The following is a 56,861-nucleotide window of genomic DNA, read 5'->3' on the forward strand; positions in this document are numbered from 1 at the left end:
AATCCCAGCAGCAAGATTTCCGCAATAAAAAACCAACCATTGCGGCTAGCAAGGTCAGTTGAACAGCTCCATATTTTCCAAACAGCATCGAAATTAGAATAGGGTTCGCACCTGGATTCCAACGTGAACCCGCATACATCAAAAGCTCAGCCTTTTTTAAGGTACTGAGCTTTTTTTAGTTTGGGCAACTAATCACCGATTGCAGCGCCAATCACTCTCACAGCTTCTGTTGTCAGATGATCAATCCGCTATACACCATTCCGATATTTATGACGAAGTGAAAAATGATGCTCGGGTAGATGCTGTTTGTTTTCAATGTGATTACCGCGTAGATGACGCCGGCGAGCGCAATCACCAAGCTGAGAAGCATAGGAAAACCGATGGCGAGATGGAGAAGCCCAAACCCAATGCTCGTAACGGCAACGGCATAGCCGGTCGAGACGAGCTCCTGGAGAGCCGAAAGCATGATCCCCCGCCAAATGATTTCCTCGAACACCGCATTGGTCAGGGAAAAGACCAAACAAAACACCAGCAGCGATTGGATGGACTCGAGGTCTTGTCGGGCGATGAAAAATGAGTATACGATTCCATTCACGGCAATCCCGATCAGCCAAAACCAAAATACATTCACATGATGAAACGGCAGACGGATCGGATTTGTCCAATCCGGTTTTCTATTGTACCAAACTAACTTCTTCTTAAATAACAGATGATTGAAACCGATGCCGATGAGGATAAAACCTAGAAACAAGCGGTTAAGGATAATCTTCAGTTCTTTTGAGATGGACATCGTTTCAACAAAACCATTGGCAATTATAAATACCGCAAAGCCGATGAGAAACGACAACAACAGCGAGATAAGGAACCGGTTTTTGTTATTGATGAATAACCAAATCACAAATCCGGTTAATATAAAAAGGGAAAGAACTTCCATCTGATAGGAAATAGCTGCAATTCCTAAGAAAAACAATATCGCGATTGCCATTACCAAAAACAGCGCCTCCTTTCCCTACGAACCAACACCCATCTTGCCGTGTAGTGTTTTCATCATGTCCTGCTATGTAGAACAGTAACTAGCAACAGGCAGGCTAGCTGCACTTCGACCTAGCCTGCCTGTTTGCTTGTACCGATTTTCAAATTAAACGCTTCAAGGATCTGAAATACTTGTTCTGATCGTTGGTATCAAGAAAGCAGCTTCTTCTCTAGTACAATCTTCAACTGTCCGCGCGGATCGATTTCCGTTGCCACAATATCGAATCCTGTCTGGATGTTCAGCAGCAACATGCAGCGCCATTTGTTCATCGTTTTCGTGCGGACAATTTTGTAGCCTGTTGCCCGAAGGTCTGCGTGCTGCCTGCGCATGAGTTCAGAGGCGATTCCGAGCTTCCGGCAATCGGGACGGACACCGCCGAGCCAGCTATAGAAAATTTGATCATCGAGTGCGTAGCCGATTTTATAGCCTACGACGCAGTTGTCTACTAACGCCACATAGGTCCATGCCGTTTCCTGGCGGTTCAGCTGCTCCAGCCAATGTCCCGGCCCGCCGAAAATTTCCCGGTGCAGCACGGTGATTTCTTCCGCTATTCTTTCAGGTGGTGCGGCGATGAATTTTTGGTAGTCAATGTCCATAACTATGCCTCTTTCTGCTTATGCTGATGTCCTACTGGCCACTGTCGCTCGTTTCGATAATCCCGAATAATTGCGAGTACAGCGCCTTTATATGTTCTTCCGTTTTTTCATCGTTATGTAAGTAATACCTGGACATCGCGAATCCGTCATCTGACGGCGACTGCAGGAAACTCGTTACGTAAGCGTCATTGGAGATCGCCCTGGCTTCTTCAAATGAAAAAATGGGAACAAAGAATTTTGGATGTTCTTCATCTCAGTCCTCCAGTTACTCTTATTGTGGAACAGGAATCGACACCAAATACGCGAGCGGTAAAAATAAAAGCATAAATATGCCGTTGCCGATCCACGTATGCTTTTTCGGAATGCCCCACCTTTTCTCCAGCATTTTAATGTGGACGGACACCACTATGTATCCGAAGAATCCGAGCAGGAAGCTTGTACTTTCAAAGTGAATCGAGAAAGCCCGGATGAGGCCTAACCCAACCAACAGCATGCCGGCTTTGCATAACGCGATATGGAAATACTGTGCCTTCTTTTCTTCTGTCATCATTCCACTCCTTTCGAACTTAAGTCAAGAAGTTAAAGACGTCGAAATAGACCACCGATGTGACTGCAGATATCCAAACCGTCATTTCACTTAGCGTTAAAACGGCCTGTTTTGGCTGTTCGGAGTACTTCCATTGGAAATAGGCCCTGACGAAAGCCTCTGTTGCTATCCAAGCAATAAATAACGATAAGTAAAGAGTCACAGGAAGTTCGCGATACAATACCAAATAAATAAGAAAAATGCTCACTAACATCCAGCTCCACCTCACCCATCGTTCGATTTTCCGGTGCTGCTCGTTAATGTAATCACAGGAAAAGAAATCCTTCTTTTCTTTTTCAATCTTCAATAACTTACTCAGGATAAATTTCACTATGGAGACGAGTATAACAATCCCTAAAATAACCAATCCGATTTCCAGCCACATGAGCGCCTCTCCTTCAGTGAATACAATAAGCTTTCTATTAATCGTAACATTTATTGGAAAAAATGTTACCAATACTTCCTGAAGATCTTCATACAAAAAACCCCGCTGGCCATCAGCGGGGCTTGTTTAGGATGAAAATTTTCCCTATGTATCAAAACCTTTTCATCTTCTTTTGCGACATCGCCGCTTTCATCCTCGGATAGTTGGCGATGGTGCCGCCGTCGATGCGTAGGTCGATGCCGGTGATGTAGGAAGCCGCATCGCTAAGCAAAAACTCGATCGCCGAGGCGATTTCTTCCGGTTCGGCTGTCCGGCGAAGCGGCGTGTGCTCGAGCATCGTTTGGATGTCTTCGTAGGCATCCGCTGTGTCCATCATGCCCGGCGATACCGAATTGAGCCGCGCGCCTTTTTGGCCCCACGCCCAGGCCTGATCTTCGACGATCAATTGGACAGCGAGTTTGGCCATGCTGCTGGCCGCGCCCGCGTCTCCTTGGGTGAACTGGTTGAGCGTCTCTTCCAGCTTGCCTGCGAGCTGCTGCTTTAACACGTCCATATACTGGCCGTTTTGCGGCACCATATAGGCGGTCATCGACGACACCATGATGGCGGACGTCGTTTCATCCGCAAGCGGCAAAAACGCATCTAACATGCGGCTCATGCCGATGACGTGATCGGCCATCTGGCGTTTGGAATGGTTCGCATTCGATAAGCCCGCCGCATGGACCAGCCCGCGCAATTGCCCCAGTTCCGCCGTTTTTTCCGCCAAATGCGCCGCCCCTTCGGATGCCAGGTCGGCCGTCTCGGTATATACGTCGAGGATGCCTTCTTGCAGCAGCTGCGCCTTCGCCTGCTCCAGGCATTTCCCGCATGAATCGGCCAACAGCAGCGTGCCTTTTTGGCCGATGCGCTTGGCTAGTGCGATGGCCAAGGTTTCCGAAGCGCCTGTGATCACATAAACGTCCTTCATCATGAGCAATTCCCCCTGTAATCTACTATAATTAGCGTAAGCGCAATTTCCGTAAATAACACGAGACATTTTCCATGATTTTGTCCAACGAGGTGACATAAATGATAACAGCGAAACAAACCATCACCGAAACGTTCATCCATTTGCTGTCGGAACAGGATTTCGAGGCCGTGTCGGTCAAAGGCATTGTCGCCTATGCCGGCATCTCCCGCTCCACGTTCTACCTGCATTTCACCGATAAATACGAATTGATGGAAGCGGTGCGCAGCCAATTGAACGGAAAGCTTTTCCAAATTTATTCCGAACCGTCGGACGCGGAGACGATCAACTTGAAGATCTGCCGCCATATTTTCCGCTACCGTTCGTTCTACCGCCAGGAATTTTCCGACGCCGGCCGCATCCACGAATTGACGAGCCGCTTTGCCTGCCAGCTCGACCATGTTTTCGGCGACGAGGATCTCGCCGTCTTCGCGGGCTGGGGCACGATCGGGTATTTGGTGTCCTGGGTCAAGGCCGGCTTTATGATGTCGCCGCAGGAAGCCTCGGACAAATTGATGAAAATCGTCTTCGCCGATTGGACGGCGAATTTGGCCGAGACGCGCGAGCGCAGCAGTTGAGCCTATTATATTTCGTGCGGGCCGAAACCTTTCCGCTGGCCGTGCGTATCTTCTAGCAGAACCTACGCATGAAAAGGGGGCTTTCTTGTGATTTTGTATTGGCTGACCGGAGTCATCTTGCTTATCGATATCACCCTGCTGCTTGTGAACGACTTCTTTCCCGGAACACTTGCGGCACTCGGCATCCCGCTCTGGACGCTGTTCGCAGCGCTCGCGCTCGTCGCCTTCACCAACCTCCTGGCCTACAATAAGGAACTCGAGAAACGCTTCCGCATCTTCTCTACCGGCTTCCTGGCCGGTTATCCGCTGTTCTTGCTGATCCTGCTGCCGGCACTCGGCGGCAAATCGGCATCCGGCATTTCGCTCGCGAGCCCGTTCCTTTGGGCCATCCTGCTGTTTTTTGTATGGTCCAACTGGCGCCAGCATGTAAAAGAGTCTAAAGAATTTGACGAGCAAACCTGATTGCCCGAAACAGCGCCCTCCCGCGACGGAGGGCTTTTTTTCTGGCTCAGCGCGCTACGCAAGCTTTGCTGCGGGCAAGGGATTCCCTTCCAGCCCTTTCATCTCCGGATATCTTTGTTAGACTGAAGGGAAGGCGACCTATGCCGATCATGAAAGGATTTTTTTATGAAAACCTATTGGCTGATCATCGCTGTATTGTTGCTGAACTTGTCGCTCTTGCTGGTCAACGATTATTTCCCCGGAACATTGGCGGAACTCGGCATCCCGGCTTGGATCTTGTTTGTGGTCATTGCCGTGATGATCGTCTTCAGCTGGGCAATCGTCAAGCCGCGCCGCGAGAAAAAGCGTTATACAATCATCTTTCCCGCCTTGATGGTCGGCGTGCCGCTGTCGGTCATGGCGATTTTAACTGTGCTCGGCGGCGAATCCCACAACGGTTTTTCGCTGGCGAGCCCCGTGTTATGGGTCGGCGCCGCGGCGGCGTTATGGATTTCCTGGCTCGAGTATACGCGGGCATCCGAGAAAAAGTCGGGGAACGCATAAAGTTCGGCATGAAAAAAAAGGCCCTTCCACTCGGGAGGGCCTTCTCTCATGCGCTGTCAGTTCTTGAATTTCAAGCCCGCCCGTGCCAAATGCTGCCTTAAAACCGGCAAGGACGCGGGCCCGACGCCGTGGAGGGCCAGAATGTCCGTTTCACGATAGCCCGACAGCTTCTCGAGCGTGTCGATCTCTTGATGAAGCAGCGCATTTCTCGCCGGTGAGCTGAGCTCCCGGAGAAATCCGTGTTGCGGCTTTTGTGCTTCATTGCATACCGGGCATGTCGGGCAGTCGCTGCTTTTGTAGTAACGGTGGCCGTGCTCGCAGATGCGCAATGTCTTTTGTGAAGCCATGTTCATCGCTCCCGTCGTTTTCTCCATTATAGACCATCGCACACCGTTTTCGGGCGTTCGCTGCGAATGAAAGACGCCTGTCAGACCGGCAATCGGGGTTCACCGGAAGGGCTTGCCCGATGCGTGACGGAAAGAGATTCCCTCATGGAAAGGTCTGGATAAAACCCAAGCCCCCCACAACATGCCGCTTGATGGAAAGCAGCTAAACGCGCTACAGTTAACGAAGCCGAATGGATACCAGCGGCTTATTGGAAACCGGAAACGGCAGGCCAATGGATCTTCAACCATTGGGGCTGACCAAATGATAAGGGGGTTGGATATGATGGCAGCTTCACCAAACGGCAATCCTGAAAAAAGTTTAAAAAACGTCATGACACTCTATGGCGCCGCCCTGTTCCTCGGGCTCGCGATCTCGATTTATGCGCATCACCTGGAAGACGTCAGCGGCTTCCTGAGCTTCCTCGTGCCGGCGGCGGCGCTCTACTTTTTCCTTCTGTTCGCGTTCTTCAAAAAAGGCACGTTCCGGAAAATCGCATACGGCGTCATGGCGGTCATCGGCCTCATCAGCCTGGCCATGATTTTCTACCTGGAAATCACCGGCGGCCACTGATTTTCTGACTGCTTTTTAGTATCGGCCGCGTCATGGAACTGGCCGCTCCCTCTTAAACAGCAGGCCGGGGGCAGCGGCTGTCGGCATTATCTACACTCAAGACCATCGAACGCGAAGATCCCCTTAACCCGAACCGGTACAAGGGGATCTTTTTGCCGTTTAGTCGCGCTGGATGAAATAGATCAAGTGGTCGATCCACTCGCCGCCTTCGAAAATGAAAGCTTTCCGCACGCATTCGAATGCCATGCCCGCCCCTTCAGCCAGCCGGGCGGAGGCTTCGTTATCGAGATTGATATGCGCCTCGATCCGGTGGAAGCCGAGCTCTGTAAAGGCAATGTGCAGCGCTTCCTTGACCGCTTCTTTTCCGTAGCCTTGTTGCCAGTATTGGTTATGGATCGTATAGCCGACCCGTCCCCACTGGAATTCTTGCCGCGCCAATGTCGAGAAATCGACCATGCCCAAATGGCGCCCGTCTTCTTTCCGGAAGACGCCGAATACGTGGGCGATGTCTTCTTTCGCCAGGCGCTGATGATTGTCGACAAGCTCCGAGAACCATGGTTCCGTGCAGCCTGCCATATCCAGCCGGCCTGGGTCGTAAGCGTGTCTGGACGGCGAGCGGCCGTTGAATCCTTCCAGCCACTCCGCGTAATCGCCCGGTGCCAGCGGGCGGACAATCAGTCTTTTTGTTTCGGATCTTGCTGTGAAATTTTCTGTTTCCACTGTCTTCTCTCCTTCAATGCATCATCATTTGATGGACATTTCCAGTTTATCACAGCGGCATATTTCACCCTTCCTTGCCAAGCTCTCTATTTCGCCTGCAAGCGCTGAATCACTTGCTGCACCGTCGAAAACGTCAATAAGGTTTGGCCATCATCCTTGATGCTGACGATTTCGATCGCCGTCTTCGGGCTGATGCCCGAAATGTAGAGCTTGCTCCCCATGAGCCTCAATACATCCTGGATCATCAGCAAATTGGAGTACAGGAAATTCTTTTCCCACAATACGCCCGTCACGTCGATGATGATGTGTTTCGTTCGTGTGTCGCGGACGAAATGGCTTAATTTGGATGTCAAAGCTTCAAAACGCAGATTGTTCATTTTCCCGACCAATGCGACGGCGCCGATATTGTCGTCGATCGGCAAAATCGGCAGCAGTTTCTCGTTGATCTCCTGCTCTTTTTCGTTCAATTCCACTTGCTGTTCCACTTCGTGGGTGATGTCGGTCTGGGTGCCGATGAAATACAAGTGGCCGTCCATCGTCACCGGTTCGATGTTCAGCCGGTTCCAGAATGTTGTGCCGTCTTTCCGGTAGTTCTCCAAAGTGACGGTCACTTTTTCCCGTTTTTCGATCGCGTTCCTGAGTTTAGCGATCGTAAGCGGGTCGGTATCGGCGCCTTGTAAAAACCGGCAATTCCTTCCCACGATCTCGTCAGCCGCATAGCCCGTCATCTCCGCAAAGGTTTCATTGTAATAGATGATCGGGTTGTCGGGGAGCGCAGGGTCCGTGACGACGGCCGCAACCCGGCTGCCGTTCAGCATCGCTTCCAATAAGTTGCTTTTAATCTCTGTTTTCAGATGGTTCATATTCACTCTCTCCGATCTATAGGGTAGTTTGTTTATTGGCGGTGCGCTTTTTCTCGCATGGGATCGGAGACGGGGGTGTCATTTCTTCCAACGCCGCCAGCCGCTCTTTTGGGAGTAGGTAAAGCGGCGCCACGTTGACCGCTGCGCCGCCCTGGCTGAAGCTGGCTGCCATATCCAGTTAAAGCTGAAGAGTCCGGGGGCGAAAAGAATTCCAGGTTCTTGACCTCGGTAAAATAAAGTTTCCGCGATGCCGGCCTGTGCCAATAACCTTCTATACCCGGAAACACGGCGTTTGTGCCGCATGGTGAAAAATTTGTGCAGATGGGCAGACCGCTGGAATCCTGATGCCCAAGGAGATGGCCGAGTCCATCGGGGCAGAAAAAGTCGCCATTGGGCTTCATCCTGATCATACCGGAGCCCATCAGCTGTATGAAAGCTTGGGCTTTGAAGACCACGGGCATCGTTTCGGCAAAGAAATGGCCGTGGTGAAATATATAAAGTAAAACGCAAAAAAGAACCTCCACCGGTTCTTTTTTTGCTTATTATTCATTTTCCACCCTTATCGACAATAAAAATGCGGCCTGGCCGTTGCCAAAACTGATGAAATCGCCCGCCACATCCTTGAGGAAAGCCGGTCCGGCAAGTGTCTTTCCGCTCTCATTCAAGATAGCCAAGGCGTTGCGGGCATCGTCCATCAATTCCTTCTCATTGGCTATAAAATGGATGCTGGCATAAAGCCCTTCCGTTTTTTCGAAATTCGCGGATTCCTTTGGCGTTTGCAGATACTTTTTGACGGTTGTGGAGCTTGATGGGCCGTCCAACATGATCCCGAAATCGTATCCATCCGATAAATAATTCGTGATCAGCCCATCCCCGATAGGGACTTCATCCACTTTTAACCATCGTGCCCCGTGCCAGGCTGTAAACACATGATTCGCCCCTTGCTTTTCAAATTGCTCCAGTTCCCCGATCTTTAAGCTCAAGGCCGATTGGACCCTCAGCAATTCTTCTGCCTTCCGTTCTATTTTCTGTTGTTGTTCACGGAGCGTCTGCAGGCCATGGGCCAGATCTTTCGTTTCCAATTGCCGCTCGATCTCTTCCAATGACATGCCGACGCTTTGGAGTGCCTTGATTTGGCTGATTCGGTCTGCTTGGGCGATGGTGTAGCTGCGATATCCATTTGATGCAACTGCCGCGGGTTTGAGAAGGCCGATTTCATCGTAATAGAAAAGCGTTTTTTTGTTGATGCCGCATAATTTCGCAATTTCGCCGGAAGTCATCGTCGTTTTTTTCATAATTCCTCCTTGAGTATCCAGCTACTGGATAGTTTATATTTAGTTTATCAGCTGGCGTACCGCCCAGCCAGCCCGTTTCCGGAATGGCGCCGCCCACACCCAAAGGAGATGACTAACATGATACGTTCTACAACCGGTGCCCCCGCACAGTCTAATTCATTCAAAATCATGGCATTGACAAGTGCCGTCCTGGCGTTCGCTGTGATGAACGGAACGATGTTCAATGTGGCCATCCCAGACATTGCCGAAGATTTCAATTTACAGCCGTCCCAAGTGAGCTGGGTCATCACCAGCTTTACTACTTTGTTTGCGATCGGCACGCTCATCTATGGCAAATTGGCAGACCTTTATTCGATTCGCACGCTTTACACCATAAGTTTATTGCTGTTTTCCGCCGGGTCTTTCATCGGGTTTTTGTCTCCCAATTTTGAAACCTTGATCGCCGCTCGCGCACTGCAAGCGATGGGCGCTGCCGCCGTTCCGCCCTTGTCTTTCTTGGTGCCCTTGCGCTTTTTCCCTGACAGTAAAGGAAGATTATTCGGTTTTCTTGCATCGACGATCGCCTTTTCATCTGGAATCGGCCCCATTATCGGGGGAACTGTCGGCAGCTTGCTCGATTGGCGCTATATATTCCTCCTGTCGACAGCGAGTATACTGGCCATTCCGTTTTTCCGGAAGTGGTTTCCGGCAGAATCCGCCAAACATGGAAAAATCGACTATTCCGGGGCGCTTTATGTCGGAACAGCGGTCACGAGCTTGCTGTTTGCGATTACCTCCACCAGCTTGACGGCGTTTTTGCTCTTTGCCGTATTCCTCTTTATACTGATTCGACACTCCGCGAAAACAACGGATCCGTTTATCGATCCACGAATGCTGAAAATCAAACCATATAGCGTCACCCTGTCCGTCAGTTATTTAGGCAATGTCATTGTCTACGGCTTGATTTTTCTATTGCCCATTATGCTGCGCGACCTTTACGATTTGAGCATGATGCAAATTGGCTGGGTGTTGTTCCCGGGCGCCATCGCTTCCGGATTGATCGGAAGATGGGTCGGCACGGTTATCGGCAAGCGCGGCGGCCGGCCGATCGTAAACTACGGCTTGCTGCTGATTTCAGCCGGTGCTTTGCTGATTTCCTGCTTTGCCGCTTCCGGGCCAAGCTTGATAGCGTTTGGGCTCTTCCTCGCATACCTCGGATTTCCGTTGATCCAGAGCGGGTCGGCGGACTTGGTCACTTCCCATCTATCGGAACGGCAAAGCGGTGTCGGCATGGGCTTATTTAATTTAATGAGCTTCTTGGCCGGTGCTTTTTCCAGTGCTGTGTTTGGCACAGTATTGGAAAGCGGCCATGATTCCATCCGGTTGAATCCGCTGGTTCTCACTAGTGACGCCACGATCTACAGCAATATTTTCTTCACTTTTACGATTATCGGCTTGGTTGCATTCGCGTTTTTCCATCGATTCTACCCAACTCCCCCAGCTAAAACACGGCCTGCTTCTGGCAAGCGATGACCGCCTATTTTAATCAATTCAAAACCGGAACATCTGTGAAGATGCCCCGGTTTAAATGAATTGATTAAATTTTTATGCGGCTGAGCCATTCAGGAATGCCCGGCTCTTTTTATGCAGTACAGGACGTGCCGTCTAAGCGGGCTGCCTTCCGCAACGCGGGGATGCTCGAATTCCCCCGCCTTCTCCATGCCGATCCGTTTCATGACGGTTTCAGACGGTGCGTTGACCGTTGCGGTAAACGAATAAATTTCTTTTTTGCCAAGCTCCTCAAACGCATACGTGAGGCAAGCTTTTGCCCCTTCTGTCGCGTAGCCTTTTTTCCAAAATGGCTGGTCCAAGCGCCAGCCGATTTCAGTTGCGCCTTCAATTCCAATATCAAAATTAACATCCAATAAGCCAATAAAGCCGATAAACCCTCCATCTTCTTTTCGTTCCACTGCCCAAAGCCCGTAGCCTTTCTCCTCGAAATGCGCTTCGATGCGGCCGATCAATGTGTCGGATTCGCCGCGGCTCAAGGTGTTCGGGAAGAACTCCATTACGTCAGGGTTTGCGTTCAGAGCCGCAAATGGCGCGGAATCAGACGCTTGCCACCGCCTGAACCCAAGCCGTTCGGATTCGAATACATAATCGTTCTCCATCCAATCTCCCTTTCATGCTTCTTTGTCGCTAGCACTTTTTTCTTCTTCCACTAAAAAGTATTTGGCCCGCCATTCCCGGTCGGTCGCCTTGAACAAAAACCTCAGTCCTAAAAAGAAGAAAATCAGGCTTAAAATGATTGGCACAATCCCTACTTCCCATAAGGCCGATAAATACAGGCCAAACTCTCCTGAATAGCCGACTTCCCTCAAATGCATCGAATACACCGCCGCTGCAATCGACGTAAAGCCGAACAATAAAATCCCAGAAATGACGCCGATCCCGCCTGCAATCAATTCTCTCATCAAGTTACCTCCCATTTACGTTATCAAAAAACAGGCGTCCGGAATCCGAACCGCCTGTTTTCTGTCTTACTCGAACAATTGTTGGATATTTGATGTCGGCAAAGCGCCTTCACCGCCGAGGATGTAGATCCCTGTGACGTTTTCGAGCTGCGCTTGCACCGTTTTCACGGTTTCCGCTTTTGGCCCGTTCGGTGCCGTCAAGACGAGTGGTGCTTTCGTTTTCGCTGCCAGAACGGATCCTGCGAGTGCATCGGGATAGTTCGCGCCGGTCGACAAGTACATGTTCTGCTTATCGAAAGATGCTTTGAAATGGTTGATGACTGCGCTGTTCGTTTCGTAGCGCGATGCGCCGGATAGGCGGATTGGGTTTTTGATTTCTTTCGCCGTGCTGTCGGAAACAGCGCCTTTACCGCCGACGATGAAGGTTTTGCTATAGGCTTTCGCGGCGAAATGCGCCTTCACTTCCGCTGGCAAGCCATTCGGTTTCGTCAGCAGGATCGGCATTTTCTGGCTGCCGGCTACCGGTGCGATCGACAAGGCATCCGCAAATGTTGCACCGGTTGCGACGACTGCTTGTGTCGAGTTCTTCATTTGTTTCGCAATATTGACAGAGGTTTCGTAGCGGTTTTTGCCGCTGATGCGTTTGATGCTTGCTGCTTTGATGCCAAGTTCGTTCAGTTCCATTTCGACCATCGGGCTGATTGCGCCCTGTCCGCCGATCAATGTCACTTCTTCCACTTTCAAGCGTTTCAGTTCATCTTTTACCGATTGTGGAAGCGAATCGGTTTTCGTAAGTAGCAAAGGTGCGTTTTGATACGCTGCAAGCGGCGCTGCGCTCAAGGCATCCGGGAAATCGCCGCCCGTTGCCAAGACCGCTTTTTTCGATGTGCTCCAGCCTTTTTTCGATACTTCCACCGCTGTATCGTAGCGGCTTGCCCCGCTGATACGATCAGCGAGATTCCATTTATCATTCAATGCCAGAATCGCTTGTGCGCCGTTCAAACGGCCCCATCCTGAGACAAGGTCAAAGCCAGGCGCCAATTCTTCCATTTCATACGGGAAATCTTCTTCAAAGAAAGGATCTTCTTCGAAACCAGGAGGGGCATCTTCTGCGATAAACTCAACGTCATCCGCTGATGCCGTCAGTAAATTCTCCAACTGGCCTGGTGTGAGATCCGGGTTGATCGATTTCAAGACACCCGCAACGGCCGCGACGTGAGGAGCTGCCATGGATGTTCCAGACATCAACGTAACATTGCCGTCCGGCAGCAAGCTTGGAATGTCTGTACCCGGAGCGACGAGGTCAAGATCTTTGCCATAGCTCGAGTAATCTGAAACCAGGTCAAGTTTGTTAGTTGCGCCGACAGCGATCGCGTATTTTGATGATGCCGGGTAAGAAACTTCTTCCCATCCATCGTTTCCTGAAGCTGCGACGATCGTCACGCCGCGTTCGTTTGCGTATCTCATCGCATATTCCAAGACACGGCTATAGCCGCCGCCAAGACTCATATTGATAACATCGGCTCCTTGGTCTGTTGCGTACAGGATGCCATATGCAATTTGTTCTGTATCGCCGTAACCTGACGCATCAAGCACTTTCACCGGCAGGATTTTCGTCGACTGGTTAATGCCCGTCATCGAATAATCGTTGTCCGCTTCCGCTGCAATGATGCCGGAAACGTGCGTGCCGTGTCCTTGGTCATCGAAGGCTTTATTGTCGTCATTGATGAAATCATAGCCTGTGCTGACCATTTGGTTCTTCAAGTCAGCCAGCGTGTAATCAACGCCGGTATCGATGACCGCGGTGATGACTTCTCCTTGCTTTTGTGGAGCTGCCAGTTTCGTCATTTCCTCGAAATCGATGTCAGCGTCTTCGATACCAAAGCCGCCTCCCGCATTTTCAAGCGACCACTGCTCATCATAATAGATGTCCTCTGAATGAAGCTTATATTGCTGTACCGGTTCGACGAATTCGACTTCCGGCAAGTCTTCAAGCGACTGCAAAGTTTTATTCGTTGAAGCGGCTGACATGCCCGACTTCAAATCCACCACGAAGAACTGGTCGAATTTCGGCGCTTCGGCGTCAAACTCTGAAACCGACTGGATGCCAGCTGTTCCGGCTTCCGCTTTTGTCAGTGTTTCGCCTTCTTTTACTTTCACGATGACTTTATTGATAGAAGCATCTTTTACAACGTATGGAGTCGGAAGCATTGCCGACATGACCGATTTTCCGGCCAGCTTGTTGATGTTGATCGCTTGTCCTGCCGCTTCCACATCGTCTTTCAAATTCGCAGGCGCTGTTTTTAACGCGAGCGCGTACAATTCGCTGATCGCTTTCTGGTCAGCTGCGGTGATCGTCTTCGAGCTTTGGAAGCCATTTTCCGCAATGCTCGTGATCAAGCCATCGAGCTGCTTGAGGTTTTTCTTCAATGAATCGCGGACAGGTGCCTCCGTCACGGCCTGATAGCCGATGAACGGCGCCAGCTTGTAATAGAGCTTGGTCAATTCCTTGCCGCTCTCTGTCTGGGCAAGCACTTCGCCGCGGATGACGCGCAATTGGTCAAGCAGCTTCTGGTCTCCTGACGCGTCGTCCAGGACAAGTTCAGCTGGGCATTGCTCGTCGTTTGTCGGTTTCGACGCTTTTACGGTGACGCCGTCAAAGCCGATCGTGTAGCTCGCTTCTTCCGCTTCCGGCAAGTCCACCGGCAATTCCTCCGCGTACGAAGAGACCTTTATGTAGTAAGGGCCTTCCCAGGCGACCGGGAATTTCACCGTCGATTTTCTTTCCGCAAAACTGTAATTGCTGAACGGGTCGAAGGGCTGGTCGGCGGTCGCGCGTTCAGCGTCCGGATAGACCGTGAACGTCAATTCATCCTCTGACTGGAGGGAAACTTCAAAATGCGTATGCGCTGCGACTTGGGCAGGGTCGACATCGATCTTGTACCAATGTTCGTTGTCTTCTGCAGAAAACGTATCGCTTACCTCATCTCCTTGCTCCAGTACATCTGCATCCACCAAATCTTCGGCTTGCGCCGTTTGTGTTGCCGGTAAAACGCCAAAAAGTGATACACCCATCAAAAAACTCGTCGCAATCTTGAACGCGCGGTCCATCCTACCATCTCCATTTCAATTTTTTTACAATTACATTAAATCCATTAAAGCATATCGGAAGACATAAAAATAGATAGTTTGAAAAATATTTTTTTTCGGGACTTTTGATGCTCTTGTACATTGGCAATCCAACCTTGAAAAGTGGAGAAGATCTGCCTGAATCGGCAGATCTCCTCCCGGTCCATTCCGTCATTTTTCCGCTTGCTGTCCGGGCATATCGAGCGGCGTAAAATAATATGAACAGTCCGGCCAGCTGAGTTCCTCGCTGAGGATGTCAAAAGTCGAGCGGAAAAATTCCTGCATCGCTATTGTTCGGTCTGGCGCGCCTGCAACTTTATCGGCCATCAGGAAGTATTCGCTCAGCGAAGCGTCAAAATACGCATCGGCAGGCTTTAATCGCGTGCTGTCGAGTTCTTTGTTGATAAATGGATACGGCAGCACGAAAAACGCCGGCATATCGACACTGGCGTCGCCGAGCCAGAAACCGTATTCGATGAAATGTTCATCGAACGCCGCTTTTTCGATGGCCTTGTCTTCCGGATACGGCTGCGGGATGCCCGGCAAGATGAGCGATGAGACGTCGAACGTTCCCCAGAACAAGGCCGGTTTCATTTTCCGGCAGCGCAGTGGCCCGATGAATTTCAATTGTTGGGCAAGCGCGAAATGGAATAACTTGAGCCCGCGCATCGCCTGTTCCCAATTGAAGACGAGCGGCGTGTCGTCTTCGTCCAAATTGTTCTTGTAAGCCATTTCCTGCGGCTTCGGATTGACCTCCAACTGGACGCCTTTCGACGCCAGCGCGCCGAAGACCTCTTCGAAATAGGTTTTGATCGGCTTGGCCGTCTCCAACGGCACGGCTTGCACATGTCCGCCGACATTGATCAAGACATGGCTTTCGTGAATATCCAAGTCGATTTGGAATGCCCGATCGTGTTGGAACAACAAGCCCGCCGTAAAGCCGTTCGGCGTTATGGCGAGCGTCACGTGTGCCCATTGCGGTTCCTGCTGGGCGGTTTCGAGTTTGATCTTGCCGAGGATCTGCGACAGCAAATGCAAGGTGAACTTCGTCTCGGCCCATTCGGAATGCCTGATGATGTCCATTTCATTCTCCTCCTCTGGATTTGGCTCCTTAAGCGTCGGCACTGTCCATTCCCCCTTACTATTCGACATGCACACTGACATTCCTATCCAATTGAAGGAGATGGAAAAGTAAACGTCCGCTAGAAAAACGCGCAAAAAAGCCGTCCCGAAATATTCCCAGAACGGCTCAGCAAATGTATGCGTTCATTATTAGAATTAATGCTTAACACCTGGCACATCTTTCCTTACGACATCGAACAGGCCGGCACCGATCACTTCAAGCGCCGATTGCATGCGCTCCTCGGAGACATTGTCTTCTATCGTATCTTGCGGCGTGTGATAGACTTTTTCGATGTGGTAAATGAGCGGATTCCAGCTGTCGATGCCCATCCAGATGAAGAGCGCAGCCGGGATGCCGGCATTATGGAACGGCACATGGTCGCTCGAGCCGAACTGGCCAGGGAGGATATCCGAGTTCCCGAGGCGCGCCCCTGCTGCGACGGTCGATTCCGTGACGATGTTGCTCGAGCCGTCGACGGTCATGGCATACAGATTTTCCGCTTTCTCGTAGCTGGTCGCCACCATGTCCGGATTGTAGACCGCTTCGATCTTGTCGCGTTCTGCCTGTGTCAGCTGATCGATATAATAACGTGCGCCGAGCAAGCCGCGCTCCTCCGAACCGAAAGCGATGAACTTCATGTCCTTATCGGTGTTATAGCTTTTGAAGACGCGCGCCAGTTCCAGCATCAGCCCGACGCCGGATGCGTTATCGTTCGCGCCCGGCGCGCCGACGACGCTATCCATATGCGCCGTCAACAGCACTTCCTTGGCGTCCGCTTGTTTGGATTTCGCTTTTTTCGTTGCGATGACGTTGACGGATTCGAGGTCTTCATAATGCGTCGCGGTCAAATTCAGGCTGACCGCACCATCCGCGAGCTGTTCTTTCAGCCATTCGCCTTGGATGTACGCCGCGCCGTAGACCGGGACATCATAGGATTTCGCCAGGTTCGGGTTGAATGTCGAGCCGTAGTTGCCGCGTCCGCCGACGACGCTTTGCAGGATGACGCCTGCAGCTCCCGCTTCGACTGCGTTATCGACTTGTGTCCGGTAAGCGGCGTTCGACGATTCGCGCGTCAACAGGACGATCTTGCCTTCGGTATCTGACGGGAAATCCGCTGCCGAGACGCCGCCCTCTACGTAGATGACCGGAGCCTCTACGGCCTGCTGGCTCACTTTGCCATTCGGCGCAGCGCCCATCTCCCACACGGTGCCGCCAGAAAATGCCGCTTCCCCGATATACTGGTCCGCAACCGGGAAGTATTGGTACTCAACGTCAAAACCGAGCCCCTGCAAGGTATTTGCGACATAATCCGCAGCTTCTTTCTCCCCTTCGAGTCCGCCCGGCCGGGAACCGATCTCTTCAGACAAATAGCGGATATGTTCGATCGCCTGTTCCGCATCGACGCGGTTGACGATTTTCTGGTCATGCGCGGCGCCCGAATTGCCGTTCGCCGCATAGGCGACGTTTGCCGCGCCGGAACCCGCCACCGGCAACGCCATCGGGGAGACGCTCAAGACGAGCGCGCCTGCTAGCGTATAGCTCAGAAATTTCTTTTTCAGCCCTGTCGTTTTCACTTCACCGGATAGATGGTCTTTTTTCATTCGACTGCCACTCCCTCACCTGGATTATTTTCGGATCAATTGGTAAACCGATGCGCCGACCAGATCGCCCGCTTCTTTCAGGCGTTCCGCGCTGATGAATTCGATCGTATCGAGCGGCGTATGGTAATACGGTTCAAGACTTGCTGTTCCTGGTTCCCGGCGGATGAAGTTCACCGCCGGAATGCCCGCTTCGTAGAACGACACATGGTCGGACGAGCCGCGCTGATACAAGATCAGTTCAGATGGCGTGCCGATCCGTTCGCCTGTCGCTTTTGCGGTTTCCGTCACGATGTTCGCCTGGCCGTCGAGCGTGTTCATGTAAATCGCCGTGGCATTGTCCCATGATGTGCCGACCATGTCCATATTGAAGTTGCCGGTGCTTCTCGCCACTTCACTTTCGGTCAGTTCGCTGACATAATGGCGCGAGCCGAGGAGGCCGATTTCTTCAGCGCCGACAAAGACAAAGCGCAGTTCTTCATCAATCGGATAGCTCTTCAAGACGCGCGCGATCTCGAGCGCGACCGCGGTGCCGGATGCGTTGTCGCTTGCACCGGCCGCAAACGGCACGCTGTCGTAATGCGCGCTGACGTGGACGATGCCGTCACCGCCGCCTTTTTTCGGCGTGCGCGTCGCGATGATGTTTTCGGATGTTGCGCCTTCAAACGCCTGAACCGTCAAGGTGACCGTTCCGTTCGCCGCCAGGACGTCCGCCTTCAACGCTTCGCCGCTCGCCTTGGTGATCCCTCCGACCGGGATATCCATTTCATTGCCTCCAAGCGATGGATTAAGTGGGCCCGCCTGGTCGACATTGTTATAGATCAAGACGCCGGCAGCTCCTGCTGCTTCGGCATTCTGTACTTTTTCCGCAAAGGTGAAGCCGCCGCGCTGGATCAAGGCGATTTTCCCCGCCGCCTCGGCATTGTAATCAGCCGGATAACCGAGCCCCGCATCATATAACTGCGCCGTCAGGCCTTCCTCGGCTGTCGCCGCGGAACCCGATGGAATGTTGATCAATACTTCATCTCCCGATTCGGTATGCAAATGCCCGATCACCAGATCCGGGATGCTGAATTCCTGCACTTCCACTTCATAGCCATAGGATTCGAGGCGCTGTTCCAGGAAGTCCGCGGTTTCTTTCTCGGCTTCCGTCCCGGCGACGCGCGGGCCGATTGTCTCGGTCAGGTGGTAGACATCTTCATACATCCGTTCCTCGTCGATGCGCGCAATCACTTTCTGGTCAAATGCCGCACCGCTTTTCCCTGGAGCTGCCTGCGCTGCCTGCTGTTCGAACAGCCCGGCCGGCGTTGCGTAGAAACTGGACGTGACGAGCAACGCCGATAGAAACGCTGTTTTCCACTTCATGTTTTTCAATTCATCTTCCTCCTTTTATGGGCATTAATTACAGCCATAACAGGTATTCCCCTTGACCCGAAATTTTCCCTTCCCGAAATATTGAAAACGGTTACAAAGTTATAGAATATTCAGTCTTTAGAATAGAAAGTACTATCCATTTTAAGGAAAAGAGAATAGGGGATAGGACTTAATTAATGCTCCGGCAACATCGGACTGGCGCGGACTATGTTTTTATCATGCACTCATGTCCACTTAGCCTGTCCATTAAAAAAAACTCCCCGCTAAGGAGAGTTTTTTGACTCGTATTATTTTCTTCCCACTTCATCCCCACCACATCGCCGTGACAAAAAAAGCCCATAACGAAGCGGCTGGTGCCACAGTGAATAAAACGATTGCATATAATTCCCGATGTGCATGGAAGCTTTCATGCTGTTTGGCCAACGTAAACAATAAAATCCCAGACACCATGTATAGAAATATCCCCGCCGCCGTCAGTCCCGTCAAATAATAGACAGGAGCAAGCGGCAGTGCGTACTCACTCAAAAAATAAGCCATGCCTTGTCCGAATATGCAAAAATAACTGGCCAGCAAAAAGCTCGTGAGCAAACTCCATTGAAGTGTTCTCATCTTCTCCTCACTCAATCCCCTGCCAGTACTTCTCAGTCAGCTCCAAATATTCTTCAATGGCCGAGCACAGCGATTTCTGCGCATCACGCCAAAACGCCACTTGCGTGATGTCCGCACCAAGGTATTGTTTGCCCAATTGCTCGATGGTCATCTTCCCGGAGTCGCGCAATAACGCATCGTAGCGTTCCGGGAATCCTTCCGGCTGCTGTTTGGCTTGTTCGTAGACGCCGTTGCTGAATAAATAGCCGATCGTGTACGGAATATTGTAGAACGCTTTTTCGGCATCATAGAAATGGCCGATGAACATCCATTTGTGAAGCGCCAGCTCCTCCACCAATCCGGCGTAGATGTCATTTTCCACCTCAGCGATCATCGTTTTGATCTGTTCTGCGGAAATCATGCCGTCTGCCCGTTGATCGTAAAATTTCCGTTCGAAGCGGAACATATTTGGGACGCTCACGACATATTTCAAGCCATCTCGGATCTTTATTTCAAGCATGGCGAGCCGTTCGTTTTGATCTGCCGTCTGCTCGATCACCGCATCGAGCACCAAATTCTCCATGAAAGTAGAGGCTGTTTCCGCGACACTCGTGCCTTTTTGCTGCGCAAGCGCAGGCTCGTCGTGAAGGATGAAATTGTGATAAGCATGGCCCAATTCATGTGCCAACGTGATCAAGTCCTGATAAGTATCACGATACGTCAGGAAAATCCGGCTTTCCTTGGCCAGTGGCATCGACGCGCAAAAGCCGCCTTCTGCTTTACCCGGCCGGTTCTCGGCTTCGATCCAGTCTTGGTCAAACGCGCGGTCCGCAAAATGGCCGAGCTTACCGCTGAACTGGTGGAATTGCTTGCTGATGGCATTTTTCGCCGCCCCAAAATCTACTTTGTCCGACAATGGAAACGCCGGTGACTCCAGATCGAACCAGCCGGCTGTCTCATAGCCCGCGACTTTCAATTTCCGTTCAATATACGCTCTGTATAAATCCTTATTGCCATCGATGGCCGTGAGCATCGCATCGATGGAGGCTTCCTCGATCCGGTTGTGCTCAAGCATTTCTTTCAGTTTATTGTCCCAGCCCCGCTGCTCGTAGATCGCCAGTCGCGATCCCGCCACACGGTTCAAAATAGCCGCCACCGCATCCTCGTGCACTTCACACGTTTTGGCCACCGCTTCAGCTGCGCACTTTCGGCTTTCGCGGTCTTTGCCGTTTACCGCTTCATTCAGTGCCTGGCCGATCGAGACTTCCTGAAGTTCACCTTCGATTTCAATCGGCACTCTCAATTTGGTCAAGACCAGTTCGTGCTGCTGTTCCCACCCCGACAGGCCATTGACGGACAGTGCACTGATCATGCGCTCCAGTTCAGCAGGCAACCGGTCTTTGACCATCTGTCTTCTTTTATTCAAATAAAAAGACGCTGCCTGCATGCGGTCAGTCGCGGTAAAGATTTGCCACTCTGCCTCGGTAAATTCAGCAAAGGCTTGATCCAGCTCGATTTGCAAAGACGTAAGTTTTGCTTTCAGCACGGCGCTGTCATCCATCAAAGCGATCGCTGACTGATCCGCCACATTTTCTGCATAAGCACAGATAGCGAAATCATCGAGCTGCTCCCAGCCGAGCAAGGCCGTCTGGAATTGATTGATGATTTCCCACAAGACCTTAATGTCACGTGCGTCCATCCCGCGGTAGTTTTGCAATTGCCCCGCCGCTTGCTCGATCGTGTTTTCCAAATCCATCATGAAGTTTTTTAGTTCCGCTGATTGGCTCTTTCCATCATATAAAGAAGTTAAATTCCATGTTTGCGCTGTTGTCTGTTCCACGAATAATCCCCTTTTTATCTGCGGCAGCATCCCACTGCCTTATTTGCGCATCTTTATAGTCATTCTTCTTTTTCCTGAAAATCCCTTTTGCAAAAGAATATAATAAAAGCAAAACTATTTCGGCTCATTTCCGGGGCGCGTGGATTCACTTTCGACTTCTACCCTCCACGATAAGATCGTGGTGCTGTCGCGGACATTCTTCTCTTTGAGTTCTTCCAATAAAACCGTCACGCCTTCAGCGTTTGACACTGCATCAAAACGTTTTGACACTTCCAGCGGATTTGAAAAATCGGTGTTCGGGCATTCCACCAGCCCATCGGTCGTCAGCAAAATATGGTTTATGCCTTTTCTTAATTCTTTGGCTCCTGTGCTAAAACACGGCACCGGCAAATCGAATGTATTCACTTTGCCGATCCATTCGTAAAAGCTGCGGTGGTTCTGCTGCAACTCCCCAAGCGCTTCGAGTTCAGGATGAAACAGATACAGTAAGCAGTCGCCGACCGACAGCCACCACAAAAACTTGCCTTTTCGGGCGGTGCATAAGACGGCGGTTTCGCCTTGCACTTCGCTGCACCTCGCTTTAAAGCGTTCGCTGTCAAACATGGCCAGGAGAATTTCAGATAGCTGGCTGAATGCTTGTTTAACCGGCAGCTTCAACGCGTCATTGATCGTAGTTTCCAAACGGCCAATTTCCGCAATGACGAGCTCTGCGCTTTCGGCCGTTTGATGGGCGTCCAGCAAGACGGTGAATTCCCAGTCTTCCACTGCGTTTGCCCATAACACACAGCCATCTTCATTTTTTGTTTGCCCTGTCGATGAATTACCGCCGAACCGCCCGACTGTGACAGGGCCGATTTGCACAATGTCCAGCTGGTCGACAAAATGCTTTTCGCTTCCGACCCAGTTAAAGCTTGTTTGATTCTTGCTGGTTTTCATATGTATATACCTCCTGTTACGTATTGAAGCGATTCATAATATTTGTCCAGTATACGTGAAGCAGCTCTTTGTCTGCATAAAAAAAAACGAAGAGCCTACTCATGCAGACCCTTCGTTTAACGACGCGCTATTCTTTTCTCCGGTACAGATACATCGTCAGCGGCGCAAAAATCACCACAAAAATCGCAGATACGACAACCACCCAGCCAATTTGCTCCCAAGTCCCATTGCCGTGCATTAACCCACGAACGGCTGTTGCGAGGATGGAAATCGGGTTGATGTTGACGAATCCTTGCAGCCAGGACGGCAAAGTCGACGGATCGACGAACACATTGCTGACGAAGGTAAGCGGGAACACCACCAAAAAACTGACCATCATCAAGGATTTTTCGGAACGCATGATAATGCCAGCAGCCGTCCAAATCCACGAGAAGCTGAACGAAAACAGCAGGATGACCAAGACCGCACCCACTACCCCCAGCGCGCCGCCTTCCGGGCGAAATCCGAGAATTAGCCCGAGGCCGATCATAATGGCCGACGCCAGTGAATAGCGGACGACGTCGACGAGCAATGCCCCGACCAAAGCAGACGGCAGCCAGATCGGCAAGGTCCGGAAGCGGTCGAATATGCCTTTTCGGATATCGTTGTTCAAGTCGATCCCGGTATACATCGTGATTTGCGAAACCGTCATGACCAAAATGCCGGGCAAGAGAAATTGCAGATATTCACCCGTCGACCCGGCGATCGCGCCGCCGAACAAATACGTAAACATCAAGAGAAAGATGATCGGAAACACCGTGACGTCAAACATTTGCTCCGGCACATGCTTGATGCGTAAAAGCGCGCGGTGGGCAAAGGCCATTGTCGAAGCCAAGGCATTCGGCGGTTCCGGCCGTCTGCTGCCCGCAATGGCGTTCGACGGATGCACTTCTTCATACGCCGTTTTGTCGTGTTCGATTTGCACGCTCATGAGTTTTCCTCCTCAATCGGTTGATCGCTGGCGGATTGTCCGGTCAATGTCAAAAACACTTCATCCAAACTCGGCCGCCCGAGCGAAAAATCACTGATGCCGATTTTTTCTTTGCCCAGTTCGCCAAGCGCTTCGGCAACGACCGAAGAATCTTTTGCCTGCGCGCTTAAGGTCACATTGTCTGTCGACACATGAACCGGGACGCTGAGCCTGCGTTCAAGGATGGCCGTTGCTTGCGCTTGGTCGGCTGCATCGAGCAATTGCACAGTCAATGTGCCGGTTCCGACCGATGCTTTCAATTCACTGCTCGTGCCTTCTGCAATGATTTTGCCTTGATTGATGACCGCAATACGGTCAGCCAGCTGGTCCGCTTCCTCCAAGTTCTGCGTCGTCAACAATACGGTGGTCCCCGCCTGAACGAGGGCGCGCACGATCTCCCATACTTGGTTGCGGCTGCGCGGGTCGAGGCCGGTCGTCGGCTCGTCGAGAAACAACAAATCCGGCGTCACGACGATGCTTGCAGCGATGTCGATGCGCCGCCTCATGCCGCCCGAATACTTTTTCACTTGCCGCTTCGCTGCCCCTTCCAATCCGAATGCCGACAGCAATTCCGCCGCGCGCTGCTTTGCTTCCTTGGCCGTGTAACCCATCAGCCTGGAGATCAGCACCAAGTTCTCAACCCCAGTCAAGTCTTCATCAATCGATGCGTACTGACCGGTCAAACTGATGCGGCTTTTGATGGCCGCACTTTCCGTCTTTAAATCGTGCCCGAAAATGGTCGCGCTGCCTGCATCCGGCTGGATCAATGTCGCGAGCATGCGGATTGTCGTCGTCTTCCCGGCTCCGTTCGGCCCTAGAAATCCATACACTGTCCCGCTTGGAATCGCTAAATCCACGCCGTCTACTGCCCGTTCTTTCCCGTATATTTTCACCAGTCCCGCCGCTTCTACAGCCAATCCGTTTGCCTGCCGCTCCACATTTGTTGTTTCCATGCTCCTCACCTTTTTCTTTGCAGGATACATTCACGTGTTTATGGCTTTCATTATAAACCCATTGGCGGAATATTCACTCTTTTTATTTCATTATAGAACAAATGTTCTTATTAATCCACTATTATTTTCGCCCAAAATAAAAACTCCCGCATTTAGCAGGAGTTTAAAATTTGCTTATTAAATGGACCATTTCACGAGCATGCCGGCATGGGTCAAGCCGCCGCCGAATCCGTACAGCAGCAATTGATCGCCCGCCTTGATGCGGCCGTCTTTCACGCCTTCGGCAAGCGACAGCGGAATCGAGCCGGCAGAGGTGTTGCCGTAATATTCGAGTGAATAGATAGTGTTTTCAAGCGCCAGCCCGCTTCTCGCACAGATCGATTCGATGATCCGCAAATTGGCGCTATGCGGCACGAACCAATCCACTTCATCCGGCAAGACGCCTGCTTTGTCCATCAAGGCATTGACGCCTTTTGGCACGGTATTGACCGCCCATTTATACACTTCACGGCCGTTCTGCCAGACGACGTTGCGCGCCGCCAACTCCTCTCCGAACATCTCGCCGGCCAAGTCTGTGCAATACAGGTTGTTCGCCAAAGCGCCGTTCGTTCCCATATGCGACTCGATAAAGCTCGGATTGTCAGCGTCGTGTTCGACCAGCACTGCCCCGCCGCCGTCGCCGAACAAGATGCAGGTCGAGCGGTCGGTGTAATCGAGGATCTTCGAGAACGTTTCCGCGCCGATGACCAGGATTTTCTGATGCAATCCGGAGGTGATCAAACCGTTCGCCATCTGCAAGCCGTAGGAAAATCCTGCGCAAGCCGCATTCAAATCAATCGCGCCCGCGTTCGGGATGTTCAGTTTCGCCTGGACCATTGCGGCCACACTCGGTGTTTTGAAATCCGGCGTCATCGTGCAGGCAATGATCAAATCGACATCGTCGAACGATTTTCCGTAGCGCTCCGCCAAATCCTGTACTGCACTGACACTTATATCACTCGTGAACTCGTATTCTCCCGCAATGCGGCGCTCCCGGATGCCGGTGCGCTGGAGAATCCACTCGTCATTTGTCTCAACCAATTGTTCCAGGTCCAAATTCGTCAGCCTCTTTTCGGGTACATACGATCCGATGGCTGTGATTCGTGCTGCTGATCTGCTCATTCATACACCCCTTTAGCTTACTCACCTCATTTTAGCACCTAACATTAGTATTAGGTACCAATAATTTAGATGAATGGGTAAATACTTTCAAATGCATAATATTTTTAGTAGGTTTCCGATTCATAAGTCATGTACTGTCTAGGAAATAAGAAGCCTAATACTACTGCAGCAACTTGTGGTGACTGTTTTCCCGGTATTCCCTCTGCTCTCAAATTGTTTGGGAAAAAAGTAAAAGCTTCAAAAAGATAAGAAAAGCGTTAAAAAATGAATAATAAATCTGATGATGAACAGAGCTGTTACAAAGAGTTTTCTTCAAGCGAACAGTTGGGACTCGCTCTTCAAAATCAATCTATGGAATAATGGGCATAAGAGAATTTAATTGTTAGGAGGCGCTGGAATGAAACGAAACCGAATCGCAAAAAGCGGTGAATTCCGCAAGCTCCTGAAGCAGGCTTTCGCCATCAATCAACGCCCGCTGCCCTGGGCTAAAGCGTTGGCTGCCGGCATCAGCTCCGGGCTTCCCGTATTGATCGGCGTCCTGTTGGGACAGTTGCAATACGGGCTGATCGCAGGGCTCGGAGGTTTGGCATTTCTTTATATGTTCAATGAACCGTACGCGCTGCGCTCGAAGAAAATCTTTTTCGCTGCGCTGGGCTTGGCATTTTCAGCGGGTCTTGGCGTCCTGTTGTCCCAACAGCCCTTGCTCGCCACAGCCGCAGTCGGCATCATCGGGGCATTGGCTGTGTTCATTTTCGGTGCCTATCAGTTCACAGGGCCGACCGCGATCTTTTTCGTTCTGGTATTTTTAATTAACAACAATATGACAGACAATCCGGCGCTGTTCTTACTTCATGGCTTCCTCGTGTTCCTGGGCGGCATGCTGTCCTGGCTGATGGCGATGTGGGCTTATCCGTTCAATCCCCATGCGCCAGAAACGAAAGCAGTGAAACGGGCTTATGCGGCGCTCACCGCTCTAGCTGAATCGGCCGGGTCCGCTGAGTTCTACGAAGTACGCCAGCATGCCTGGTCCGCCTTGAAATCCGCTGAAACGGCGATTGGCAATGCAAATGCCAAATGGACACGATCGAACCGGCTTGTGCAATTGACCTTATTGCATGCGCAGGCAACATCGGTTTATGCCGAAATCATCAAGCGCGGCGACCGCTATTCAACCGTGTCAAAAGAAACCGCTGAGAATTTGCGGCTCATCGCTTCATCAGTCGAAGCGTCCGGCAAAAAATCCTTTGCTGCCGCACCTCGCCTGCAGACAGAAACGGGAGACGCCTTAACCGAAAGCACACGAAAAGCTTATGACATCCTTACCGGCCAGCGCGATAAACGGACGCGTGATAGTGAACTGAAAGCGGAACCGTTCAAGGCCGTCTTTGCCAATGCGTTCAATAAACATTCCATGGTATTTTTTGCGGCCATCCGCTTTGGCGTCGTCTTGGCGTTTGCGGCATTCATCGCCCACTTCCTGCCGATCGACCCGTCCTATTGGGTGCCCTTGTCGGCTGCTGCGGTCATGTCCGGCGCTACGATCCTCTCGACCTTCAACCGCTCGCTCCAGCGGTCGGCTGGCACCATTGTCGGCATCGTAGTGGCCGCTGTCATTTTGTCCTTCCAACCGGATGGGCTGTTCATTGCGTTGATGGTTTTCGCGTTGACGGCGCTCACGGAGCTGGCGATTGTCCTAAACTATGCCGTTGCGGCATTCTTCATCACGCCGAATGCATTGATGATCGCGGAAAGCACATCGCAGATCGGAGACCTTTCCTATTTCGCTTCCGCGCGCATTGTCGATGTGCTCATCGGTTCCGCAATCGGGCTGATCGGGGTCTTGCTGATCGGCAGGCGGCGTGCGTCAACGCTGCTTCCTCCGCTCATGTCCAAAACTTTGCGAAGCCAGCAGCGCTTCATGAGCCTGCTGTTTTCACCGTATAGCCCGGACATCGACGCACAACCAATTGAACAAAAGAAAATGCGTACGAACCTAAGTAATTTGAAACTGGTGCTCGATACCGCTCATGGCGAATTGCCGCAGCGGCCGGAAAATCTCGCTTTCTTGCAACAAGTGTTTTTCGCATCTGAACAGCTCGCCTTCCTGCTCGAAAATGCAGCGCAAAAAGAACGGCTCGCTTTATCTCCGGCTCAGCTCGGGCAGCTCCATTTATTTTTCGAGATGATGGCGAATGCATTGGAAGGCAATTGGCCATTTGCAGAGCACGTGATTCCCGAGATCCCGGGCTTTCCGGAAATCGAACAGGAACTTGCTGCCTTGCAGGAAACGGTTCGAATGAGCACGCGCAAGACCGAATTGCACAAAAAAGACGAAGCCTTTGAGTAGGCTTCGTCTTTTTTGTGCATTTGAACTTTAAGCAACTGATTGAGATGGTTAAGCTTTTTCAATCAAATATATAAGGACTTTCTGTCTTTTTTGCAGTAGGAGTTTTCATTATTACATATCATTTAACTTCTTAATTGCCGTGTACCAGCCTGATTTAAATCCGAGACGCCGGTCAATGGGCAAATAATGAAGCCTCGGTACTTTTCAATTGCCGCAACATAAGATTTAAACACATCGGCTTCATTCGCCTATCATCAGCTTAACTTTTATGTACTCAACGGAATGTCCACGTATTTCCGATAAACGCCAGTGCCGTTTTCCTGATAGACCCGAATAAAATTGACCTCAAATCGGCAAGTGCCCAGTTCTTCACTAGCCAGCTGCGACATCTCTTTTAGCTGTTGTACTGACAATCCGTAACTCGTTTTTGCCAGAGTCAGATGTGGAATGAATTGATCCAGTTCAAAATACTGCGCAATCATTTCATCAGATGGTTTAATTGCCTCAACAAGCCGTTCGTGCAGTTTCTTAAGCTCTGACGACTCGACCTGTAAATACAGAACATCTTCCCCGAAAAACGCAGTATTGCCAATGGCCACTTCGAACGGTTCTATTTTCCGGCAGGCTTGTCGCACATCTTCAAGCCAGCTCTCATCAGGTGTTAAGCCCCCTTGCGCTTTTAAGGTAATATGTGGTTCCACTATCTCATCAATCCAGTTATCCGGCCACTGCTTCCTGAATTGGCTCAGTGTGCTTCTATAATTGTCAGGTGGCACAATACCAATGAAATACTTCATTTTCTCGCCTCCCTCCCTTTCTGCTTCGATTTCAATTGAACATGGTTAGTTTCATTATTCACTTAAAGAATTGTTAACCAAATATTCTCTCGTTTTCCCTGCCGAAACTTTCTTTCCTCACCCCTTTTCAGTTGCTATACTGAAAAAACTTTGCCGTAGACACACACGATTTCGGGGTGGTATCCTACTCAAGTACTTGCAGGACGGGGGAATTTACAGTGGAACAGGAACGCTTCGATAATCTGAAATTAGGCGAGCGGGGTGCCATGCTCAGCATTGCCACTTATATTATTTTATCCATTATCAAATTGTGGATCGGCTATCTGGCGGGATCGGAAGCGCTAAAAGCGGACGGCTTGAACAATGTTACCGATATCGTCGCATCGACGGCAGTTTTGATCGGCTTGAAACTATCCCAAAAGCCGGCGGACGCCAATCACCCGTATGGGCACTGGCGGGCAGAGACCGTAGCCTCACTGGTGGCGTCGTTCATCATCGTGGCAGTCGGGCTGCAAGTCACTTACTCAGCTGTCGTCTCGGTGTTCCAGGATACCGGTGAAACGCCTGGTCCGCTTTCGGCCTGGACGGCAGGAGTGTCTGCTGTCGCAATGTATTTAGTATATCGATATAACAAAAAGTTAGCAGAACGAATCAATAGCAAAGCCGTCGCTGCGGCCGCCAAAGATAATCTATCCGATGCCTGGGTCAGCATCGCAGCCGTCGTCGGGATTGTCGGCGCGCAGTTTTACCTGCCGTGGCTCGATCCGCTTGCGGCTCTTCTTGTCGGCTTATTGATCGTCAAAACCGGCTGGGGCATCTTCTGGGAAGCGACACATGAACTGACGGACGGCTTTGACGAAGAACTCATCAAGTCGTTCAAGGAAACCGCACTTGCCACACAAGGCGTTACCGAAGTGCGCGAAATCCGCGCCAGAAATTATGGGAACCGGGCAGTCGTCGATATTACCGTTCTCGTGCCTGGCGATTTGGACATCGCCGTTGCTCACGACATCTCGACCCAGGTGGAGACGAAACTCATGAAGCGCTACGATATTTCGGCCGTCCATGTACATGTGGAGCCACATTGAAAAACACCGGCAGCGGCCGGTGTTGTTGTGTTTATCGGAACCTTTTCAGTTTCGTTTTAACTACGGGTAAAGTCCATTCCGCAGCTAGCTGCATAATCACGCAATCGAAATGGCTGCCATCCGTCGCCTGCACGAACGGTTCGACTTTGTGGAAACCAATTTTTCATATATCTTGATCACCCGCCTATCGAAAACTATAGAACCTCCCAATTTCATTGCCCTGTTTTCAGCAATGTCCCGTGCTTGTTTTCCGGTTATTCCCCAGGAAATGCAGCCCATGATCTTACGCTTTTTTGCACAACATCATTTCTCTCATGTCGACCAGCGTATTTTATGCTCCTGTTCGCCCAACTTTTTCAGTCCCGCTTTTTCCAATACACGGATGGAAGCCTGGTTATTGGTATCGCAGCTCGCAATGATCCTTTTGATGCCGGCTTGCGTTAATCCCCAAGTGATGATTGCCTGAGCCATTTCCGTCGCGTATCCCTGGCCTTGGCAAGCCGGTACAATGCTATAGCCCAGCTCCAGTTCTTCGGAATTGTCCGTACTTCGTCTGAATCCCATGTCTCCCATGATCATTTGATCTTGTTGATGAACAATCAAACCTTCCCACTCATTTTCTTCAGGGTATTGGCGATAGCGCTGAATTTTGAAAGGAAGAATTTCTTTATAATCATCGGACGGATAGTCATCAATGACTTGATAACCCGCAGCTTGCTCCAACTCGCGCTCGCTTGAAATGGCGGCTTGCATCATTTCTGCAGTAAAAGTGATAAGCATCAATCTATCTGTCTTTATATGCGGCATGTTCAACCTCCTCCCCTTTATCTTCCATTAGACATACGCTTCATTCGCAGCATCTTCCTCTTCCTCAAAGTACTTAGCTTTCTCTGGTTTTATAACAAAGAATGCGAGCACGATAGCTCCCGCAAGCATTACCAATGCTAAAGCGACAATCGTCATTCGTAATGAAATGAAGTCCGCGAATACACCGACGGCCAATAGAAAGACGATCTGCAGCACGCTTTGGAACAGTTGAAAAATACTGGTGATACGCCCCATCAGCGCTACCGGAATATTGTTTTGATAAAAGGTAGCGAGTCCGGCGTTCATGAAGACGATGAAAAAGCCAAGAATCAAAAAACCGGCCATAACCGAAATGAAGGACCAAGAAAACGCATAAATTACATAGCCGACCGCGGTCATGAGTAAGCCATACACCATCATGGACTTCAATGAAATGTTAGAAGAAAAAATCGAAAGCAAAATACCGCCACTCACCGAACCAATCCCGGTGAGGCTGATCAACAAACTGTAATCGAGTTCCGACAAGCCGATCACCTGCTGCGTAAAGACCACTTCTTGCGCATCCATTGCGAAAGAGAAGTTGAGAACACCCATGAACGCCAAATAGACAAAGGTGATGTATTTATTCTGGGCGATAAAGTTGTTAACGACTTTAAAATCACTGATCACTTGTGAAACGGTCAATGATGGGATGGAAGCCCGGTCAATGTTCTCCACTTTCGGAAGCTTCATGAACAATACCGCTGCTAGAACAAAGAACAAGGCATTGATCCATAATGTCGCTTCGATAGAACTGCCAAGAATCAGCACACCGCCGATTGCCGGGCCCAGAATGAACGCCCCGGAAGATGTAAAGGAGCGAATCGAGTTGAAACGCTTCCGCTTCCCTTTCGGCACTAGCATGGTTATGTACGTCACGGAGGAAGGGCCGAAAAAAGATTTCGCGATGCTCAGGAAAACGAGGAGGATATAAATGACGAAAACATTAGGTGCGAGTGGAATAAGCGCGATGAACCCAGCCCGCAGCAGGTATGTGGAAATGATGACGGCTTTTTTGCTTCTGTAATCGATGAAGCTGCCCGTCCAGAACTTCGTCAGGATATTGACAATTGGCCCCACAATCCAAAGCCCAGCGACAGCCGCTGCCGACCCGGTCATCTGATAAACGATAATATTGATCGCCACCAAATAGATGAAATCCCCGATGCCTGCAATTCCGAGTGACAGCAATAATAAGGATGGATTTTTCCACTCTATAAGTTTATTGTTCACACCGCTTCCTCCTTCCCTCTAAATCGTTTACTCAGAATCATTTTTTAGTTGCTTTTACATTTTTGAAATCGGTAATCCCAGCTGCTCTCATTGTATATTCCATAACTACTGCTCATTCATGTTTCAAAGATTATTATACCAATAATTCCCACAAAATATTTTAAATAATTGAATGTTATGTCTTTTGAATTCCTTTAGGATTATCCATTAAAAAAAGACATCCGCTTGGAATGTCTTTTCACTGAATATGTTCTTTCGCTTCAATATCTTTCACGATGTCTTCGAGCGTCAGGTTCTGGAACACTTTTTCCATCGCCGACTGGGCGGCCATGAAGATCGGCTCGATGGTGCTTTGGATGTTTTTGCCGACTACGCAATCAGGATGCGGCTTGTCGTGAATGCTGAATAATTCGTTCTCTTCGACCACGTTGACTGCCTTGTAAATATCGAACAGCGTGATTTCCGATAACTCTCTCGACAGTTTAGCGCCCGCCACCCCTGGCTGCACTTCGATCAATCCTGCTTTTTTCAGCATTCCCATGATCTTTCTGATGACCGCTGCATTGGTGTTGACACTGCCTGCGATAAATTCGGAAGAAGAGGCGGTTTCTTTATTCAAATCAATTAACGCCAGTATGTGGATTCCGACGGCGAATCGGCTGCTGATGGACATATTGAGACCTCCATTGCTTATTTTATGTTAAATTCCATATGATGTAATTGTTTCGGTTACAAGTAATTGTATCAAATTCCGAGCTGAAAATATATTAAATCCAACCTGTTGACAAGATGATTACAAGTGAATAAACTAATCATGTAATCAATGTAGTTACAAGAAGAAATGAACAGGAGGAATTAGTGATGAAAATTTTGGTGACAGGGGCTACAGGAAAACTGGGCTCAAAAGTAGTGGCATCTTTATTGAAACAAGTACCTGCTAGCGATCTTGCCGTAAGTGTCCGCAATCCCGAAAAGGCTGAAGAGCTGCGCGCTCAAGGCGTAGACGTTCGCCACGGCGATTTCGATGCTCCTAAAACATTGGATCAAGCTTTTCAAGGAATCGACCGCTTGTTGATCATTTCAACCGACGGCGATAACGAAACGAGAATCCGCCAGCACGAAAATGCGGTTCTCGCCGCTGAGCGCGCAGGTGTTCAATTTATCGCCTATACGAGTCTCGCCAATGCGACAGAAAGCCAAAACCTGATGGCACCGCCGCATGTGGCGACAGAAGCGGCCATCATCAAAACGGGCATCCCCTATGCCTTCCTTCGCAATAATTGGTATTTGGAAAACGAACTAGGCAGCATTCAAGCTGCAGAAGCAGGCGCGCCTTGGGTCACTTCGGCTGGAGAAGGAAAAGTCGGCTGGGCTTTGCAGCAGGATTATGCAGACGCAGCGGCCGCCGTATTGACTGGCAACGGCCATGAAAACAAGACCTACGAACTCTCAGGTCCTTTGCTAACACAGGAACAATTGGCTTCAGCACTTGGCGATGTACTGAATAAACAAATTCCTGTCCAGCACGTGAGCGACGAAGAATACGCAGAAGTCATGAAAGGTGCCGGCGTGCCGGACTTTGCCATCCCGATTGTCGTCGGCATCCAGGAAAGCATCCGCAACGGTTCGCTTGAAGTTGCGAACAGCGATTTTGAACAAGTTCTCGGCCGCTCACTGACACCGATCAACGATGCCCTCGCACAGCTGGTTTCAAAATAAAAAACAATACAAAAAACGGAGCTGATCTTGTCGATCGGCTCCGCTTTTTTAATATGTGCATAAGCCACCTCTAATTAAATTGAACATCCTAATTTGATTTCTACGCAGGTTTTGGCAAGAAAAAGGCGCTGCTTCCTATAACCCCCCACCTACTACAGCAAGCGCGGTACCAACAGCCACCGCAAAGTGGATAAGTATGTGGATATATACATACCAGCCATAAACATTATGAAGCCTGTGGAAAACATCATTATGGTTTTTGTCATTTTTTACAGCCCCTTCAACAGCTTATCCACCGTTTTAAGAGAAAAGCAGTTCGATTTCGATCGCCAAGCTGCCCCATTCCTGTTCACGAGGTGGCGAATAGAGAGTGTGGATGGATTTTACGCGTTTTTCAATATTGTTATCCACAATTCCGAATTTCTCAGCGGGAATGTCTTCAAACATTTCCCGAAACGTCGGATATGTGCATAACTTTTTGATTTTAACCGTTAGTTTTTCGTCTTCAACAGGCAGTTTCGTGAATTCTATCGTGTCTTCCTCTTTCAATTTCCGTCTTTTTAAATCGTATAGCCTGATTTCGACCGTTTTCTTTCCAGACTGGATTTCCCGGAAAGGTTCTTCGTAAAGTTTCATTTTGTGCTCCATCGATATCCTCCAAAGTCATCGTTAGTAGAAAAAAGTTCGAGAAATTTATTCTTTATTACCAAAGGCCAAGCGCTTTCCACCACAATCCGCCTGCGCCAAACCAGACCACAATGTGGATAAGGGAAATGATGAACCCAAGGCTCCACCATTTTTTCTGGCTGACATAGCCGCTTCCGAAAAAGACCGGGGCCGGGCCAGCACCGTAATGCGTCAAGCAGCTGAACAAGTTCGAGAAAAACGCGAGAATCAGTGCTGACAATAGCGGTGGTGCGCCTGAAGCGACGATGACCGATAAGAACGCCGCATACATCGCGCTGACATGAGCCGTATTGCTGGCAAAGAAATAATGAGAGTAAAAATAGACGATCGCCAAAATGATCAAGGTCATCATCCAAGATAGCTGGCCAACAGCATTCCCCATCAAGTCGCTAAACCAAGGAATCATGCCCAATTCGTTCAAATATGTCGCCATCATGACGAGAACCGAGAACCAGACGAGTGTATCCCAGGCACCTTGTTCTTTTTTGATATCCGACCAACTTAACACGCCGCTGAGCAGCAGCACACAAAGCCCGACGAACGCACTGGTCGTCGCGCTGATGCCGAAGTTTCCGCCAAAAATCCAGAGCGACAACAGCAGGACGAAGACACCGATCATATAGCGTTCTTCTTTTTTCATCGGCCCCATTTCCTTCAATTTCTCTACCGCAATGGCAGAAGCTTCCGGTGTTTCCTTTAATTCAGGCGGGTACAATTTGTAAATCACAAAAGGAATGAGCGCCAAACTGATCAAGCCAGGCACCAATGCGGCGAGCGCCCAACCGCCCCAAGTGATGGTCTCACCCGTAATCTCCTGCGTAATCTGGACAGCGAGCGGGTTTGCGGCCATGGCCGTGACGAACATCGCCGAAGTGATCATATCTCCCTGAAAAGAGACCTTGACCAAAAATGCCCCGATGCGCCGCTCCGTGCCGTCTCCGACTCTCGATTCGTAGGTTTCAGAGAGCGAGCGAATGATCGGGAAAATGATTCCGCCGGCTCGAGCGGTATTTGACGGCATGGCTGGTGCCAAAATCAAATCACTCAGCAGCATCGAATACGACAAGCCGAGCGTTTTCTTGCCGAACAGCCGGACAAACAGATACGAAACCCGTGTCCCCAAGCCGGTTTTGATAAATCCACGGGAAATGAAAAAAGCGATGACAATCAGCCAAATGGTCGTGTTTTGAAATCCGCTTAACGATTGTTCCAAGGTAAGGATTTGGGTTAACGCAATCACCGTCAGCGCAAGAATCGCCGTGCTTCCCATCGGTATCGGCTTGATCACCAATGCCACAATCGTAGCCACAAATATACTGAACAAATGCCAGGCATCCGTTTCCAATCCAGCAGGTGCGGGAATGAACCAGATAGTCGCACCGATAGCGACACAAATCAAGAGCAACTTCCAGTTCACTTCTCCTTGTTTTTGAGTATTCATCCTACTTCTCCTTTTTAAATACTGTATTTTATGCAAGGAGGATTATACGCCTTTCCGGCTGTTGAATGAATATATCCGCTCGGCCGCGGCAGAATTATGCGGCTTCTGTTCGAAAGAAGAAGCGACGGTCAAATCTCCTGCGGTGCCAAAACTGACGCTAGTGGCCACCCCCGAAGTTTACTCGGACGTCAACGGCATCCGCCGTGAAGCCGATACGATGGATTGCCGGATCCGGATGATGTCCATGCAAAAGCCGCACCAGGCTTTGGCCATCACCGGCGCGATCTGCACAACGGCGGGCGCGTTTCTCCAAGACACCATTTTAAATGACTTGATCCGGATCGATTCCAATGTTGTGCGCCTCGGACACCCTTCCGGCATCATCGAAACGAAAGTCGACCTTATCGCCGGGCACATCAGCAATATCAAAGTCGTCCGGACCGCCCGCCTGATTCTTGAAGGCTATGCCCATACAAAAGGCAGCTACCAGCATGCCGTATCTGCCGTCTAAAAAAGACTTCCCGGAAGATCATCTTCATGATCTTTTCGGGAAGCCTTTTTTGCATGCTTTTGAAGTTTTTCAGTTTCCAGTTGCCTCGTTGGCTAAGTGCTGCTTCGAATCGCGTATTTCTTTTAAAAATACGATCTCTTCGTCTTCCATCAAGTAATCGTGGTACAAGGCGAGCTTATCCTGTAGATGCTGCTCTACACGGATGGCGTCGTACGCGCATACTGCTGTCAATTTATTGGCCATGATCAGCTGATCTACCTGCTTTTCGTACGACAGCAGTTCGTCTTCCAAGCCGTCGCGCGTGTTCCACTCGATATGCCCCCAAGTACGAAAATGCTGGCAGGGCATCCCCGAGACGTCGAAGTTTTCCTGGAAGTAGTCGACGATCGTACTCGGATGGAAATTTCCTTTATGCCAATACAGTTTGTAGCTATCGAAAAAATGGACCTGGGCCAGTTCTTCTGCTGCCAAAACCGCTTGGAGCCGTTTCCGGACCAAAGGGGTCAAACGGTTGTTTTCCACAACCAAGACGTGCTCGTTGTTCTGCAAACCGTCCAAAATGAACAAGACGATATTATCAATATAATGCTTTGTTTCTTTTGTCAGATAAAAGATGTGGCCCCCGGAACTGTTCCTGATCTTCAATGTGAGTGCTGGTATCTTATGTTCCATGCTCCACTTCCTTTTCCCGTTCTGATTCGTCCGTGCACAGGCTCACGTCGCCACTGGGATTCAATAGAAAACGTGGTATTTTAGCATGCGGAGACGCCTCCGCCGAATGCGCGTTCTATGGATGACCCAAAATATATCACATTTTGGGAAAATACGAAAGAGATTTCACCCCCCCTTGGAGACTGGCGGGTTTTACGCCCTAAGGACAACCCTCACAAGGGAATCAATAGCTTGTAAATGGACTTGTCCATCATGCCTACTGTAGCCGCGGCTCCTTTTAACGGACGGTTCAGGAATAGATATAGATATCGACACGAAAAGGACAACCGGCAAATTGCGGCTGTCCTTTTCAATTTCCATTATTTAATTGAATGCCCCCGAATACACCTGGCGGAATTTCTAATGGCCAATGCGTCCACCTCTTCGGCTTTCCTGCACTCCGAGAGACCTGTACACGCGAATGGCCTGTTCTGCTGCGGACTTGATATAACCGATTATTTCTTCAACGGAGTAAACCTTCAAATCCTTGCCTGAAAATGTTTTAGTGGATTGGAAGTCGCCGAGCGTTTCTTTGGTGAACTCCCGCAAATTATTGATTTCAATTTCTTCTATAAGAGTATCGGGAAGGTCGGTGGATGCCAGTTGTTGTTCTATCCCTGCGCAATCAAACTGGTTAACGAGCATGCCGTTAAGCTTCCTGAAATCCGCATGCCATTTCTCGAGCACCGACGGGTCGGCATCGATGCGGTTTTTTAGCTCTTTTTTAAAATAGATGTCTTTCATCCACACATCATCCGCCACCAAATGCACCACATAGCCGAGTATGAATTCATCCTTCATTTGGTCTTTATATTTCTCTATGAAGCCTTCATAATGTACGTGTTTCGTCCCATCGTCTACGCTGCCTTCGTAATAATGGGACTTGGTTTTCTGCTCTCCCGTGAACTCCATCCGGTGCAATACTACCCAATAAAAAGCGCGGCCGATCGGCAATGCCGATTTCCCCCGCTACGTGTTCAGCAATGATCAAATGCATCATGCGCGATCCCATTTCGGCTTTCCCCCTCTATTTTCCGTTGTCCAGCGCTTCCATTACCGCTGCTTTCGCATGGAGCTTGGCCGTATCGAACAACGGCACAGCCGCATCTTCATCGTGAATCAACAAGCCGATTTCCGTGCAGCCAATGATGATGCCCTGTGCCCCGCGATCGATGAGGTTCTGGATGGCTTGCTTATATTTCACTTTCGAAGACTCGTTAATTTTTCCTAAGCACAATTCGTCAAAAATGATTTCGTTGATCATATCGCGTTCTGCAGCTTCCGGAATCAATACGTCGATGCCGCTTTCGGCAATACGTTCTTTGTAGAAGTCTTGTTCCATCGTATATTTGGTCCCGAGCAAGCCTACCGTAGAGAGATGGTTTGCGCGGATCTCTTTTGCGGTCGCATCTGCGATATGCAGAACAGGCACCGACACAGCTTCTTCTATAGAAGAAACGACTTTGTGCATCGTGTTCGTGCACAATACGATCAGCTCCGCACCGCCCTTTTCGAGCGAACGGGCAACATCCGCCAATCGCTCGCCCGCTTCGTCCCATTTCCCTTCCGACTGAAAACGTTCGATTTCCTCGAAGTCGACGCTGTACATGAGACATTCAGCCGAATGCAGCCCGCCCAAGCGCTGTTTCACTTGTTCGTTGAGCAGGCGGTAATATTCCGCCGAAGATTCCCAGCTCATCCCGCCGATCAATCCGATTGTTTTCATCGTAGCCCTCCTCACTTAACGAATCCATTGCTCCGTAATTTCAACCCTTTTTTCGGTTGCATCCAATGTAACGGTCTTGCCGATTGGCATCGTCAGCATCGGGTGGGTATGGGCACAGTCGAAATCAGCAAGCAGCGGAATATCACGCCCATCCAGCACCTCCAGCAAAATCTCATACGGTTTTCTTCCCGTTCCTTGGTCGTCGAATAATTCATGCTTGCCCAAAATGATTCCCGCTGCTTTGTCAAAAATGCCGTTAAGCTTCAGTAAATTAAAGTTCTTTTCCACAATGGCTGCCGTTTTCATCGTATCTTCCAGCAACAAGATGTCGCCGTCTTCAACCACCGGCATATACGGGCTCCCCATGATGCCGGCCATCGTATTGACATTGCCACCAACCAGGCGTCCCGTCACACTGCCCTCCGTTACGCTTACCCATGCGTTATTTCGCAGGTCCTTTTCCTTCGTTTTCTCTTCCCAATTAACAGGTTCATCCGTCCAGTACGGCGGCAATTCCACTGCATACGGAAGAGCTTTTTCTCTCATCAAGGCTTTTTCGAAATAATCATATGTATAGTCCACAAACGGTTCGAATTCCCCGAATGATGGCACCAGCGCCGGTCCGTAAAACACCGGAATGCCGGTCCTGGCGTAAATGGCGAGCAGCACAGCCGTCGCATCCGAATAGCCGATCATGATTTTCGGGTCTTTTTGAAACGCTTCGTAATCGATATACGGCAACAGCGAATTGGAATTCGTCCCGCCGATCGTCGACATGATGCAACGGACATCCGGATTGCGGATCAATCTGTTCAGCTCTTCTGCCCGCTCCTGGATTGTCCCCGAACGGTAGAAATCCCGTTTGCCCGTCAAGCTGCCTTCCACGATTTCAAAGCCTTTGGATTCCAGAAAATCCTTCGCCCGTTTGAAACGCACCGGCGAGTTATAAGTAATTGGAGACGACGGGGAATAGATCCCAATTTTATCTCCTTTTTTCAAGCGATTGAATATGGCCATATGCCCTCTCCTTCCACCTCTTTGGTTCGCTTTTTTCTTTTTCAGTGGTTCAACTCAAAATGCGACTCTTCCAACTCTGTAATTTCCACATCCGGATGTATTTCCGCAATTTTCTCAGCTAAGCTGGCAACGCCGAAGATCTCGGTGAAGGTGTGGCTGCCGATCAGTAAATTGATGCCCGCAAACTGTGCGTACTGAATCGTGTAAAGCGTGGCTTCCCCTGTGATATACGTATCGCAGCCTCTTTCGGCCGCCTCGCGGATGAGTGCAGAGGAATGGCCCGCTCCGGTCAAGACACCGATCCGCTTGACGGGCCGGTCGTTATTCTTCCACGCGCGCACCGGTTCGCTTAACGCACTGCGCATTCTTCCGGCCAATTGCTCAAATTCCACAGGGGCAGCGAATTCCGCGATACCCGGAAGTTCCCCATCCGCTTCGCTATAGGTTGAGTAGGCATTGATTTCATCTACTTCCAATATCTTCATCAATGCCGTGCAGGTGCCAAAGTCCACGAAATCCAGCGGTGCATGGATCCAGAAATGGCTGATGTTATGAGCTGCCAGTTTAGCAGCACACGCTTCTCTTAATCCGTAGATGAAATCCCACGCGTCATGATGCGTCACCATCAAATCGATGCCTTGTGCGATGGCCAATTCTACCGTTTCGACAGACAAATTAGTCGCATAACCAATCTTGTGGATTTCCTTATCCGCCGTGTACGTAAAGCCGTATTCATCTTCCTCTTCCAATAATTTTTCACCGAACAATTGCTGGATCGTTTTTTCGAAATCCTTTATATTCATCTTCAAAAGCCCCACTATTCTGTTTTTTCTTGATTTTACCATATAATAACCTTCAGCAAGACGGACATCGATATCCCGAGAGACGCCTTCTCTTTCTCGTCATCCACTTATTTTTTTCGATTACCGAAATTTTATTCTTGACCTCCACTAGTGAATTCTATAGGGTTAGAGGCAGAAACACGAGGGGCTGCCCTACTGACTGGACGATTAAAGTGGAGTTTTTATGAAAACTTGAACGACATCAAGTTGCACGTAAAGGAAATGACTCTATACATCAAAGATGACTAGCAGGGTCCCCCAGGATATGGGGAGGAACGAAAGATGAACGACAAACAAAGAATGTCTACACACGATTCATTGAAAGCCGTTTCCTACAAGCTGTTTCAAGTAATCAGTGATGAACTCGGCGTCAACACCGCTTACGTGACACAGCGCGGCCCGACCGCGATGAAAGTACTCAGTTCATTCAATAAAGACCATTATATTATTCCTGAAGGATACGCTGTGGATTACGACGGCACGTATTGCCGCTTGATCATTCAAAGCGACCAGGAAGCGATGCATACAAATAATCTTGGCTCATTCACCTTAACAAAAGACCTGGATGTGACCGAGGAACTCGAAGTGAAAGGCTTTCTCGGCGTAACGCTGCGCGATTTCTACGGCGAAGTGTTCGGCACTTTATGCGTCATGGACAAAGAAGAAAAAGATTTTACCGATAACGACATCCACTTCCTTAAGCAAATGGCGGAAGTGCTGTCTTATGTCATTCATTTGGATACTACCTTAGGAGACATCGAGTTGCTGAGCGTGCCGATCATCCCGATCAAAAAGGGCTTGGCAATCCTGTCACTGCAAGGGAATATCAATGAATCACGTTCCCAGAAAATCATGGAAGACACTTTGCATTATGCGGCCGATAAAGGCATCCATTCGTTTATCATCGACTTGTCGCAATTGATGCTCTTGGAAAACCAGTTCCCGGACGTCTTGAAGAATTTGGTATCAGGCTTAAATGTCATGGGCGTACAAGTCATGATGACCGGCCTTCCGCCTTGGCTCGTGCAAAAGCCAGGCGTCAGCGAACACTTATCACAGTTGAAAACCGAGTATGTCGCCGACATTGAATCGGCGTTGAATAAAATCGGCTATAAGCTGGAAAAATAAAAGGAAGAGAAAAGCTCCAGGGCTTTTCTCTTCCTTTTGTTATGACTGGAAAGGCAAAGACTCACCTAATGTCAGTGTCCATTCCCCTTTAAAAATCGAAGTTATCCGGATCTGGGCCGACGCGGCGGTCTTCGTTTAATGCCGAAATCTGCTGCATGTCTTCCTCCGTCAATTCAAAATCGAACACTTGTGAATTTTCCACGATGCGCCCTTCATTGGTCGACTTTGGAATGGTCACGACGCCGTTTTGCAGATTCCAGCGCAAAATGACTTGAGCGACCGATTTATTGTATTTCGCTGCGATTTCTTTCAGCTCCGGCTGTTCGAGTGCTTCACCTGCCATGAGCGGCGACCAGGATTCCGCCTGGATGTCGTTTTCGCGGCAGAATGCAAGCAACTTCTCTTGCGTCAAACGCGGATGATACTCGATTTGGTTGACGACCGGTTTGATGTCCGCGCCTGTCATCAAATCTTCTAAATGATGGATCTGGAAATTGCTGACGCCGATCGCTTTGACTTGCCCGTCCATATAGAGATGCTCGAGTGCTTTCCATGCTTCTTTGTATTTGCCTTCGACCGGCCAATGGAGCAAATACAAGTCCAGGTACTCCAGCCCCAGTTTCTTCAGGCTCGTCCCGTAAGCTTCGATTCCTGACTCGTAGCCGAAGTCCTTATTCCATAATTTCGAGGTGATGAATAAGTCTTCCCTCGCGATTCCCGCCTCTTCGATTCCTTGTTGGATCCCTTCCCCAACGCTTTCCTCATTGCCGTAAATGGCGGCGGTATCGATGCTGCGATAGCCGTTGACGATGGCTGTTTTGACGGCTTCAGTTGCTTCCGGGCCGTTTTCGACTCGAAAGACACCAAGGCCGAGCCATGGCATTTCGCTTCCATTATTTAACGTGACAGTCGCTTGCAGGTTTTCCATGAATGATAGCCCTCCTGTTTCTTCTAATAAACTACAGCCTAACCATTTTATTATACCCACTTGGACGGAAAATTATCGTTATAGCCCTGCAAGCTATTCAAGACGAGGGACAACCGGATCATCCCCGTTTATTTCCAATCAAAAAACAATATTGACTTCTCTGAATAGAAGCGTATATTTTAGCTTATATTTACCGGAAAAGAGTGGATGAAGAATGAGATGGAGATCATGCTTTAAGCATACTGAACCCATACTGAAGAATAGCCGGCCAATTTGATGAACAAATCCTATCTATTGAAAAAAATCCATATATCTCCGCCGCAAGTGCTATCCATCACCTTTCTGGTAACCATTCTTTTCGGGGCTGGCTTGCTGTACCTGCCTATATCAACCATCTCCCCGATTTCTTTTTTGGATGCGTTATTTACCGCCACTTCCGCGACCACGGTGACAGGCCTTGCCGTTCTCAGTACGGGAAACGATTTTACACTGTTCGGCCAAACCGTCATCATTGTGCTCATGCAGATCGGCGGGCTTGGCTTGATGACGTTCGCCGTATTGATCGTCATGCTGCTCGGGAAAAAGATCGGCCTGAAGGGGCGGATCTTGATCCAGCAATCGTTCAACCAGTACTCACTCGGCGGCATGATCCGCCTCGTGCGCATCATTCTTGTTTTCACTATCGTGATTGAAGGGATCGCTGCCGTTTTCCTGGCCGTTCGCTGGGTACCGGAATACGGCTGGGGATTCGGGTTGTTCACTAGCGCATTTCACGCCGTTTCCGCTTTCAATAACGCCGGATTCTCGCTATGGGATGATTCCTTGAGTGCTTATGCCGGAGACCCTGCCGTCAATATCATCATCACCTTGCTATTCATCACAGGCGGCATCGGATTCACGGTCCTCTACGATATGTGGGGCGCCAAGGAATTCCGGCACTTGTCGCTGCATTCGAAAATCATGCTGACCGGGACACTCGCGGTCAACCTTTTCGCCATGCTGTTTCTGTTCGTGTCGGAGTATGGGAATATGGAGACGCTCGGTTCGATGCCGCTCGGCGACAAGTTATGGGCTTCTTATTTCCAGGCCGTTACACCGCGTACTGCAGGATTCAATTCCATCGATATCGGCAGCATGGAGACCGGCTCGATTGTACTCATTTCCCTCTTGATGTTTATTGGGGCAGGCAGTGCATCGACAGGGAGCGGCATCAAGCTCACGACTTTTTTGGTCATCATCTTAGTGACCGCTTCCTATCTGAATGGAAAAAAAGAAGCCGTCATTTTCAACCGCGCAATCCCTTCCCACTTATTGGAACGCTCGCTTGCGATCGTGTTCATCAGCATGACTGCCATCTTTACCGGCATTTTGATCTTAAGCTATACGGAAAACGCGCCTTTCGAATGGATCGTTTTCGAAGCGTTCTCGGCGTTTGGGACGGTCGGATTATCGATGGGCTTGACCGGTGAGCTTTCCAACATCGGCAAATTCGTCATTATGGTTTTGATGTTCATCGGCCGCGTGGGCCCTGTCACCTTGGCTTTCGCCTTGGCGCGCCAGCATCGGGAGCCGATCCGCCATCCGAAAGGCGATATCTTTACAGGATGATGCCGGATTTGGCCAAATGAAAAGCTGCATCTCCGGATTCGGAGATGCAGCCTTTTTTCATCGGTTTCTTAACATGCCGGCAACTTCAATTCTCATCCCTATCAATTCCTTACTTTATCCCCTTACGACGGCTTGATTACTTTGTAATGTATTTCCACTTGCCGTCTTGACTCCATCGTCCGGATTTTTTCCAAGTGGATTTCCATATCTTCCAGGTGTTCGAACATGCGCGTGCCCGTCCCAAGCAGCAGCGGGGCGATGGCGATCTGCAACTCGTCCACCAGATTTGCTCGTAATGCCTGCTGGCCGATATCGGCGCCAAGTATGACCACATCCTTTTCTCCGGCAGCAGCTCTTGCTTTACGGACTGCGGTTTCGATGCCTTCCGTCACAAACGTGATGCTCAAGTCGTCGTTTTCTTTTGGATGCTTAGCCGGCGGATGATGCGTCAAAACAAAAATCGGCACTTGGAATTCATAATCATCGGCATAGGCATCCGAGTCGTCAGTCATGTCATAAGTGCGGCGGCCCATCACCACCGCCCCGGTCTTCGCCATCACTTCATTGATTTCCTCATTGGGTTCGAAACTTTCGTATAGCTTGTCGAGCTTCCCAGCGCCATCATTGATGAATCCGTCGAGTGAGACAATCATTCCAAAACAGGCCTTTGCCATCTCGCCCACATCCTTTTCTATGTTCAGTAAACCTCTTTGCTAATCATTTCCTCTTCACGCATCATTCTCCTTCTATAAAGGCATGAATTTTTATCGGTCAAAAAAAGAGGCACACTTCGATGGAAGTGTGCCTCTTTTGCGAAATTTGTCCAAATCCAATATTTAATACTAAATCCCTTTTTCCTCAAACCGCTTCAAGTCATTGCGATGTCCCATGGCGACGAGCACATCGTCCAATTTCACTTGATCATCCGGCATCGGCGCGACATTCACTTCATCTCCGCGTTTGATGGCAAGAATTGTGCATTGGTATTTCGCCCGGATGTCCAGCTCCAACAAGCTTTGGTCCATCAATTTCTCGGAAGCCACCAATTCCACGATGCTGTAGTCTTCGGATAAATCGATATAATCCACGACCTTGTCGGAATCCATGTGATGGGCGATGCGGATGCCCATCTCATTTTCCGGCTGGATGACGCGGTCCGCTCCGACTTTCTCAAGAATCATTTGATGCTGCAGGTCTTTCGCTTTGACCCATACGAGCGGAACGCCGATTTCCTTGAGCATCAAGGTGCACAACACGCTCGTCTGCATATTCTCGCCAATTGCCACGACCGCATGTTCAAAATTACGTACCCCGAGTTCCCTCAAGCTCGCTTCATCGGTCGCGTTCGCTACAGCGGCATGGGAAGAGAATTTGCGCATCAGGTCGACACGCTCCGGGGAGGAATCGATCGCCATGACCTCATGCCCGAGCTTGAAAAGCTCCTTGCAGATGCTGCTGCCGAACCGGCCCAGGCCGATTACGATAAATTGCTTTTTCACGTCATTTCCTCATTTCTATCATCCATCAAAATTAAGCCTTAAGCGGCCACCCTCTAGATGATCGGGTTGAACACCGATTCCAGTGTCTTGGAAAGCCTCCCGACCCTTACGTTCAATTGACTAAAATCTACATCTGTTGAGCAATATTGTCAATATTGACAATAGGAAGTTAACTTGTTCAAATCCAGATGCGGCATATAAGAAAAAGACACCACTCCCCTATCCATATAATAGGGAGGGTGTCTCGGCAGTTAAGGCAGTCTCCGATTAAAGGCATGCAAGCCCGACAGGCATTCTGCTTTGTCTCATGAATTTCACTTTCATCAGGTTTAGCTGCATGCTTTTTCGCTATGTTATTGGCACTGGGTTTCTCTTTTTAGCCTCGCCATTGTGTTGTTTGTGCATTCAATCAAGTAAAAAACCAATCGCCGATCTCCACTAAACTGTTGCGGACATTCCCACAACTGACGGAAAACTTCTGTCAGGACGCGTTCGCATTCCGCTTGGTCATTGAATTTCCGATAACAGGCCTTCCAAAGCAATAAATAGTATTCATCGTATATCGATTCCAAAGCGGTTCTGTCCCGAAACTTCAGCCTTTCCAACAATTGCCCATCCGTAGTCATTTAGCACCTCTCTCTTCTTATTCAAAATACCCATAAGAAGAGAAAGGAAACCCTATATTCAGGATAATATCAAGATAATCAAGTAACAGAAAGGACCGGCCCCGATAGACAGGGCCGATCCGTTTCTTGCCATTATACGCTTAAGATTGGACGGGATTTCCCAACCCTTTATGGATGGTGACTTGATGCGGAAACGGGATTTCAATATCGTGGGCATCCAGCGCTTCCTTGATGGCTTTGCGCAGCTCGCGCTCGACTCCCCATTGCTCCCCGCTTTTCGCTTTGGCGATGATGCGCAGCGTCACATCCGATGCCCCGAACGCTTGGACGCCGATGACATCCGGCCCTTCGACGATATTGGCATTGTCTTTCGCGATTTTCTCGCATACCTGTTTCAGCACGGCCATCGCTTCGTCGATATTTTCATCATACGAGACCCCAATATCCACGAGTGCACGCATATTTCCGCGCGAATGGTTGCTGACGGTCGTAATGTCGCGGTTCGGGATGAAATTCAAAGTCCCGTCAAAGCTGCGGATTTGCGTCGTGCGCAACCCAACCGATTCGACGACACCGTCAATGGCACCCACCGTGACATAATCGTTGACATCGATCTGTTTCTCCAGCAACAGGAAGAAGCCGGTGACGACGTCGCTGACGAGGCCCTGTGCGCCGAACCCGATCGCCAGGCCGACGATTCCCGCTCCGGCGATGAGGCTCGCAACGGACAGCCCGAAAATATTGAACAAAGTTGCAACCAACACAAAAACCAATGCGTAGGAGAAGACGTTCTCAGACAATGAACGAAGCGTCAATGCACGGCCGTTTGTCACATCGCCTTTTTTCGTCAAGCGGTCAAACGAACGGTTGATCAGCTTTTTCCCCACCGCCCGGACAATCGCAAAGGCAATCAAAATCCCGATGACCTGGGCGGCAATGATTCCCGCCTCTACTAATAGATTTCCCCAATCAATATCAATGAAATCAAACAAACAATCATTCCTTTCACTTCCTCGCGCCATGTTCAACCGACGCAGAACCTATGTATTTTCCTGTTTCTTTATAACATACTTCCAGGGCGCATTTCACGCTTTCTACTAGAAGCCGCTTTTCATGATTGAATTTCCCCTTGGAACGCTTACATTTCCTCCCAGAGGTTTTACACCTGCTTCAGGTGGTAGATAAAGGTAGAAACCAACTATTACCAACCTGAGGAGAGATTATAAATGGCGAATATCCAAAACCCTAGAACGCAATATACGACGGAAGATTTTCCGAAACAATACCAGGAAGCCCCTGGCGTACAGAACCAAATGACTCCCGTGCCGGATTGCGGCGAGAAGACATATAAAGGTTCAGGCAAACTGGAAGGGCGCAAAGCGCTAGTGACCGGCGGTGATTCCGGAATCGGCCGCGCCGCTGCCATCGCTTACGCGAGAGAAGGCGCAGACGTGGCGATCAATTATTTGCCGGCGGAACAATCCGACGCGGATGAAGTGAAGCAATTGATCGAAGCGGAAGGCCGCAAAGCCGTATTGATCCCCGGCGACTTGAGCGACGAAGCGTTCAACAAGGAAATGGTGGAAAAAGCCAACAGCGAACTTGGCGGATTGGACATTTTGGCTTTGGTGGCCGGCAAACAGCAAGCCGTCAAAGACATTGCCGACCTGCCGACAGAGCAGCTGGAGAAAACATTCCAAGTCAATGTCTATTCCATGTACTGGACAGTGAAAGCGGCACTTCCTCACCTTCCGGAAGGCGCGTCGATCATCACGACAAGCTCGGTTGAAGGCTTTGACCCGAGCCCGATGCTGCTCGATTATTCCGCAACGAAATTTGCGATCATCGGCTTCACGAAATCCCTGTCCAAGCAATTGGCAGACAAAGGCATCCGTGTCAACTCGGTCGCACCAGGCCCGATCTGGACAGCGCTTCAGATTTCCGGGGGGCAGCCGCAGGAAAACATTCCTGAATTCGGCAAAGGCACACCGGAAACACCGATCGGCCGTGCAGGCCAGCCGGCAGAACTCGCTTCTGTCTATGTATTCCTGGCTTCCATCGAGTCCAGCTATGTGACAGGGCAGATCTATAGCATTACAGGCGGCATGACGACCGCTTAAATTTATATTCAAAAAGCGTGGGGCACCGAATCAATCGATGCCCCACGCTTTTTTTCATTAAATATTTTTCAGCCATGTCATCAGGCGCAAAATCTCGAAGGGTTCTGCCCATGTGATGACAAAGAGGATGATGAAGAAAACAGAGAGCGACCACACTTTCAATTGTCCTGGCTCTCTTTTCAAGGCAGCAATGAAAACAGCTCCCGCAGCTGCAAACAGCAGCAGAAAACCGATAAGTGCAAGCGGCTCGGAATACTCCGAACTTAGCCGGTTGAGCATGAGAAATAGACTTCCCACTACGATGAGTCCAAGTGAATATTTACTGAACATCTCATCTCTCCTTTTTTCAAGAAAGCCCGCTGTTAATCATCACGGTGCAAAGCCGTAGTAGAACAGGATATGTGCATAAAAACCGAAGAATGCGGCTACTAAAGTCACCAGGACAAATAACACCATCATGATGATTTTGGAAATTTTGCCGATATCAAGCCGCCAAATTCCTTTATAGACTTGCACCCATAGCGCAATGACGAATGGAACCACCATCAAAAAATAGAAAACGATGAGGCCGTTCCCAAAGACATCAAAATAATCCCGGTTCACACTGTCGCTCGCCCTGAAATAACGGCTCATCCCGAAAAAGAACGCAAGAAACGATAATTGCACCACAAGCCCATAGATGAATAGAGGAATTCTGAATGTCCCCAGGTTTCGCAACATCCATAAGACTGCACAGTACAGGATGGCGATTACAATGGCGATGTAAAAACTGAATGGATAAAAAATATGCACACTTCCTTCTTTTCGCTCATTCTACCAGAGCGGCTCTTCTTCCTCTGTCAGTTCGACCAAAAATGGATAGGCAGCTATGACGGTGATCCCGCTGGCGATGATCAGCATGAATATCGTAATGACCGAGAAATTAAATAAAACCCCGAAAAGCATAGCCAGTGGCGTCAGGAAGTTTAAAAGGCCGGCTCTTTTTTTCGATTGCGTGGTAAGCAATTGCTTTTTCCCGCAATGCGGACAAATCATTCCGGTATCCAAAGTGAACATCTTCTTGACCGTCTGCTTCCAACTCCATTGCTTGTGGCAGTTCTGGCAAATTGGCATGGACTCCCCCCAGTGAGCTTTTTTTTAATTTGTATGCTGAAACTCTTTGTCATCATTAGATTAACAGAGTTAACCAAAAATTCCCATGATAAAAATGGAAATTAATTGGATTTCACCTTCAATCTCAAGAGTTCTGCCAAATCCATGTCCAATAAAAAAGAGCAAGAACTGGATAGCAGTCCTTGCTCTTAGGCCATCAATGCATATACCGATGCTTTCTCAGGCTGTTCAAATTGGCGATTTCCTGCAGGAGCTCTTGCCCGATATTCGTCTCCCGCACTTTTTTGCGTTCAAGTTCCTCGTCGACCAATCGCTTGATCGATAAGACGTCGGTGCCGTTTTGCAGTACCTCTTCCTTGGAATTGAAGCGCTGGTGGGCAACGAGCTGCATGCCGTAGGAATTATACAGAAGCGTGTAGCCCGCGATGCCTGTCGTCGATTGATAGGCCTTTGAAAACCCGCCGTCGATGACAATCATTTTGCCGTTTGCCTTGATCGGGTCTTCCCCGTCCCGTTCCTTGACCGGCGTATGCCCGTTGATGATGCGCCCGTGGTCGGGATCCAAATCGAATTCCGCAAGCATCTTGCGGCACATATCTTCATCTTCACGCAAATGGTAATACGGGTTTTTCCGTTCTTTATGCGTTTCTTTGTCTTTGATAAAATAGCGTTCGAAGGTCGTCATTTCCCGTTTGCCGAACAGCGAGGAATTTTCGCCTGTCCATTGGTACCACACCATGTCGGTCGCGAAATCATCGGTCTCTTCCGGGTGCGCGAATGCATAGCGGGTATACTCTTCGAAGACATCGAGAAGCTCGCGCCCCGCATAGCTTTTGCCTTCGATCTCCATTTGCTTCATGTCGCCATTCTCTTCGAGCGGGATGCAGCCGTGGATCAGCAAATTGCCGTTATATTGAAGATACAGCTTCCCTTTTTTCATGAGGAAGTTCATATGGCGCGACAGCTTCTCGGAATGCTGGATGGAGAACAGCAATTTATCGATGACCTGCTGCTCTTCGTCGAGCAAGCGGTCGGGCTGTTCGGGATCGATCGTGGAGAAGCAGGTATTTTCCAGCGGATAGGTTTTGCCGTGGATCGTCACTTCATTTCGATCGTAATCGACTTTTTCCAAGAGCAGGCGGTCTTCCATCGCGAAGCAGGAACGCCGCTTGATGATCGGGCTTTCCAATTTGAACTGGATGATCGAGATCGCCTGGTGGATCTTCGTGATCTGCAGCTGTTCCTGCTCCGTCAAATGCTCTCCCGAAATACGTTTTGGGTGGAACGCAGGGTTGTCTTCGTAATACTTCTCCGCCAAATTCAACAGCGGGCGCAGATTGATGCCGTACACATCCTCGATGATGTCCAGGTTATTATAGCGCGCACAAATGCGGATGATGTTCGCGAGGCAGACTTTGGAGCCGGAATAGGCGCCGATCCACAACACGTCATGGTTCCCCCATTGAATGTCGAGTGAGTGGTAGTCGATGAGCGTATCCATGATCTTATGCGGATCCGGCCCCCGGTCGTAAATATCGCCGACTACATGCAGATGGTCGACTGTCAGGCGCTGCATCGTATAAGCCAGGCCGACGATCAGCTTGTCCACTTGCCCCAGGGAAATGATCTGCTCGAGCATTTTCGCGTAATAATCCTTCTTGTTGGTGAACTCGTCCGTCTTGTACAGGAGTTCTTCGATGATGTAGACGAATTGCTTCGGCAAGGCTTTGCGCAATTTCGAGCGCGTGTATTTGGATGAAGCGTAGGACACCAGTTTGAGCAGCCGCTCGATCGTGCCGATATACCATTCCCTCAATTCTTTCTTGCTGCTGAAATGGCTTTTGATCAGGCTCAATTTCTCTTCCGGGTAATAGACGAGTGCCGCGAATTCATTCAGCTCCTCTTCACTCATCTCACCCTTGAACAAATCCCTGATTTTCACTTTGACGTTTCCGGAGCCGTTGCGCAATACATGCTGGAACGCCTGGTATTCGCCGTGGAGGTCGCTGACGAAATGCTCCGTCCCTTTCGGCAAATTCAAGATGGCTTCCAGGTTGATGATCTCCGTTGCCACTTTTTCTTCACTATCGTATTTTTCTGCCAGTAAATCCAAGTACTTTGAACTGATCATGCGGAATCCTCCTTCAAGTTATATGTCTTTATTAAGTTCCATTGAAAGCAAATTCCTGAAACGTGTGTTCTTCGAAGCCGGCCATGCCCAAGGAATTCTCCATATTTCCAGTCTATAGCAGTTACTATAAACGCTCCACTAAAAAATGATCTTTCCCCGCTTCATTTAAGAAGATTATGCGCCTCTATTCGTTCCTCATTTTGTAAAACGGTTAATAGGTACATAGATACTATTTTAATGCAACATACTGGAATTATAATAAGGAAAAAACTGAAAAAGGCAAACTTACCTGAAAAGGAAGGACGCAAAGCCATGAGCCTACCCACTGCTTCAGCAGTGCACGGTCGTCAGGTTGCCAGGCACCCATTCTTCCGTGGGCCTCGGCTGACAGAATGGAGGATTGGAATATGTTGAAGAAAGCGGCGATGTTGATGTTCGCGATGTCTCTTATGCTGGCGTTCAGCCAGGCAGAAAATGTACAGGCAAGCGGCGATGCGCCTGATACCCGCGCCACTTGGCTGTGGAACCCATGGATGTTCGTGGAAGATGAAGCAGCTGTGCTGTCTTTTCTCGAGCAAAAAAACGTCAATAAAGTCTATATCCAGATCGATCGCGATGTCCCCAAAAATACGTATCGCAGCTTTGTCACGCAAGCGCATGCACGCGGCATAGCCGTATTTGCACTTGACGGAGCGCCGTCCTGGGTTGCGCCAAAAGGCTATACGAACCAGAACAGGTTGATGGACTGGCTCGGCAATTACCAAAGCGGCTCGACGGATCCGGCACGCTTTGACGGCATCCACTTGGATGTGGAGCCTTATTTATACAGCGGCTGGAATTCGAAACGCGCCGCTACCGTGAAATCCTATCAATCGCTTTTGCAGCGGGCCGCGGCGAGCTCTTTGCAGCTGAACTTGCCGCTTGAAGCCGATATGCCATTCTGGTTCGACGAGATTCCTTATCAAAATACATTCGGCAGCGGGTTATTGGCGGAATGGGTGATCGCCAATACAGACGGGGTAACCTTGATGGCTTACCGGGATTCCGCGCCGATGATCATCGACATCGTCAAAAACGAGATCGCCATGGCCGAAAAATATGGCAAACAGGTCGTAGTGGGCGTAGAGACAGGCATCACCGACGAAGGCAGCACCATCACGTTTGCCGAAGAAGGCGAAGCGTTCATGAATGGGCAGCTGGACAAAGTTGCCGCTCATTATTCGGCGTATCCTTCTTATGAAGGAATTGCCATCCATCATGTCGGCAGCTGGATGACGCTCAAGCCATGACAAGACCAGACACTTCTCATGATTGCCGGAAGTGTCTTTTTGTTTTTGCCCCAATAGCAGATCGCTAAAATATCACAATTAGGATAGTAAGTACCTTACTAACAAGCCAAATGATGGTATTCTAGAAGTGGAAAATATTATCTAATTAACTAATCAATTGACATATTACGGAATTCAATTCGTCATATTTCAGCTCTTGGCACATCTCTTCCCGGATGTCTTGAGGGATTTTTTTAAGGAAGGTGAAAGAAATTGGCCCAAACAGATTACAAGGCTTTGCTTGCCAATCGAATGGAACGGGATTTTTCAAAATGGACTGCGCAAGGCACGCTGCAGGAGAGTGAAGTCTATCGGTTCTTGCACACGATGAAAGGGACGGCGGGGACGATCGGCATGGCCGAACTGTCCGATTTTTGTGCCGTGCAGCTGGACTCTTTTTCGGAACATAGCACGACCCCGCTTTCAACCGCCTCCTTAAAAGAGCTCATCGCTTCATTCCGCTATTATTTTGCAGCTGAAGAGGCTGTAAAAGAAGAAACAGCGGAGCTGGAAACTTCAGCAAACGATCCGATAAACGAAGAAGCCCTCGTATTGGTCATCGATCCCGATGCGGAATACGCCGCAAAGATCAAAGAGACATTGGAAGCGAGAAGCATTCCCGCAGTCATAGCGCTCGATGGCCAAAAAGGCATGGAATTATTTTATACATTGCATCCCCAGATGGTGCTAGTGGAAGCGAAGCTGCCGGATACGGATGGGTTCCATCTGGCCGAACGAATCGCCGAAGCCGGCCGGGACCGCCATTTGCCAGTCGCCATCATGAGGGAAGGCGGCCAGATTGATGACCACATCCGTGCCATGGAAGCCGGCGCCACTGATTTCCTGGCTAAGCCGCTGAATATGGCGTTTTTCCTCCCTTATCTCGCCAATCGCCTGCGCAGCCAGGAATTCGTGCTCCAAGCGGTGCGGGTGGACAAAATGACGGGAGCGGGCAATCGCCAATCATTCGATCATGCCCTATCGCAAATGGCGAACCTTGCAGAACGAACCGGCAAGCCCTTCACGCTGGCCTTGCTCGATCTCGACCATTTCAAGAAAATCAATGACAGTTACGGGCATCCGGCAGGAGATGAAGTGCTGCGTTCGTTCAGCCAGCTCATCCTGAACCGGAAACGTGAATCGGACCAATTCTTCCGCTACGGCGGAGAGGAATTCGCCTTGATCCTTCCCGATACCAGGGCAGCAGAAGCGGATGCATTCATCGATCGCCTGCGCCAGGCGCTGGCTGAAACGGAATTCACCGTCAATGGCCATGTGCCGGTCCGTTTAACGTTCTCTGCAGGGCTCAGCGAATACCAGCTCGCGCAGGAAACGATCGTCAGCAAAGCCGACCAAGCCCTGTATCTGGCCAAGCGGAACGGCCGCAACCAGACGAGAGTATATGAAGCTGCAGGTCATGATGTAAAGCGCAAACTGAATATCGTCATTGTCGATGATGACTCGCTCGTGCGTAAATTGGTCGCCAAGCAATTTTCCAATTGGAAAACGGAGGACTTCGATATCCACATCGAGGAGTACCCAGACGGCCTTGCACTCGTCGATTCCGATTGGTATCGCCCGGATGAGCATTACATGATCTTGCTCGACGGCGTCATGCCGAAAATGGATGGGCTCGAAGTGCTGAGCCATGTGCGGTCGCAGTATCCACATGACAATATTCTTGTTTCCATGCTCACCTCCCGCAATAATGAATCGGACATCGTTTTGGCCTTGAAGAGCGGAGCCGATGATTACATCGTCAAACCATTTTATGCACAGGAAGTCGTGGCCCGCGTCCAGCGGCTCACGAAGAGGATGTTCAAATGAATTTATCGCATTTGTGGATCCTCATCGCCTCCCTGTTCATCGGCCAACTCGCTTTGTTATTGATCCTGGCCTGGCGCAAGCAGCAATCGAATAAACGGGAAGCCGCGATCGGGCAGGAATACGATGCGCTAATCGAATCGTTCAGTTCCTATATGATGGATCCCGCAGACGATCGGTTCATCGCAGGACTGCAGGGTTCCCCTTACCGGCTGGCCGTGCTTGAACGCTTATTGAACCATTACGTATCCGTCACCAAAGCCGGTGCCGATTCTCCTGCTGTTTCTTATCTGTCGGAACAATTCCTTGCCAAACGCTACGCCAAGTTGCTGAAACACGGAAACTGGGCGATGCGCATGAATACCTTGTATTTCATCGAAGATTTTCGGGTGGCATCGCTCGTGCCGCTGCTGAAGGAGAAATTAGCGAAGAGCTCCAAACTCGACCAGGAGACCCAGCAATTGATCCGCACGCTCGCTTCCTTGAATGAGACGGTAGCCATTTCAGCGCTTGCGAAATACCCCGATGCCCCGGCCCGCCTGTATATCGACGTTTTCAAGCGGCTGGATGAGCTGACGAAACTGGACGAGCTGGATGCTGCCTTGAAAAATGAAACCGGCAACGAGACGCTGAAACATTCAGCCGTTTCCTATATCGGCATGGCCGGCATAACGCTATTTCTTCCGCGCATCGAAGAGGAATTGCAGAATCCTGACATGGAGATGCGCATCCAGGCATTGAAAGCGATCCTTCATCTGCAATACATGAATGCGCCAGGCGCCCTTGCCCCGTTTTTTCATTCTGCGGCCTGGCCGGAGCGCATGTTTGCCGCCCAGATTGCAGGCAAGCTGCAATTGTCACGCTATAAGGAAACACTCAGCGAATTGCTCGGGGATCCGGTGTGGTGGGTCCGCTACTCATCAGCCGAGGCCTTGACGCAGTTTTCGGAAGGGGATATCGTGCTTGCCCATCTTGCGGAAAGCCACCCCGACCGCTATGCGCGCGATATGGCCAATCAATGGAAAACCGCTCTTTTAGGAAGTGAACAATAATGCAGGAACTAGCGCTGATTCTATCTTATATCGTTATCGCCTATATGCTGTTTTCCAGCTTGAGCTACCTCGGGCTCTTTGCGCTCGCCTACGGGAAAGTCAAAAAAGAGAACAAACTCGACAAGCGCGAGTCGACAGAAGATTTCCTGAGAAACCAATCTACTTATCCGGTATCGATCCTCGTGCCTGCCTATAACGAAGAAGTCGGCGTCGTCAGCACGGTGCGTTCGCTATTGGCGCTTGAATATCCCGAAAAGGAGATCATCGTCATCGACGACGGATCGAAAGACAGCACCTCGCTGCGCATGATCGACGAATTCAAGATGAAGGAAATCCCGTTCGCCGTCCGCACACACATCGAAACCGCGGAAATCGAGGCCATTTATCAATCCTCGATCTTCCCTTATATCCGCCTCATCAAAAAAGCGAACGGCGGCAAGGCCGATGCCTTGAATGCCGGGATCAACCTGTCGTCGTTCCCTTATTTCTGCGCCATTGACGGCGATTCCATTTTGGAAAACGACGGGCTCTTGAAATGCATGAAGCCCATCATCGAATCGGACGGGCAAATCATCGTCACTGGCGGATCGGTCCGGATCGCCAACGGCTCGACCATTTCGAGAAGCAAAGTGGAACTGATCGGCCTGCCGAAAAGCCCGATCGTCCTCATGCAGATCATCGAGTATTTCCGCGCCTTCCTGATCGGTCGCCTGGCATTAAGCCATTTGAATATTTTGCTGATCGTCTCGGGCGCTTTCGGCGTCTTCAATAAAGAACGCGTCATCCAAGCGGGGGGATACAATAAGAACACGGTCGGCGAGGATATGGAATTGGTCGTCCGGCTGCACCGTTTGCTGCGGGAAGAAAAATCCAAGCAGCGCATTGAATACATTCCGGATCCTGTCTGCTGGACGGAAGCGCCCGAATCGCTGGAAGTGCTCAGGTCCCAGCGGATTCGCTGGCAGCGCGGGCTGCTGGAAACTTTGTGGAATCACAGAAAAATGATGCTCAACCCGAAATACGGCTCGATCGGTTTGTTTTCCATGCCTTATTTCCTGTTCATCGAACTGCTCGGTGCCGTGTTCGAGTTCATCGGCTATTTCATCATTTTCGGCGGCTTTTTCTTCTCATTGGTCGACCCGCAAGTCGCCGGCGTCATGTTCCTGGTGACGGTGTTCTACGGGTCGCTCATTTCGGCACTCGCCGTATTATTGGAAGAATTGACGCTCCACAAATACCCGAAAGTTTCCCATTTGATGCGCCTGTATTTCTGGGCATTGACCGAGGCCTTCTGGTACCGCCCGCTTATGGTACTGTGGCGAGTCAAGGGGATCATCGCCACTTTCCAAAA

58 protein-coding genes and 1 riboswitch (1 of these 59 running past the window's edge) are annotated in these 56,861 nt (G+C 49.9%); of the genes, 17 read left to right on the forward strand and 41 right to left on the reverse strand.

Annotation, left to right across the window (positions count from 1 at the left end; all coding sequences use genetic code 11):
* Window positions 1-232 precede the first annotated feature (232 nt).
* From BBI15_RS14765 to BBI15_RS14785, 5 genes are all read right to left on the reverse strand, one after another.
* The gene (locus tag BBI15_RS14765; protein WP_084632943.1) at window positions 233-985 is read right to left on the reverse strand and encodes a CPBP family intramembrane glutamic endopeptidase; all 753 of its coding nucleotides are present in this window, start codon (window positions 983-985) and stop codon (window positions 233-235) included.
* Window positions 986-1,182: 197 nt separating this feature from the next.
* Entirely contained in the window at window positions 1,183-1,629 is a 447-nt protein-coding gene (locus tag BBI15_RS14770; RefSeq protein ID WP_068870702.1) for a GNAT family N-acetyltransferase, read from the reverse strand.
* Window positions 1,630-1,900: 271 nt separating this feature from the next.
* Window positions 1,901-2,176 (reverse strand): hypothetical protein, encoded by a 276-nt coding sequence (locus BBI15_RS14775; RefSeq protein ID WP_068870704.1) that lies wholly within the window; start codon window positions 2,174-2,176, stop codon window positions 1,901-1,903.
* 19 nt (window positions 2,177-2,195) lie between these two features.
* Window positions 2,196-2,600 (reverse strand): DUF4181 domain-containing protein, encoded by a 405-nt coding sequence (locus tag BBI15_RS14780; protein WP_068870706.1) that lies wholly within the window; start codon window positions 2,598-2,600, stop codon window positions 2,196-2,198.
* A gap of 151 nt (window positions 2,601-2,751) precedes the next feature.
* Complete coding sequence (locus tag BBI15_RS14785; RefSeq protein ID WP_068870708.1) at window positions 2,752-3,570, reverse strand: SDR family oxidoreductase; 819 nt, start codon at window positions 3,568-3,570, stop codon at window positions 2,752-2,754.
* Between the two features lie 98 nt (window positions 3,571-3,668).
* On the opposite strand from BBI15_RS14785, the gene BBI15_RS14790 reads away from it, so the two are divergent.
* The 3 genes from BBI15_RS14790 to BBI15_RS14800 all read left to right on the forward strand — a co-directional run bounded on the left by BBI15_RS14790 (window position 3,669) and on the right by BBI15_RS14800 (window position 5,189).
* On the forward strand, window positions 3,669-4,184 hold the full coding sequence (locus BBI15_RS14790; RefSeq protein ID WP_068870709.1) for a TetR/AcrR family transcriptional regulator: 516 nt from the start codon (window positions 3,669-3,671) through the stop codon (window positions 4,182-4,184).
* Between the two features lie 87 nt (window positions 4,185-4,271).
* Window positions 4,272-4,646 carry a hypothetical protein gene (locus BBI15_RS14795; protein ID WP_068870711.1) on the forward strand — a complete coding sequence of 125 codons (375 nt, stop codon included), beginning with the start codon at window positions 4,272-4,274 and terminating at the stop codon, window positions 4,644-4,646.
* A gap of 165 nt (window positions 4,647-4,811) precedes the next feature.
* Window positions 4,812-5,189 (forward strand): hypothetical protein, encoded by a 378-nt coding sequence (locus BBI15_RS14800; RefSeq protein ID WP_068870713.1) that lies wholly within the window; start codon window positions 4,812-4,814, stop codon window positions 5,187-5,189.
* A 56-nt stretch (window positions 5,190-5,245) separates the two neighbouring features.
* Here BBI15_RS14800 and BBI15_RS14805 read toward each other — a convergent pair whose 3' ends face one another.
* Window positions 5,246-5,536 carry an RNA polymerase alpha subunit C-terminal domain-containing protein gene (locus BBI15_RS14805; protein WP_068870715.1) on the reverse strand — a complete coding sequence of 97 codons (291 nt, stop codon included), beginning with the start codon at window positions 5,534-5,536 and terminating at the stop codon, window positions 5,246-5,248.
* Window positions 5,537-5,855: 319 nt separating this feature from the next.
* Here BBI15_RS14805 and BBI15_RS14810 point away from each other — a divergent pair, with 319 nt between their 5' ends.
* A complete protein-coding gene (locus tag BBI15_RS14810; protein WP_084632947.1) occupies window positions 5,856-6,146 on the forward strand; it encodes a hypothetical protein in 291 nt (96 codons plus the stop codon).
* A 159-nt stretch (window positions 6,147-6,305) separates the two neighbouring features.
* Here BBI15_RS14810 and BBI15_RS14815 read toward each other — a convergent pair whose 3' ends face one another.
* Both BBI15_RS14815 and ytvA read right to left on the reverse strand, forming a co-directional pair.
* Entirely contained in the window at window positions 6,306-6,866 is a 561-nt protein-coding gene (locus BBI15_RS14815) for a GNAT family N-acetyltransferase (RefSeq protein ID WP_068870719.1), read from the reverse strand.
* A gap of 86 nt (window positions 6,867-6,952) precedes the next feature.
* On the reverse strand, window positions 6,953-7,729 hold the full coding sequence (gene ytvA, locus BBI15_RS14820; protein ID WP_068870721.1) for a YtvA family blue-light photoreceptor: 777 nt from the start codon (window positions 7,727-7,729) through the stop codon (window positions 6,953-6,955).
* A gap of 344 nt (window positions 7,730-8,073) precedes the next feature.
* Here ytvA and BBI15_RS16475 point away from each other — a divergent pair, with 344 nt between their 5' ends.
* Window positions 8,074-8,232, forward strand: a complete 159-nt coding sequence (locus BBI15_RS16475) for an N-acetyltransferase (protein WP_157101675.1) — start codon at window positions 8,074-8,076, stop codon at window positions 8,230-8,232.
* A 39-nt stretch (window positions 8,233-8,271) separates the two neighbouring features.
* Here the strand turns inward: BBI15_RS16475 and BBI15_RS14825 are convergent, their stop codons facing one another.
* Window positions 8,272-9,024: a MerR family transcriptional regulator gene (locus tag BBI15_RS14825; protein ID WP_068870723.1), complete on the reverse strand. Its 753-nt coding sequence runs from the start codon at window positions 9,022-9,024 to the stop codon at window positions 8,272-8,274.
* 117 nt (window positions 9,025-9,141) lie between these two features.
* On the opposite strand from BBI15_RS14825, the gene BBI15_RS14830 reads away from it, so the two are divergent.
* The gene (locus BBI15_RS14830) at window positions 9,142-10,536 is read left to right on the forward strand and encodes an MFS transporter (protein ID WP_167358043.1); all 1,395 of its coding nucleotides are present in this window, start codon (window positions 9,142-9,144) and stop codon (window positions 10,534-10,536) included.
* 89 nt (window positions 10,537-10,625) lie between these two features.
* Here BBI15_RS14830 and BBI15_RS14835 read toward each other — a convergent pair whose 3' ends face one another.
* The 12 genes from BBI15_RS14835 to BBI15_RS14890 form a co-directional block, all read right to left on the reverse strand.
* The gene (locus tag BBI15_RS14835; protein ID WP_068870725.1) at window positions 10,626-11,174 is read right to left on the reverse strand and encodes a GNAT family N-acetyltransferase; all 549 of its coding nucleotides are present in this window, start codon (window positions 11,172-11,174) and stop codon (window positions 10,626-10,628) included.
* Between the two features lie 12 nt (window positions 11,175-11,186).
* A complete protein-coding gene (locus BBI15_RS14840; protein ID WP_068870727.1) occupies window positions 11,187-11,477 on the reverse strand; it encodes a hypothetical protein in 291 nt (96 codons plus the stop codon).
* Window positions 11,478-11,543: 66 nt separating this feature from the next.
* Window positions 11,544-14,588 carry a cell wall-binding repeat-containing protein gene (locus BBI15_RS14845; RefSeq protein WP_068870729.1) on the reverse strand — a complete coding sequence of 1,015 codons (3,045 nt, stop codon included), beginning with the start codon at window positions 14,586-14,588 and terminating at the stop codon, window positions 11,544-11,546.
* Window positions 14,589-14,777: 189 nt separating this feature from the next.
* Complete coding sequence (locus BBI15_RS14850) at window positions 14,778-15,689, reverse strand: DUF5996 family protein (RefSeq protein ID WP_068870731.1); 912 nt, start codon at window positions 15,687-15,689, stop codon at window positions 14,778-14,780.
* A gap of 195 nt (window positions 15,690-15,884) precedes the next feature.
* Entirely contained in the window at window positions 15,885-17,330 is a 1,446-nt protein-coding gene (locus BBI15_RS14855; protein ID WP_068870733.1) for a M20/M25/M40 family metallo-hydrolase, read from the reverse strand.
* 24 nt (window positions 17,331-17,354) lie between these two features.
* Window positions 17,355-18,692, reverse strand: coding sequence for a M20/M25/M40 family metallo-hydrolase (locus tag BBI15_RS14860; RefSeq protein ID WP_068872621.1), 1,338 nt, complete (start codon window positions 18,690-18,692; stop codon window positions 17,355-17,357).
* Window positions 18,693-19,004: 312 nt separating this feature from the next.
* Window positions 19,005-19,310 carry a hypothetical protein gene (locus BBI15_RS14865; protein ID WP_068870734.1) on the reverse strand — a complete coding sequence of 102 codons (306 nt, stop codon included), beginning with the start codon at window positions 19,308-19,310 and terminating at the stop codon, window positions 19,005-19,007.
* Window positions 19,311-19,317: 7 nt separating this feature from the next.
* A complete protein-coding gene (locus BBI15_RS14870) occupies window positions 19,318-21,129 on the reverse strand; it encodes a M3 family oligoendopeptidase (protein ID WP_208599435.1) in 1,812 nt (603 codons plus the stop codon).
* Window positions 21,130-21,243: 114 nt separating this feature from the next.
* Window positions 21,244-22,065 carry a PP2C family serine/threonine-protein phosphatase gene (locus BBI15_RS14875; RefSeq protein ID WP_068870738.1) on the reverse strand — a complete coding sequence of 274 codons (822 nt, stop codon included), beginning with the start codon at window positions 22,063-22,065 and terminating at the stop codon, window positions 21,244-21,246.
* 127 nt (window positions 22,066-22,192) lie between these two features.
* Complete coding sequence (locus BBI15_RS14880) at window positions 22,193-23,035, reverse strand: ABC transporter permease (RefSeq protein ID WP_068870740.1); 843 nt, start codon at window positions 23,033-23,035, stop codon at window positions 22,193-22,195.
* Window positions 23,032-24,027, reverse strand: a complete 996-nt coding sequence (locus tag BBI15_RS14885) for an ATP-binding cassette domain-containing protein (RefSeq protein ID WP_068870741.1) — start codon at window positions 24,025-24,027, stop codon at window positions 23,032-23,034. The genes BBI15_RS14880 and BBI15_RS14885 overlap by 4 nt, the downstream gene beginning before the upstream one ends.
* Before the next feature lie 177 nt (window positions 24,028-24,204).
* Window positions 24,205-25,188: a ketoacyl-ACP synthase III gene (locus BBI15_RS14890; RefSeq protein WP_068870743.1), complete on the reverse strand. Its 984-nt coding sequence runs from the start codon at window positions 25,186-25,188 to the stop codon at window positions 24,205-24,207.
* Between the two features lie 397 nt (window positions 25,189-25,585).
* On the opposite strand from BBI15_RS14890, the gene BBI15_RS14895 reads away from it, so the two are divergent.
* Window positions 25,586-27,535: an FUSC family protein gene (locus tag BBI15_RS14895; RefSeq protein ID WP_068870745.1), complete on the forward strand. Its 1,950-nt coding sequence runs from the start codon at window positions 25,586-25,588 to the stop codon at window positions 27,533-27,535.
* 266 nt (window positions 27,536-27,801) lie between these two features.
* On the opposite strand, the gene BBI15_RS14900 is transcribed toward BBI15_RS14895, so the two are convergent.
* Window positions 27,802-28,332, reverse strand: a complete 531-nt coding sequence (locus BBI15_RS14900) for a 2'-5' RNA ligase family protein (protein ID WP_068870747.1) — start codon at window positions 28,330-28,332, stop codon at window positions 27,802-27,804.
* Between the two features lie 218 nt (window positions 28,333-28,550).
* On the opposite strand from BBI15_RS14900, the gene BBI15_RS14905 reads away from it, so the two are divergent.
* Window positions 28,551-29,420, forward strand: coding sequence for a cation diffusion facilitator family transporter (locus BBI15_RS14905; RefSeq protein ID WP_068870749.1), 870 nt, complete (start codon window positions 28,551-28,553; stop codon window positions 29,418-29,420).
* Window positions 29,421-29,732: 312 nt separating this feature from the next.
* On the opposite strand, the gene BBI15_RS14910 is transcribed toward BBI15_RS14905, so the two are convergent.
* The 3 genes from BBI15_RS14910 to BBI15_RS14920 all read right to left on the reverse strand — a co-directional run bounded on the left by BBI15_RS14910 (window position 29,733) and on the right by BBI15_RS14920 (window position 32,172).
* On the reverse strand, window positions 29,733-30,227 hold the full coding sequence (locus BBI15_RS14910; RefSeq protein ID WP_068870751.1) for a GNAT family N-acetyltransferase: 495 nt from the start codon (window positions 30,225-30,227) through the stop codon (window positions 29,733-29,735).
* Window positions 30,228-30,254: 27 nt separating this feature from the next.
* Complete coding sequence (locus BBI15_RS14915; RefSeq protein WP_068870753.1) at window positions 30,255-31,499, reverse strand: MFS transporter; 1,245 nt, start codon at window positions 31,497-31,499, stop codon at window positions 30,255-30,257.
* A gap of 238 nt (window positions 31,500-31,737) precedes the next feature.
* On the reverse strand, window positions 31,738-32,172 hold the full coding sequence (locus BBI15_RS14920) for an Rrf2 family transcriptional regulator (protein WP_068870754.1): 435 nt from the start codon (window positions 32,170-32,172) through the stop codon (window positions 31,738-31,740).
* 188 nt (window positions 32,173-32,360) lie between these two features.
* On the opposite strand from BBI15_RS14920, the gene BBI15_RS14925 reads away from it, so the two are divergent.
* Window positions 32,361-33,218, forward strand: coding sequence for an SDR family oxidoreductase (locus BBI15_RS14925; RefSeq protein ID WP_068870756.1), 858 nt, complete (start codon window positions 32,361-32,363; stop codon window positions 33,216-33,218).
* Window positions 33,219-33,518: 300 nt separating this feature from the next.
* Here the strand turns inward: BBI15_RS14925 and BBI15_RS14930 are convergent, their stop codons facing one another.
* Both BBI15_RS14930 and BBI15_RS14935 read right to left on the reverse strand, forming a co-directional pair.
* Window positions 33,519-33,866: an ASCH domain-containing protein gene (locus tag BBI15_RS14930; protein WP_068870758.1), complete on the reverse strand. Its 348-nt coding sequence runs from the start codon at window positions 33,864-33,866 to the stop codon at window positions 33,519-33,521.
* A 55-nt stretch (window positions 33,867-33,921) separates the two neighbouring features.
* Entirely contained in the window at window positions 33,922-35,346 is a 1,425-nt protein-coding gene (locus BBI15_RS14935; RefSeq protein ID WP_068870759.1) for an anion permease, read from the reverse strand.
* Window positions 35,347-35,407: 61 nt separating this feature from the next.
* On the opposite strand from BBI15_RS14935, the gene BBI15_RS14940 reads away from it, so the two are divergent.
* Window positions 35,408-35,857 (forward strand): PrpF domain-containing protein, encoded by a 450-nt coding sequence (locus BBI15_RS14940; protein WP_068870761.1) that lies wholly within the window; start codon window positions 35,408-35,410, stop codon window positions 35,855-35,857.
* Window positions 35,858-35,926: 69 nt separating this feature from the next.
* On the opposite strand, the gene BBI15_RS14945 is transcribed toward BBI15_RS14940, so the two are convergent.
* From BBI15_RS14945 to BBI15_RS14965, 5 genes are all read right to left on the reverse strand, one after another.
* Window positions 35,927-36,529, reverse strand: coding sequence for an MEDS domain-containing protein (locus BBI15_RS14945; RefSeq protein WP_068870763.1), 603 nt, complete (start codon window positions 36,527-36,529; stop codon window positions 35,927-35,929).
* 399 nt (window positions 36,530-36,928) lie between these two features.
* Window positions 36,929-37,522 carry a hypothetical protein gene (locus tag BBI15_RS14950; protein ID WP_084632956.1) on the reverse strand — a complete coding sequence of 198 codons (594 nt, stop codon included), beginning with the start codon at window positions 37,520-37,522 and terminating at the stop codon, window positions 36,929-36,931.
* Window positions 37,523-37,595: 73 nt separating this feature from the next.
* Complete coding sequence (locus tag BBI15_RS14955) at window positions 37,596-38,294, reverse strand: aspartate/glutamate racemase family protein (RefSeq protein ID WP_068870765.1); 699 nt, start codon at window positions 38,292-38,294, stop codon at window positions 37,596-37,598.
* A gap of 15 nt (window positions 38,295-38,309) precedes the next feature.
* A complete protein-coding gene (locus tag BBI15_RS14960; protein ID WP_068870767.1) occupies window positions 38,310-39,311 on the reverse strand; it encodes a S66 family peptidase in 1,002 nt (333 codons plus the stop codon).
* A gap of 41 nt (window positions 39,312-39,352) precedes the next feature.
* Entirely contained in the window at window positions 39,353-40,114 is a 762-nt protein-coding gene (locus BBI15_RS14965) for a Nif3-like dinuclear metal center hexameric protein (RefSeq protein ID WP_068870769.1), read from the reverse strand.
* A 321-nt stretch (window positions 40,115-40,435) separates the two neighbouring features.
* Between BBI15_RS14965 and BBI15_RS14970 the strand changes: the two genes are divergently transcribed.
* Window positions 40,436-41,281, forward strand: coding sequence for a GAF domain-containing protein (locus BBI15_RS14970; protein WP_068870771.1), 846 nt, complete (start codon window positions 40,436-40,438; stop codon window positions 41,279-41,281).
* An 88-nt stretch (window positions 41,282-41,369) separates the two neighbouring features.
* Here BBI15_RS14970 and BBI15_RS14975 read toward each other — a convergent pair whose 3' ends face one another.
* Entirely contained in the window at window positions 41,370-42,209 is an 840-nt protein-coding gene (locus BBI15_RS14975; protein ID WP_068870772.1) for an aldo/keto reductase, read from the reverse strand.
* Between the two features lie 276 nt (window positions 42,210-42,485).
* Here BBI15_RS14975 and BBI15_RS14980 point away from each other — a divergent pair, with 276 nt between their 5' ends.
* Window positions 42,486-43,817 carry a TrkH family potassium uptake protein gene (locus BBI15_RS14980; protein WP_068870774.1) on the forward strand — a complete coding sequence of 444 codons (1,332 nt, stop codon included), beginning with the start codon at window positions 42,486-42,488 and terminating at the stop codon, window positions 43,815-43,817.
* Between the two features lie 122 nt (window positions 43,818-43,939).
* Here the strand turns inward: BBI15_RS14980 and BBI15_RS14985 are convergent, their stop codons facing one another.
* From BBI15_RS14985 to BBI15_RS15000, 4 genes are all read right to left on the reverse strand, one after another.
* Window positions 43,940-44,491 (reverse strand): dihydrofolate reductase family protein, encoded by a 552-nt coding sequence (locus tag BBI15_RS14985; protein ID WP_068870775.1) that lies wholly within the window; start codon window positions 44,489-44,491, stop codon window positions 43,940-43,942.
* A 168-nt stretch (window positions 44,492-44,659) separates the two neighbouring features.
* Complete coding sequence (locus BBI15_RS14990) at window positions 44,660-45,316, reverse strand: potassium channel family protein (RefSeq protein WP_068870777.1); 657 nt, start codon at window positions 45,314-45,316, stop codon at window positions 44,660-44,662.
* A 353-nt stretch (window positions 45,317-45,669) separates the two neighbouring features.
* Window positions 45,670-45,942, reverse strand: coding sequence for an RNA polymerase sigma factor (locus BBI15_RS16840; RefSeq protein ID WP_068870779.1), 273 nt, complete (start codon window positions 45,940-45,942; stop codon window positions 45,670-45,672).
* Window positions 45,943-46,082: 140 nt separating this feature from the next.
* Window positions 46,083-46,934, reverse strand: a complete 852-nt coding sequence (locus tag BBI15_RS15000; protein WP_068870781.1) for a mechanosensitive ion channel family protein — start codon at window positions 46,932-46,934, stop codon at window positions 46,083-46,085.
* A gap of 234 nt (window positions 46,935-47,168) precedes the next feature.
* Between BBI15_RS15000 and BBI15_RS15005 the strand changes: the two genes are divergently transcribed.
* Complete coding sequence (locus tag BBI15_RS15005; protein WP_068870783.1) at window positions 47,169-48,062, forward strand: SDR family oxidoreductase; 894 nt, start codon at window positions 47,169-47,171, stop codon at window positions 48,060-48,062.
* Between the two features lie 57 nt (window positions 48,063-48,119).
* Here BBI15_RS15005 and BBI15_RS15010 read toward each other — a convergent pair whose 3' ends face one another.
* The 4 genes from BBI15_RS15010 to BBI15_RS15025 all read right to left on the reverse strand — a co-directional run bounded on the left by BBI15_RS15010 (window position 48,120) and on the right by BBI15_RS15025 (window position 51,303).
* Window positions 48,120-48,392 carry a hypothetical protein gene (locus tag BBI15_RS15010; protein WP_068870785.1) on the reverse strand — a complete coding sequence of 91 codons (273 nt, stop codon included), beginning with the start codon at window positions 48,390-48,392 and terminating at the stop codon, window positions 48,120-48,122.
* 39 nt (window positions 48,393-48,431) lie between these two features.
* Window positions 48,432-48,854: a hypothetical protein gene (locus BBI15_RS15015; RefSeq protein ID WP_068870787.1), complete on the reverse strand. Its 423-nt coding sequence runs from the start codon at window positions 48,852-48,854 to the stop codon at window positions 48,432-48,434.
* A gap of 21 nt (window positions 48,855-48,875) precedes the next feature.
* Window positions 48,876-49,175: a TIGR04104 family putative zinc finger protein gene (locus tag BBI15_RS15020; protein ID WP_068870789.1), complete on the reverse strand. Its 300-nt coding sequence runs from the start codon at window positions 49,173-49,175 to the stop codon at window positions 48,876-48,878.
* A 196-nt stretch (window positions 49,176-49,371) separates the two neighbouring features.
* Window positions 49,372-51,303 (reverse strand): fructose-bisphosphatase class III, encoded by a 1,932-nt coding sequence (locus BBI15_RS15025; protein WP_068872622.1) that lies wholly within the window; start codon window positions 51,301-51,303, stop codon window positions 49,372-49,374.
* A gap of 271 nt (window positions 51,304-51,574) precedes the next feature.
* Window positions 51,575-51,666: riboswitch (cyclic di-GMP riboswitch) on the forward strand.
* A gap of 47 nt (window positions 51,667-51,713) precedes the next feature.
* Between BBI15_RS15025 and BBI15_RS15030 the strand changes: the two genes are divergently transcribed.
* From BBI15_RS15030 to BBI15_RS15045, 4 genes are all read left to right on the forward strand, one after another.
* Complete coding sequence (locus BBI15_RS15030) at window positions 51,714-52,595, forward strand: amidase (protein WP_237150881.1); 882 nt, start codon at window positions 51,714-51,716, stop codon at window positions 52,593-52,595.
* 252 nt (window positions 52,596-52,847) lie between these two features.
* Window positions 52,848-54,461, forward strand: coding sequence for a GGDEF domain-containing response regulator (locus tag BBI15_RS15035; protein ID WP_068870791.1), 1,614 nt, complete (start codon window positions 52,848-52,850; stop codon window positions 54,459-54,461).
* The gene (locus BBI15_RS15040) at window positions 54,458-55,510 is read left to right on the forward strand and encodes a HEAT repeat domain-containing protein (RefSeq protein WP_068870793.1); all 1,053 of its coding nucleotides are present in this window, start codon (window positions 54,458-54,460) and stop codon (window positions 55,508-55,510) included. Before BBI15_RS15035 ends, BBI15_RS15040 begins: the two co-directional genes overlap by 4 nt.
* Window positions 55,510-56,861, forward strand: the 5' portion of a protein-coding gene (locus tag BBI15_RS15045) for a glycosyltransferase family 2 protein (RefSeq protein WP_068870795.1). The gene runs 46 nt beyond the window's last position; 1,352 of the gene's 1,398 nt are visible here — the first part of the coding sequence; the start codon lies at window positions 55,510-55,512; the stop codon falls past the right edge of the window. The genes BBI15_RS15040 and BBI15_RS15045 overlap by 1 nt, the downstream gene beginning before the upstream one ends.

This window comes from Planococcus plakortidis (genome assembly GCF_001687605.2).
GTDB lineage: Bacteria > Bacillota > Bacilli > Bacillales_A > Planococcaceae > Planococcus > Planococcus plakortidis.

Bases quoted from the DNA above. Each gene is read 5' to 3' on its own strand.
- BBI15_RS14765 (WP_084632943.1), bottom strand. From the start codon at position 985: ATGGCAATCGCGATATTGTTTTTCTTAGGAATTGCAGCTATTTCCTAT.
- BBI15_RS14770 (WP_068870702.1), bottom strand. From the start codon at position 1,629: ATGGACATTGACTACCAAAAATTCATCGCCGCACCACCTGAAAGAATA.
- BBI15_RS14775 (WP_068870704.1), bottom strand. From the start codon at position 2,176: ATGACAGAAGAAAAGAAGGCACAGTATTTCCATATCGCGTTATGCAAA.
- BBI15_RS14780 (WP_068870706.1), bottom strand. From the start codon at position 2,600: ATGTGGCTGGAAATCGGATTGGTTATTTTAGGGATTGTTATACTCGTC.
- BBI15_RS14785 (WP_068870708.1), bottom strand. From the start codon at position 3,570: ATGATGAAGGACGTTTATGTGATCACAGGCGCTTCGGAAACCTTGGCC.
- BBI15_RS14790 (WP_068870709.1), top strand. From the start codon at position 3,669: ATGATAACAGCGAAACAAACCATCACCGAAACGTTCATCCATTTGCTG.
- BBI15_RS14800 (WP_068870713.1), top strand. From the start codon at position 4,812: ATGAAAACCTATTGGCTGATCATCGCTGTATTGTTGCTGAACTTGTCG.
- BBI15_RS14805 (WP_068870715.1), bottom strand. From the start codon at position 5,536: ATGGCTTCACAAAAGACATTGCGCATCTGCGAGCACGGCCACCGTTAC.
- BBI15_RS14810 (WP_084632947.1), top strand. From the start codon at position 5,856: ATGATGGCAGCTTCACCAAACGGCAATCCTGAAAAAAGTTTAAAAAAC.
- ytvA (WP_068870721.1), bottom strand. From the start codon at position 7,729: ATGAACCATCTGAAAACAGAGATTAAAAGCAACTTATTGGAAGCGATG.
- BBI15_RS16475 (WP_157101675.1), top strand. From the start codon at position 8,074: ATGCCCAAGGAGATGGCCGAGTCCATCGGGGCAGAAAAAGTCGCCATT.
- BBI15_RS14825 (WP_068870723.1), bottom strand. From the start codon at position 9,024: ATGAAAAAAACGACGATGACTTCCGGCGAAATTGCGAAATTATGCGGC.
- BBI15_RS14830 (WP_167358043.1), top strand. From the start codon at position 9,142: ATGATACGTTCTACAACCGGTGCCCCCGCACAGTCTAATTCATTCAAA.
- BBI15_RS14835 (WP_068870725.1), bottom strand. From the start codon at position 11,174: ATGGAGAACGATTATGTATTCGAATCCGAACGGCTTGGGTTCAGGCGG.
- BBI15_RS14840 (WP_068870727.1), bottom strand. From the start codon at position 11,477: ATGAGAGAATTGATTGCAGGCGGGATCGGCGTCATTTCTGGGATTTTA.
- BBI15_RS14845 (WP_068870729.1), bottom strand. From the start codon at position 14,588: ATGGACCGCGCGTTCAAGATTGCGACGAGTTTTTTGATGGGTGTATCA.
- BBI15_RS14850 (WP_068870731.1), bottom strand. From the start codon at position 15,689: ATGGACATCATCAGGCATTCCGAATGGGCCGAGACGAAGTTCACCTTG.
- BBI15_RS14855 (WP_068870733.1), bottom strand. From the start codon at position 17,330: ATGAAAAAAGACCATCTATCCGGTGAAGTGAAAACGACAGGGCTGAAA.
- BBI15_RS14860 (WP_068872621.1), bottom strand. From the start codon at position 18,692: ATGAAGTGGAAAACAGCGTTTCTATCGGCGTTGCTCGTCACGTCCAGT.
- BBI15_RS14865 (WP_068870734.1), bottom strand. From the start codon at position 19,310: ATGAGAACACTTCAATGGAGTTTGCTCACGAGCTTTTTGCTGGCCAGT.
- BBI15_RS14875 (WP_068870738.1), bottom strand. From the start codon at position 22,065: ATGAAAACCAGCAAGAATCAAACAAGCTTTAACTGGGTCGGAAGCGAA.
- BBI15_RS14880 (WP_068870740.1), bottom strand. From the start codon at position 23,035: ATGAGCGTGCAAATCGAACACGACAAAACGGCGTATGAAGAAGTGCAT.
- BBI15_RS14885 (WP_068870741.1), bottom strand. From the start codon at position 24,027: ATGGAAACAACAAATGTGGAGCGGCAGGCAAACGGATTGGCTGTAGAA.
- BBI15_RS14890 (WP_068870743.1), bottom strand. From the start codon at position 25,188: ATGAGCAGATCAGCAGCACGAATCACAGCCATCGGATCGTATGTACCC.
- BBI15_RS14895 (WP_068870745.1), top strand. From the start codon at position 25,586: ATGAAACGAAACCGAATCGCAAAAAGCGGTGAATTCCGCAAGCTCCTG.
- BBI15_RS14900 (WP_068870747.1), bottom strand. From the start codon at position 28,332: ATGAAGTATTTCATTGGTATTGTGCCACCTGACAATTATAGAAGCACA.
- BBI15_RS14910 (WP_068870751.1), bottom strand. From the start codon at position 30,227: ATGCCGCATATAAAGACAGATAGATTGATGCTTATCACTTTTACTGCA.
- BBI15_RS14920 (WP_068870754.1), bottom strand. From the start codon at position 32,172: ATGTCCATCAGCAGCCGATTCGCCGTCGGAATCCACATACTGGCGTTA.
- BBI15_RS14925 (WP_068870756.1), top strand. From the start codon at position 32,361: ATGAAAATTTTGGTGACAGGGGCTACAGGAAAACTGGGCTCAAAAGTA.
- BBI15_RS14930 (WP_068870758.1), bottom strand. From the start codon at position 33,866: ATGGAGCACAAAATGAAACTTTACGAAGAACCTTTCCGGGAAATCCAG.
- BBI15_RS14935 (WP_068870759.1), bottom strand. From the start codon at position 35,346: ATGAATACTCAAAAACAAGGAGAAGTGAACTGGAAGTTGCTCTTGATT.
- BBI15_RS14945 (WP_068870763.1), bottom strand. From the start codon at position 36,529: ATGGAACATAAGATACCAGCACTCACATTGAAGATCAGGAACAGTTCC.
- BBI15_RS14955 (WP_068870765.1), bottom strand. From the start codon at position 38,294: ATGAAAACAATCGGATTGATCGGCGGGATGAGCTGGGAATCTTCGGCG.
- BBI15_RS14960 (WP_068870767.1), bottom strand. From the start codon at position 39,311: ATGGCCATATTCAATCGCTTGAAAAAAGGAGATAAAATTGGGATCTAT.
- BBI15_RS14965 (WP_068870769.1), bottom strand. From the start codon at position 40,114: ATGAATATAAAGGATTTCGAAAAAACGATCCAGCAATTGTTCGGTGAA.
- BBI15_RS14970 (WP_068870771.1), top strand. From the start codon at position 40,436: ATGAACGACAAACAAAGAATGTCTACACACGATTCATTGAAAGCCGTT.
- BBI15_RS14975 (WP_068870772.1), bottom strand. From the start codon at position 42,209: ATGGAAAACCTGCAAGCGACTGTCACGTTAAATAATGGAAGCGAAATG.
- BBI15_RS14980 (WP_068870774.1), top strand. From the start codon at position 42,486: ATGAACAAATCCTATCTATTGAAAAAAATCCATATATCTCCGCCGCAA.
- BBI15_RS14985 (WP_068870775.1), bottom strand. From the start codon at position 44,491: ATGGCAAAGGCCTGTTTTGGAATGATTGTCTCACTCGACGGATTCATC.
- BBI15_RS16840 (WP_068870779.1), bottom strand. From the start codon at position 45,942: ATGACTACGGATGGGCAATTGTTGGAAAGGCTGAAGTTTCGGGACAGA.
- BBI15_RS15005 (WP_068870783.1), top strand. From the start codon at position 47,169: ATGGCGAATATCCAAAACCCTAGAACGCAATATACGACGGAAGATTTT.
- BBI15_RS15010 (WP_068870785.1), bottom strand. From the start codon at position 48,392: ATGTTCAGTAAATATTCACTTGGACTCATCGTAGTGGGAAGTCTATTT.
- BBI15_RS15020 (WP_068870789.1), bottom strand. From the start codon at position 49,175: ATGCCAATTTGCCAGAACTGCCACAAGCAATGGAGTTGGAAGCAGACG.
- BBI15_RS15030 (WP_237150881.1), top strand. From the start codon at position 51,714: ATGTTGAAGAAAGCGGCGATGTTGATGTTCGCGATGTCTCTTATGCTG.
- BBI15_RS15040 (WP_068870793.1), top strand. From the start codon at position 54,458: ATGAATTTATCGCATTTGTGGATCCTCATCGCCTCCCTGTTCATCGGC.